The organism is Edaphosphingomonas fennica, from assembly GCF_003034225.1.
Lineage (GTDB): Bacteria > Pseudomonadota > Alphaproteobacteria > Sphingomonadales > Sphingomonadaceae > Sphingomonas_E > Sphingomonas_E fennica.
Genome location: NZ_PHHF01000032.1, coordinates 1 through 54,934 on the forward strand (window position 1 = coordinate 1; position 54,934 = coordinate 54,934).

Here is a 54,934-nt window from a genome sequence, read left to right on the forward strand (position 1 = left end):
TGCCCTTGCCAAGGGGGCGTCCACATATGAATCACATTCCCGACGCCAAGGGAATCCTGTTTATGGGTCCCGACCCTAGGGGCAAGGCGGCACCGCTCAACAGCGGATGAACGCTTCGTGGTTTAACGCCTAGCAACTTGCTGGCACGAGTAGGGGTCAGCACCCCTTCGCTCATGTTACGGGCAACGAAGTTCAGCAGCGCCGCCCCGAGACGGTGTCGCCGGACAATGTAGTAATTCGGTCCGCCGTCTTGGCCGCGTGCGCGCTCACGCTGGGCGGCACGGTTCTGAAGCCACTCGGTCCTGAAGGTAGCGGCAAGACCCTTCCACATATTTTCACTGATGCGGTCGCCCCGGAAAAGCCGGTAGGCTACCAGCGACCGGCTGATCAGCCGTTCAGCGGCGAATGCAGTAATGAGCTGACTTGCGTCACCTTGTGAGGTCGACCTTGTAACAGCCAATTGAGCAAGTTCGCGAGATGGCAGCAAGAAACTACTCGCAACATCATTACAAAATTGTTCGGTTGAACCCTCGAAATGCCCGCCACTTACGCCCGTGGCTCCAATCCATAGATGGGCCACCTCATGTAGCAGTGTGAACGACCATGCTGTTTTGGCATCCCGGTCGTTGATTACGACGAAAGGTGCGATGGGGTCAGCGAGTGCAAAGCCGCGAAATGCATCAACATCGATTGCGCTGTGGTGACTGCCCAGATTGCCGATCAATAATACGTATATCCCCGCAGCTTCGGCACGGCTGCGCAGTAGGGCGAAACCAGCTTCGGCTGAACCTTGGGCACGAAACTCGGCAAGATCGAGATTGAGCACCTGTCGAATAGATGCCAACACGGGGCCGACACCATTCTCTCGCGACATCGAACCTATGAAGGGAAGTTGCGTTGCCTCCTCTTCGTCGAGAAGTACCGCTCGGACTACTGCTTGCCGAGAACGGATGTCGCGAACCAAGGCGTCGATGAGAGGTTCGCCCTCGGTGTGTCGATCAGGCAAGGTCCGAAAGTCTTCACCGCGATCGCCTCGCGCAGGCGGTTCGCTCATGTAGAACGAAACGAGCGGACGCCGGTAAACCTTGGCCATTTTTAGCAAGACCGGTCGTGACACATCACCTTCGGCAGTTTCTAGTGCGAGCAGACGTTCCGCTCCCGACTGACCACGTGCGTCGTTGATGCCGACCTTGGGAGCCGCTTCCTCAAGCGACAGCCCCGCGCTCTCACGCGCCCATTTCAATATGGAAGGCTTGATCCTCGGCATATGGTAGTTCTTTGCACAAAGGCCCTCAGGGACGCGAGGGGAAAAGCGAAACTGGTGGTCGATGCGTATGGCGGCGGGTGCCTATGCATCTGACTACAACTCGACGCCTATTTACCTGCCTAACCCCTGATAACACCCTATTATCACGGCTCACAAATATCTGAAACCGCGCTTCTTTTGGTCTGCAATTAATTGCACTTCTCTCCACGTTTTTCACCACCGGCGGCACGGTCGCCCAACCTGCTATTCCTTATTGGCGAGAACGACGACTTCCCCCCGCTTCAGCCCCTGCATCAGTTCCGTGAAATCCTGTAGCTGATCGGCGGGGATTGCATTTAGCTTGCTTTCCAGTGCCCGAACCTGTGCCCGCAACGCCTCTAGCTCGCTGGCTTGATCTATGACGGGGGTGATTGCCCCCCCGTCAAACCCTGCATCGAAGCTCCACTCCAGCCGCATCCTGATTTCAGCGTTGAGGCTTCGCCGGTTGTCGTCCTTCGCCCTTTCAAGGCGGGCCTTCAATTCATCGGGGACACGAATGCGGAGCAGGGGTTCATCTCTAGCCATGGGCACACAATGCCTCACCGTGGGGTTGACTTCAACTTGATTGTAACTCACACCACGAAATGCCCACCGTGGGCATACCGTGAGGCAAGGAAGAGTATATGATGTTTCAACCCGACAATGAAGCGATCAAGGCACTGCTGGACGCAGACGCTGAACCCGCGAGCATCGAACGCCTTAAGCAATTTGCTTGGCTGTTGGACAACGACAGTCACCCGCGAACTGCGCCGAGATTGTCAGTCCTTTGGGGCTGGGCATATGAAATGTCCCAATTCCAAAGCGAAGCAGATTGCACGGGCAAGGCCGTCGAATATGTGCAGCGGGGGCAAGTCGTGCGCGTGCTTCACCCCGCCATCATCGAAGCCGCCTGACCATCGCTACAGGGGCGGCGACTGTGCTGCCCCCCCCCATCATTAGAGGATAAGCACATGACCACCAGCCAACTTAGCGTCCGCCTTCCCAGTGAAATAAGGGATTGGCTTGATGCCCATGCTTACCTGACAGGTCGAAGCCTGAACGAGACGGTGAACCGGATGCTCTCGACGATGTTCGAAACGAACCCACTAGATAGTTTCGCTGTTCGCCGGATGGGTTCCCGCTTCGTAATCGTATCACTGTCTGGCAGCGCAACGTTCGGGCCTTACCGCACGAAAGACACAGCACTGCGAGAGGCAAAGCACGCACTTGAGATCAACGGTTTCGATGAGGCCAACATCGTTGATGAAACCGCGAAGGAGGCCGCGTGATGCCTGACCTCCGCCGGGCCGTCATCTACGCCAGATATTCAACGGACCTGCAAACCGAAAAGTCGATTGCGGACCAACTTGCGGATTGCCGCGCCTTTGCCAAGCGCGAAGGCTTCAAAGTCGTGGGCGAGTATCACGACGCCGCGAAATCCGGCGCGTCCATCATGGGTCGGGAGGGGCTGCAAGACCTGCTGGCCGCTGCCTATTCCGGCCAGTGCGATGCCGTCATTGTCGAGCATCAAGACAGGCTTTCCCGCGATCAGGAAGATACGGCGCATGTCTATAAACGCCTGAAGCATCACGGCGTCAAACTGCTGGAAGTCCATGGCGGTGAGGCCAACACCATGACTGTGGGCATGAAGGCAATCGTCGCCGAAATGTATCGCGAGGACAATATCCTCAAAGTCCGGCGCGGCATGAAAGGGCTGATAGGTGAAGGCAAGACGGCTGGCGGCCGTGCCTACGGTTACACCCCGAACCCCGCTAACCGAGGCGCTCCCATGATCGTGCCAGAGCAAGCAGAAATCGTCCGTCGCATCTTTCAAGCGTATCATGACGGCAAGTCCCCGAAGGCGATCTGCCGGGACTTGAATGCCGAAGGTATCGACGCACCACGCGGTAAGCTCTGGGCACCGTCCGCGCTTTATGGCTTCGCTGAACGCGGAACCGGGATGCTTCGCAATCCGATCTACAAGGGCGTGATTGTCTGGAACAAGGTTCGCATGGTGAAGGACCCCGACACCGGCAAGCGCATCTCTCGGCCCAATCCCAAGAGCGAATGGCTTTCGGCCAACGCCCCCGAACTGGAGATCGTGCCTCCCGACCTGTTCGACGCCGTTCAGGCCCAGCTAGCAGCCCGATCCAATCCGGGCGCGCCCGTCAGACAGCGTCGTCCTGTGCGCCTGCTGTCTGGCCTGCTGAAGTGTGCCGCTTGTGGTTCCGGCATGTCCGTTGCTGGCGTGGACAAAAGTGGGCGGCCCCGCCTTCGCTGTTCGGCGCACACAAACTCAGGAACCTGTCCGAACCCGCAGACCTTCTACCTTGGCGACGTGGAGACCCTTGTTATCGACACGTTGGCCGATGAGCTTGCCACCGCCGAACAGGTCAACCGCTATGCAAAGGCGTGGCTGGAGGGGCGGCACAAGGAAGCCGCGAAGGACATTGCCCGCCGCACCAAGGCCGAAACCCGCATGAAGGCCATTGGCAAGGAATTGGAGCGTATCACCACCATGATGATTAAAGGGCTTGGCGACGAGCAGGCCCTGGATACCGCCAGCAAGGAACTGGGCGCGGAACGCGATCGCCTGAAAGCCGAATTGGACAGGGAGCCTCCCGCGTCCAACATCGCGATCCATCCGACTGCCGTGGCTGCGTTCGCAAAAAGCCTCACCACGTCGCGAGACTACCTGCATTCGGCCAAGGCTAAGCGGGAACTGACCCTGCACAACCTGCACGACAGGGGCGACCTGCATCACCTTGTCCGGGAAGTCGTGGCGTCTGTCACCCTATCCCGCGACGAAGACGGACGCATGTGCGCCGAAGTGGCGACATGGCTGGATCATTTCACCGTGGAAGGGAGGCAACCCGCTGGGGGCTGCCAAAGTGGTAGCGGAGGAGGGACTTGAACCCCCGACACGCGGATTATGATTCCGCTGCTCTAACCAGCTGAGCTACTCCGCCCCAATCGGGCCGCCGGCGAACGCTTCGTCGCCGGGCGTGGGCGGGCCTATAGGCAGGCTCGCGGCACCGGTCAACTGGCGTCGCGCAACTTCGCGCGATACAGGCATTTCCGGGAATCGGATGCGAGGGGAAACAGAAGCGTGGACCATTATGACGTTCTGATCGTGGGTGCCGGCCATGGCGGCGCGCAGGCCGCGCTGACGCTGCGGCAGCAGAAGTTCGAAGGCACGATCGCCCTGCTGGGCGACGAACCGGAGCTGCCTTATGAGCGCCCGCCCCTCTCCAAGGATTATTTTTCGGGCGAGAAGACGTTCGAGCGAATCCTGATCCGCCCGGCCGCATTCTGGGAAGAGCGTAACGTCGATCTGCTGCTGGGCCGGCGGGTCGTATCGGTCGATCCGGCGGCGCATAGTGTAACGCTGGCTGACGGCAGCGGCCTTGGCTACGGCAAGCTGATCTGGGCGACGGGCGGCTCGCCGCGGCGGCTGACCTGCACCGGCCATGACGTGAAGGGCGTGCACGCCGTGCGCACCCGCGCCGATGTCGACACCATGATGGGCGAGATGGCGACCACGAATCGGGTGGTGGTGATCGGCGGCGGCTATATCGGGCTGGAGGCCGCGGCCGTGCTGTCCAAGCTGGGCAAGCAGGTGACGGTGCTGGAGGCGCTGGACCGCGTGCTGGCGCGCGTGGCGGGCGAGCCGCTGTCGCGATTCTACGAGGCGGAGCACCGCGCGCACGGCGTGGACGTGCGGCTGAACGTGGCGGTCGACTGCATCGTCGAGAAGGACGGCCGCGCTGTGGGTGTGCGCCTGGCCGACGGCACCGAGCTGCCGGCCGAGATGGTGATCGTTGGCATCGGCATTATCCCGGCGATCGAGCCGCTGATCGCGGCCGGCGCCGCCGGGGGCAACGGGGTGGACGTGGACGGCCAATGCCGCACCAGCCTGCCCGACATCTTCGCGATCGGCGATTGCGCCGCGCATGAAAACGGCTTTGCCGGCGGCGCCCGCATCCGGCTGGAATCGGTACAGAACGCCAACGACCAGGCCACCATCGTCGCCAAGGCGATCATGGGCGGCGACGATGTCTATTCGGCGGTGCCGTGGTTCTGGTCCAACCAATATGACCTGCGCCTGCAGACGGTTGGTCTTTCCATCGGGCACGACCGGATCGTGATGCGCGGCGACCCGGCGGAGCGCAGCTTCTCCATCGTCTATCTGAAGGACGGCAGGGTGATCGCGCTCGACTGCGTCAACGCGACCAAGGATTATGTGCAGGGTCGCGCGCTGGTGGCCGGCGGAATCGCCCCGCCGCTGGACCAGCTCGCCGATGCCGGCGTCCAGCTGAAGACATTGGCGGCCTGAGGCGGGAACCGGCGGGCCTTCCCCTCGTTCCCGTTTCGATTTCGGGGCGGCACCGCCGCGGGCCGCCCCACTGCCGAAAAGCTGGCGGAAGGAGGCTGACATGGAATTGAACGTCCCACTGGAAAGTGTCTGCCGGCTGATAATCCGCGCCCGGGAGCTGGAAGCGCAGGTGCCGGCGATCGAGGCGGACGGGGAGGATGATCCCACCGATACCGACGATCCCATGGCCGTGCTGGAGGACGAGGCCAATGTCGCCATCGAGGATGAGGTGCGGACCTTCCTCGACGACATGGCGGACGACGAGATCGCCGACGTGCTGGCGCTCGCCTGGATCGGGCGTGGCACCTATGACGCCAGCGAATGGGAGGACGCGCAGGAGGAGGCCTTGAACAGCGAGGAAGACGCGGTCGACCTGCTGCTCGATATGCCGCTGCTCGCCGCCTATCTGGAGGCCGGGCTGTCCGCGTTCGATCTCAGTTGCGAGGGGATCGGCCAGATCGATTGAAGGGATGGCGGCCGATCGCCACCCATCCGCCATCCTCGTAGCGCCACAGGGACAGGCCGGCGATGGCGATCGGGCCGGGCCGGAAGGAACGGGCCATTTCCCTTTGCAGGGCGGCGGCGGCGCTGGCATCCACCTTGTTCTGGATGGTGATGTGCGGGCGCCAGGGCGCGGCATCCGGGGGCGTGAGATAGCGATCGAAGGCGTCGGCCAGCCGGGCGCGGATCGCCTCCAGCCCCGGCGAATCGACGCGGAAGGCGGTGCCGCGCGCCAACTTCATGATCCCGGCGATGCGTGCTGCGGGCGGCGGCGCATGCCGGGTTTCCGCGGCCAGCCGGCGGCCGGCCTCCTCCGCCAGGGACGGCGCAAGGTGATGGAACAGGGTGAGGTGCGCGGGCACCCGGTTGCGATCGGCCGGGTAATGCGCGCGCCGCAGGGCATCGAGGCGGGCGAGATCGGCGGGCCCCAGATCCGCCGTCACTATGATCGGGCCGCGCGGCGGCAAGGCCCCTGCCCCGTCCGCCGCGCCTGCCCGCCTTTGGCTCACCAGCCGCAGGTCTTGCCCTTGTTCTGCTGTTCCAGCCACGTCATCAGCGGCTTGAAATAGGCGATCATCGCCGTGCCATCCATCTCGCGGCTGCCGGTGAAGGCTTGCAGCGCGTCCGGCCAGGGCTTCGACATGCCCATCTCCAGCATCTTGTTCAGGTTCGCGCCGACTTCCTTGTTGCCGTAGAAGGAACAGCGGTGGAGCGGCCCCTTCCAGCCGGCCTGGTCGCACGCGGCCTTGTAGAACTGGAACTGGAGGATGCGCGCCAGGAAATAGCGGGTGTAGGGCGTGCTGGCGGGCACATGATATTTGGCACCGGGATCGAAGGCGTCGGCTCCGCGCTCCACGGGCGGGGTGATGCCCTGATATTGCAGGCGGAGCGCCGTCCACGCCTTGTTGTAATCCTGCGGAGCGATCGACCCGTCGAACACGCCCCAGCGCCATTTATCGACCAGCAGGCCGAAGGGCAGGAAAGCGACCTTGTCCATCGCCTGCCGCAGCAACAGGCCGATATCCTTGTCCGCCGGCGGCACCTTCGCCGGATCGAGCAGCCCGATCCGAACGAGATAGTCGGGCGTGATCGATAGCGCGATCGCATCGCCGATCGCCTCGTGGAAGCCGTCGTTCGCGCCGTTCAGGTAGAGATAGGGCTGCTTGTTATAGGCGCGCTGGTAATAATTATGGCCCAGCTCGTGGTGGATGGTGGTGAAATCGTCGCCATTCACCTTGATGCACATCTTGATCCGCAGATCGTCCTTATTGTCCACGTCCCAGGCGGACGCGTGGCAGATCACCTCGCGATCGGCGGGCTTGGTGAACTGGGAGTGCTGCCAGAAGCTGTCGGGCAGCGGCGCGAAGCCGAGCGAGGAGAAGAAATTCTCGCCGCCCTTCACCATCTTCAGCGCGTCATAGCCCTTGGCCTTCAGCAGATCGGTCGTGTCATAGCCGAGGTCGCCGGCGCCGGCCGGGGCGACGACGTCATAGATGTTGCCCCATTCCTGCGCCCACATGTTGCCGAGCAGATCGGCGCGGATCGGGCCGGTCCTGGGCTGGACGCCATCGCCATATTTCTCGTTCAGCTTGGTGCGGGTGTAGCAGTGGAGCTGATCGTAGAGCGGCTTCACCTGCAGCCAGAGCTTGTCCGTCAGCCTGGCGAACTCATCCGGCGACATATCGTAGTTGGAGCGCCACATGGCGCCGAGATCCTTGTAGCCCAGCTCCTTCGCGCCCTGGTTGGCGATTTCGACCATGCGGGCATAATCGGCCTTCATCGGCTTGCCGACATTGTCGTGCCAGCTCGCCCACATTTCCTTGAGCTGGTCCGGGTTGCGGACTGTGCTCATCTTCTCCTCGATATCGGAGCCGTTGATCTCCTTGCCGGCCAGCGTGCCGCGGCCCTTGCCGTAGGTGGAGCTCATCCGGGTGGACAGCGCGTTCAATTCGGTCGCGGCCCCCTCGGTCGCGGGCGCCGGCAGGACGATGCCCTGGCGCAGGATATCGAGCTTGCGGCGGGTGTCGAAGGAAAGGCCCGCGACCTTGTCGTAGCGGGCGGCCTCCTTGGCGAGGCGCACGGAGGCTTCGGTATTCTTGGCGCCGAACAGGGTGTTCAGGGCGTCGGTATCGTCGGTGATGTAGGTGGCGTTGACCCAGGCGACCTGCGCGGTCGGGATGGAAAGATCGAACAGCTCCTTCTCGGCCGCCGCCACGAAGCGATCGGCATCGGCGGCCGTGGGCGCGGCATCCTTGGCGGCGAAGGCGGCGACGGAAACGGCGAGTGCGCCGAGCGCCACGGCCGAAACGGCGGCGCGGAACGGGATTTTCATGGAAAAGGCCCCCAGAGGTCTATTTGCGATTGCGCGCACAATCGCTCCGGCGGCCCCGGCCGGTCAAGCCGCCAGGAAATCCCGGATCGCCTGGCCAAGCTCGGGCTTCACGACCGCGCTCATATGATTGCCGGGGATCGGCTGGAAGCGCGCGCCGGGAATGGCATCGGCCAGCGCCTCGCCCGATCCGTTGTCGTCATCCTCCCGCCCGGTGACGACCAGCACGGGACGATCGAAGGCCGCCAGTTCCTCGGGCGTGGTATCGACGAAGGTTTCGAGGATGTTGAGCAGCGCCACCGGATCGCCGCCCGTGGTCTTGAGGAAGGCCTCGGTCATCCATTCGCCCGACCCGCGCGGAAAGCTGCCGAGATTGGTGAGGACCTTGCGGAAATAATCGCCGCGTCCGGCGGTGTGGAGGATGCCATCCAGCCCCATGCCGCACAGGACGACACGGCGCGGCGCGGCGCCTTTCACCAGCATGCGCACGCTCGTCCGCCCGCCCAGCGAATAGCCGGCGAGATCATAATCGGCGAGGCCGAGATGATCGACCAGCGCCAGCCCGTCATCGGCCAGCACGTCGCGGGGATAGGCGGCGGGATCGTGCAGCTTGGCGCTGTCGCCATGGCCGCGCAGGTCCGGCATGATGACGCGGAAACCGGCGTCCGCGATCAGCGCGGCGTGGCCATAGCGGATCCAGTTGGTGAAGGCGTTGGAGAAATAGCCATGGATCAACACCAGCGGCCGCCCCTCGCCCATTTCCTTCCAGGCCAGCTCGGTGCCGTCCCTGCCGTTGAAGCGGCCTTCCTTCACGTCCGTCATGCGATCGATCACCCGGTAAATCCTGATGCTGCGTCCCCTACCCGCTTGAGCGCGATCGATCCACCGTTCCGGCCGATCGGCGGATCAATCCGGCAGCCGGCCGGTCGCGGCAACCCAGCGATCCGTGAGCGGCTGATGCTCGTCCGCGCGCATGCCGGGCAGATGGCTGGTATCCTCCCATGCCGCGAGCTTCGTATCGATCGCGAAATTGGAGGTGGGGCGGAAGAAGCCCGGATCGTCGAACGAACCGACGGTGAGATCGATGTTCGTCCCGTCCAGATAGGTGAAGCCCAGCGGCGTGCCGCATTGCGCGCAGAAAGGCCGCCGGGCGATGGGCGAGGACTGATACCAGTCCGGCTCCCGCGTCAGCCAGCGGACATCGGCCTGCGGGACATTCTTGAACGCGACCGAGACATTGCCCGTCGCCCGCCGGCAATAGGTGCAATGACAGAGATAGGCTTCGTCGTCGCGGATCACCGCTTCGTAACGGATGCGGCCGCACTGGCAGCCGCCGGCCATGAGCTTTTCCGTCATACCGCCCGCCGCCGCAATTCCACCGCCGCCATCGCCAGCGCTCCCAGCATCGCCATCGCCATGTCTTTCTGGGCATCCCAGATGTCGCCCTGCTGGCCATTATAGGCATCGGCGGCACCCCCGGCCATCACGAGCGTAAGGCCCCACTCGAATATCTCATAGACGGCGCTCGCGGCCGCGACAAAGCCCACGCCGAGGCAGGCCGCCGCGAACGGCCCCGCGCCCTGTCGCCGCGCCAGCTCCATCGCGACGGGGATGCTCGTCACCCCGAAGGCGAGGTGGACGAGGCGGTCATAATGGTTGCGGGTCGTCCCCAGGAGATCGCCGGTCGAGACGCCGAACAGCGCCGACGCCCATGCGTCATAGGGGACATTGGAATAGGTATAGCGGCCGCCGAGCGTGTGGAGCAGCCAGAAGACAAAGAGGAAGGCGACGGCGCGGGTCGAGAGCGGCCAGCGCGCCAGAAGCAGCGGCGCCGCTGCGATCACCGCCACGGTGGGCAGATGATGCAGCGGCGCCACTTCGGGAAAGGGCTGCGCGACATTGGCCAGCAGAACGGCCAGTGCGAGCAGCCCGCTCATCCACCGCTGGGCGACCGGCAGGGACCGCCAAGCGGCGCGATAGCCGGTCACTGCGGAGGGCCTCAGCCCTTCTTCAGATGACGGCGGCCGAGCAGCTCCGCGATCTGGACGGCGTTGAGCGCGGCGCCCTTGCGAAGGTTATCGGACACGCACCAGAGGGCCAGGCCGTTCTCCACGGTCGGGTCCTCGCGCACGCGGCTGACGAAGGTGGCGAAATCGCCGACGCATTCGACGGGGGTGACGTAGCCGCCATCCTCGCGCTTATCGACCAGCATCACGCCCGGCGCCTCGCGCAGGATCTTCTGCGCGTCCTCGGCCGAAAGTTCGTCCTCCAGCTCGATATTGATCGATTCGGAATGGCCCACGAACACCGGCACGCGCACGCAGGTGGCCGTGACCTTTATCTTCGGATCGAGGATCTTCTTGGTCTCCACCACCATCTTCCATTCTTCCTTGGTGTAGCCGTCATCCAGGAAGACATCGATGTGCGGGATCACGTTGAAGGCGATCTGCTTGGTGAACTTCTTCGGTTCGGCCGGATCGCCGACGAAGATGTTGCGCGACTGTTCGAACAGCTCGTCCATCCCCGCCTTGCCGGCGCCCGACACCGATTGATAGGTGGAGACGACGACGCGCTTGATCTTCGCGGCATCGTGCAGCGGCTTCAGCGCCACCACCATCTGCGCGGTCGAGCAGTTGGGATTGGCGATGATGTTGCGCGCCTTATAACCGTCGATCGCATCCGGGTTCACTTCCGGCACGATCAGCGGCACATCCGGGTCCATGCGGTAGAGCGACGAATTGTCGATCACCACGCAGCCGGCGGCGGCCGCCTTCGGCGCATATTCCTTGGTCGCGGTCGATCCCACGGCGAAGAGCGCGATATCCCAGCCGGTGAAATCGAAATGCTCGAGATTCTTGACCTTGAGCTTCTGGCCCGTCTCGCCGAACTCGATCTCATCCCCCGTGGAGCGGGAGGATGCGACGGCGGCGATCTCTTTAATCGGAAACTCGCGCTCGGCCAGAATGTTGAGCATTTCGCGCCCGACATTCCCGGTGGCTCCGACGACGACTACCCGATAGGCCATTATACTCGCTCCAGTTGGACATGAAGGCCGCACATGCGGCCCGGCGCGGGTTTAGGGGAGCGGGCGCAGATGTCCAGCCCGCAGAGCTTTAGCCGCCAAAAGCGCGCCTTGGCCGGCGGCGGCTGGATCGAGCCGGGCATTTGCTTTAGCCCTTGGCCAGCAGCCGGCCAGCATCGCGGGAGGCGCCCCTTGCGCAATATCGACTTCAGTTCATGGCAGAGCGTGCTGGCGACGCTCATCGGGCTGGCGCTCGTCACCCTGATCGGCGTCAGCATCCGCCTGGTGGTGATGTTCACCATCCAGCAGCGGCGGGAGCGGATGAACCGCCAGATCAACGAGCGGCTGCGGACCCTGATCGCCGCCTACAAGACGCTGGGCGGCTCCTTCACGGGCAATCTGGCGGTCGATCCGGCGCATCTGCGCGATCTGCGGCGGCGCGCGGAACCGGACGGCGAAGGGGAGACCGTGCCGGCCGCCGGGGCGGAAGGATCGGACAGGGCGCGGCGCATCCGCGACGCGGTGGAGGCGGCGCTTTCCGACATCATCCTGCTGGGCACCGAGGAACAGGTGCGGCTGGCGGAACGCGCCGCGCGCGAGCTGGTCGCGGGGCACCCCGTCCACACCCATGATCTGGTGATCTCGCTCCGCGATTTCATCCGCGAGGCGCTGGACCTCGATCCGATCCCGGCCGGGCTTGCCATCCCGATGCAGGGCCCCACCCGCCCCTCCGGCGCGAGCGGCGGGCGGAAGGGCGAAAGCGGCAGGGGGGAAGGCCGGCAGGGCGGTGGCGGTGGCGGCGGAATGGGCGCCGGCATGGGTATGGGCATGGGGATCGGCGGCGGCGTCGGCCTGGCAAGCGGCGCGAACGCGGACGATCCGCTCGCGCCGGACCAGCAATCCTCCACCCCGTGAAGCCGGGAGGGGCGGCGTGGAGGCCCCCCTCCCCTTATTTGGCGGCCTTCACCGTGCGGTTCAGGAACGCTTCGATCGTCCGCCACAGGTGCAGGCTGGTCGCCTGCCCGGAGATGGAGTGGGTCTTGCCCGGATAGACCATGGTTTCGAACGGTTTGGACGCATCCTGCAGCTTCGCCATCAGCGCGGTCGAATGTTCGAACAGCACATTGTCGTCCGCCATGCCATGCACCAGCAGGAGCGGATCGGCGATGGCGGTGGCATTATCGAGGGCGCTGGCACCGTCATAGGGCGCCTTGTCCTTCGCCGGATTGCCGAGATAGCGTTCCGTATAGGCGGTATCGTAAAGCTCCCACCGGGTGACGGGGGCGACCGAGACGCCGGCGGCGAAGGTGCCGGGGGCCGCCTCCAGCAGCTTCAGCGTCATATAGCCGCCATAGGACCAGCCCATCACCGCGACCTTGGCCGGATCGACGAAAGGCTGGGCCTTGAGCCATTCCACGCCCTTCAGCTGATCGGCCACCTCCGGCTTGCCCATCTGCAGATGGATCGGATCCTCGAACGCCTTGCCGCGATCGCCCATGCCGCGATTGTCGAGCATGAACACCACCCAGCCCTGCTGGGCGAGATATTGCATGCGGAGATCGAAGAAATCGCGCTTCACCGTATGCGCATGCGGCCCGCCATAGACGAAGACGAAGGCGGGTGCCTTTTCCCCCGGCTTCAGGCCGGGGGGGACGAGCATCGCATAATCGAGGTCGGTGGCGCCATCGGCCGCCTTGATCGTGCCATAGGCCGGCTTCACCAGATCGCCGACATAAGGGGCGAGCGGGTGGCTGCCCTTGACCGCATTCTCCTCGATCCAGGCAAGCCGCTTGCCGGCGGCATCGGCCAGCCACACCTGCTTCGGCTGATCGGGCCGGGTGGTGGTGACGATGGCGCGCGCGGCCGCGCCGTCCATCACCGCATCGTTCCAGGTGCCGGCCGCGGTCAGCCGGCGGGGTTCCCCGCCCTGCCGATAGTCGAGCGCGTAGAGATGCTGTTCGAGCGTGCTGTCCGCAAAGCCGGTAAAGAACAGCTGGCCGGCCTTCTCGTCGACGCCGACCAGCTTCTCCACCGCCCATTTGCCGTGGGTAAGCTGGCGGAAGGCGCCGTCCTTCCACAGATAGAGATGGTCATAGCCGTCCCGTTCGGACGACCAGATCAGGCCGCCGTCGCGCAACGCGTGGAGATTGCCGTTCACATTGACCCAGGTTTCCGCCGTCTCGCTGAACAGGACCGTGGAAGCCCCGGTGCGGGCGTCGACGCGCAGCATGTCGAGCCTGTCCTGCGCGCGATTGAGGCGCTGGACGAGGATCGCGCTCGCATCCGGCAGCCAGTTGACGCGGGCGATGTAGATATCGGGATCAGTTCCCAGATCGGCCTTCACCCGGCCCGAACCGTCCGGCTTCATAAGCCACAGCTCCACGGCCGCATTGGGGGTGCCGGCGCGGGGATAGCGCTGCTGGAAAAGGGTCGTGCCTTCCGCGCCGATCGCCGCGCGGGACGATACCTCGACCTTGCTTTCATCGACGCGGGCGACCGCGATCAGGCTGTCGTCCGGCGCCCACCAATGGCCGCGGCGGCGATCCAGCTCCTCATTGGCGACGAATTCGGCGACGCCCCAGCTCGTCGTGCCGCCGCCATCCGTGGTCAGGGCGCGATCGCCGCGGCTGGCGATATCGATGACGTGAAGATTGCCTTCGCGGACATAGGAGACGAAGCGCCCCTTGTCGCTGACCGTGGCATCCAGCTCCGTTTCCGGGCTGTCGGTCAACCGCTGCACGCCGCCGGCGAGGTCTGCGAGGTAGAGATCGCCATCGAGCGGAACCAGGATATGCTGGCCGTCAGGCGCCCAATCATAGGCGACGATGCCCTTGCTGCCGCCGATGCGCAGCCGTTCGCGCTGCATCTTCTCGGCCTCCGACAGTGCGGCCCCCGTGCCCACCTTCCGGGAATCGACCAGCATGCGCGCCTTGCCGGTGCGCGTGTCGATCGCCCAGAGATCGAAGCGCTCGGCATCGTCCGGCCGGTTGCGCAGCAGGGTGGCGAGGCGGCCGTCGGGCGAAAGCTTCAGCAGGCGCGGCGTCGGTCCGGCGATGGCCGGGCTGGCGAACAGCCGCTCGAGCGTGATCTTCTCGGCAAAGGCGGTGGAGGGAACGAGGGCTGCGGCCGCGATCAGGGCGGCGGGGGCGAGAATGCGGAGCATCGCCGGCTTATCGGGATGAAGCGCCGGGGAGGCAAGAGGGAGGATGCCCCGCAAGAAAAAGGGCACGGATGGCATGCCACCCGCGCCCGATTTTTCGAAGATGCGCTGAAGCGATCAGGCTTCGGCGGCAACCCGCGTGTCGCGGCGCTCGGCGATGCGAGCGGCCTTGCCGGTGCGGCCACGCAGATAATAGAGCTTCGCGCGACGGACGACGCCGCGACGAACGACCTCGATCGATTCCACGTTCGGCGAATAGAGCGGGAACACGCGCTCGACGCCTTCGCCGAAGGAAATCTTCCGCACGGTGAAGGACGAACCCATGCCCTTGTTCGAGCGCGCGATGCACACGCCCTCATAATTCTGGACGCGGGTGCGCTCGCCTTCGACGACCTTCACGCCGACGCGCAGCGTGTCGCCCGGACGGAATTCGGGAATCTTCTTGGTTTCGGTGATCTTGGCGATCTGCTCGGCTTCGAGCGTCTGGATGAGGTTCATGGCTCACCGCTCCTTCTTCTGTTGCCGCGCGCCAGAGGGAGACTGGACCCGAGCACCCTCGTGGCGCTCCCAAAGATCCGGCCTCCTTAGCCTTGTATCCGTCTCGGCCATGGCGGTGCGCCACGCCTCGATCTTCGCATGATCCCCAGATCGCAGCACTTCGGGGATCGTGCGCCCTTCCCACTCGGCAGGTCGGGTATAATGCGGATATTCGAGGAGGCCGCTTTCGAAGCTTTCCTCGTCCCCGCTTGAAGCGGCGCCCATTACGCCGGGAAGCAGCCGAATGCAAGCATCCAGCAGCACCAAAGCGGCCATCTCGCCGCCCGAAAGGATATAGTCGCCGATCGACACCGGCTCGATCGGCCGGGCTTCGAACAGGCGCTCATCGATCCCCTCGAAACGGCCGCAGAGGATGATCGCGCCGGGGCCGGCCGCCAAGTCGCGCACGCGCGCCTGGGTGAGGGGGCGGCCGCGCGGCGTCATCGCCAGCACCGGCACGCCGGGCTGACGATCCACGGCATGATCCACCGCCCGGGCCAGCACATCGGCACGCATCACCATGCCCGCGCCGCCGCCCGCCGGCGTATCGTCGACCGAGCGATGCCTGTCCGTCGCGAAATCGCGGATCTGCACGGGATCGCAGACCCACTTGCCCTCGCCCAGCGCGCGGCCGGCCAGCGAAAGCCCCAACGGGCCGGGGAACATCTCCGGGTAAAGGGTGAGGATCGTGGCGGCGAAAGTCATGGCAATGTCCAGTTCTCGACCGTCAATCCTGGGACATCCGAGAAGTCACCTTCATTGTTGGTGATGATAGTCGCCCCGATGCTCAGCGCATGCGCTGCCAGCAGCCGATCGAAGCGGGCGCGCCTAAACGGCAGTTGGGCATAGGCCCGGGCGGCCGCCTCATCGAAAGGAAGTAGAGGAATGGCTTGGATGAAAGCAGCCAGCACATCTCGCGGCGGCGGCTTGCCATTGCTTGAACCAAGGGCGACCTCTGCAAAACTGATCGCGGAAATGCCCACCTCGCCTGGCTCGCATTGGGAGAGGCGCCGGCCAAGCCCCTCATATCGCGCCGTCATGGCGTAGACGGCACAATCGGAATCGATCAGGAATCGGATCACGCTTTGTCGCGAGCCTCTTTTTCGCGACGCGCGATCGTGCTCGGCCGCTCCTCGAAATCCTCGCGCAGCGGAGCTTCCAGCCAAGGCGCTTTCCCCCAGAAGCCGCTGATGTCGAGATTCTTCTTCGGCGGCTCGACAGGCTCGAACGTGAATTTCGCCTGCTCCTCGCGCACGATCATCTCCTGCCCTTCCTTGAGGCCGAGCGCCTTCGGCAAGCGCAGTGCCAGCGAATTGCCGGACTTGAATATCTTGGCGCGATATTCCTCGCCCATCACGATCTCCGTATATACAAAATGTATATACGCTTGTTGCCACGGCCTCGCAACCTGCGGGGGGTGCACCTACTCCACGAAGGCGGGATCGATCAGCAGGCGATCGGGCTCCACCGTGACGGCGGCGGCGACGGGCACCATGAAGCGCTTGCCGCCGGGCCGCTCGATCTCGACGATGTCGCCGGCGCCGAAATTCTCGACCGCCACCGCCGTGCCCAGATCGACGCCATCGGCGACGCAGGGCAGGCCGATCAGGTCGACATGATAATATTCACCCTCCCCCAGCGGCGGCAACTCCGATCGGGGGACGGTGAGCGCCACGCCCCGCAGCGCCTCCGCCTGATCGCGATCGGCGATCTCGGCGAAGCGCGCCACGGCGCCGTTGGAGCCGGGCCGCACGCTTTTCAGCGTGAAGGCGCGGTCTCCGGCGTGAAGCGTGGTGTAAGGCGCAAGATCATCGGTGAAGAGCTTGAGACGCACTTCGCCCTTTATGCCGTGCGCGCCGATGATGGCCGCCAGCGTCACGGGGCGATCGTGCATCCCATCCATTCCCTTCACCAGGATGAGGCGCGCGGCGTGCGGCCCCGCGCCTCATGCCGCAATCAGCCCTCGGCGGCTTCCGCAGCCGGAGCTTCCTCGGCCGGAGTTTCGGCGGCGGGCGCTTCCTCGGCCGGGGCGTTGGCGGCTTCCTCGGCAGCGGCGAGCTTGGCCGCACGCTCCTCGGCGCGCTCCTTGGCCTTCTCGCCCGGCTCGGCCTTCTTCGGGTTGTTGCGGGCCGCACGCTCCTTCACGCCGGCGGCGTCGAGGAAGCGGGCGACGCGGTCGGTCGGCTGCGCGCCGACGGCCAGCCAATGCTTCGCGCGCTCGACATTCACGGTCACGCGGGCGGGATCGTCCTTGGAGAGGAGCGGATTGTAGGTGCCGATCTTCTCGATGAAGGCGCCGTCACGCGGAGCGCGCGAGTTGGCGACGACGATGCGGTAGTAAGGACGCTTCTTGGCGCCGCCACGAGCGAGACGGATGGAAACGGACATGGTGACTTCCTTCTGTTGAACTGGATTGGATTGAACGGTTTGGGAATGCTTATTTCTTGCCGAACTTGTCGAAGCCGGGCGGGAGCGCCCCGCCGAGGCCGGGCAGGCCGCCGGGCGGAAGCTGCGGCATGCCGCCGCCACCGCCCATCAATCCGCCGAGGCCGCCGCCCAGCCCCCCCTTGCCAAGGAGGGCGCCCAGGCCCTTGAGGCCGCCCATCTTGCGGATCTTCTTCATCGCGGTGGACATTTCCTGATGCATCTTCAGGAGCTTGTTCACTTCCTGCACGGTGGTGCCGCTGCCCTTGGCGATGCGGATCTTGCGCTTGGCGTTGATGATTTCCGGCTTGGTGCGCTCCTTGGGCGTCATCGACGAGATCATCGCATCCATGCGGACGAGGATCTTGTCGTCGACGGCGCCGGAGGACATCGCCTGCTTCACCTGCTTGACGCCCGGCAGCATGCCGGCGAGCGCGCCGAGGCCGCCCATGCGCTTCATCTGGTTGAGTTGGGCGCGCAGGTCGTTCATGTCGAACAGGCCCTTGGCCATCTTGGCGGCGAGCGCCTCGGCCTCCTCGACCTTGATCGTCTCCGCCGCCTTTTCGACGAGGCTGACGACATCGCCCATGCCGAGGATGCGGCCGGCGACACGCGCGGGCTGGAACGGCTCCAGCCCGTCGAGCTTCTCGCCGGTGCCGGCGAACTTGATTGGCTTGCCGGTGACGGCGCGCATCGACAGCGCGGCGCCGCCACGGGCATCGCCGTCCATCCGGGTGAGCACCACGCCGGTAAGCGGCACCTGTTCCGAGAAGCTCTTGGCGACGTTGACGGCGTCCTGGCCGGTCAGCGAGTCGACGACGAGCAGGATTTCATGCGGGGCCGAAACCTCGGCAACCGCCTTCATCTCCTCCATCAGCGCCTGATCGACGTGGAGGCGGCCGGCGGTGTCGAGCATCACCACGTCGAAGCCCTGGAGCTTCGCGGCCTGGAGCGCCCGCTTCGCGATATCGACCGGCTGCTGGCCGGCGACGATCGGCAGGGTGGCGACGGACGCCTGGGTGCCGAGCGTGGCGAGCTGTTCCTGGGCGGCCGGGCGATTGACGTCCAGCGATGCCATCAGCACCTTCTTGCGGCCCTTTTCGGTGAGCCGCTTGGCGATCTTGGCCGTCGTGGTCGTCTTGCCCGAGCCTTGCAGGCCGACCATCATGACGACGGCGGGCGGCGTGACATCGACATCGAGGTCCGATGCTTCGGCACCCAGCATCTCGACCAGCGCATCGTTGACGATCTTCACGACCTGCTGCCCCGGCGTCACCGATTTCAGGACCTGCTGTCCGACGGCCTTCTCGGTCGCCTTGTCGACGAACTCGCGGACGACCGGGAGCGCCACGTCCGCCTCGAGCAGGGCGATGCGGACCTCGCGCATGGCCGCGCGGACATCCGCCTCGTTCAGCGCGCCACGGCCGCGCAGACGGTCGAAAACGCCGCCAAGCCGTTCGCTCAGACTTTCGAACATCGCCACACTCCGGCCGTTAAACCTTTCCATCCCGCTCCAAACGCAAACACGCCGGCGGGCGAAACCTCGCCGGCCAGCGTGCACCCTCGGGCGCTTCAACGTCGCGTTCGATGCGGAACGAACCGGGGCCGCCTAGCCGATCGCGGGCGCGAACGCAAGGCAGGCGAGCTGCCGTTACGGCAATTGCGCTGTTCCATCCCCTTTTTCTTGCGGGTTTAACAGAATTTGCACCCCTTGGGGCCGATGGAGAGCCATCACACCCAATGGGAGCGGTCCTTGGCCTGGCGCATCTGGCGGCGCAACGCGCGAAAATTGACGGGGCTGACCAGCGCCCGCCGCGATATGGTGACGGGCGGGATCACGGTCGCGGCGATCCTGCTGTTCGCCTGGACGGGCGGGACGATGATGGGCCGCTTCTTCGGCAGGCTGATGGGCGACGTGGCGGTCAGCGACGGCGATCGGCTGCTGACCACCGCCGTCATCCTCAACATCGCCCTGCTGCTGTTCGGCTGGCGGCGCTATCGCGACCTGCAGCATGAAGTGTCCGAACGCGCCGTGGCGGAGGAACGCGCCCATTCGCTGGCGGCAAGCGATCCGCTGACCGGCCTGCTCAACCGCCGGTCGCTCGGGGATGGCGGCGCCGCGCTGCTGGCAAGGGCCGGCCGGAACCGCGCCATGGCGGTGATGATGATCGACCTCGACCATTTCAAGACGGTGAACGACCTGCACGGCCACGGCGTCGGCGACAAGCTGCTGAAGGCCTGCGCCGCCGCGATCGAGGGCGCTCTGCCCCCCGGCGCGCTGGTCGCCCGGCTGGGCGGTGACGAATTCGCCTGCGCGGTCCTGACCGAGGCCGGCAGCACCGCCCATATCGACGCCATGGCCGACGGCATCGCCGCCCGCTTATCCTCCCCCTTCGATCTCGACGGCGCGCGCGCGCATGTGACTGCCTCGATCGGCATCGCCCGGTCGGAACGGGAATGCGGCGAGATGGAAGCGCTGATGCGCCGCGCCGACATCGCCATGTATGCGGCGAAGCGCGGCGGCCGCAATCGCGTGGCCTGGTTCGATACGTCGATGGAGCGCGAGCTGCAGCTACGCAACGCCATCGAGGCGGGCCTGCGCGACGGCATCCCCAAGGGCGAGTTCGTGCCCTATTACGAACAGCAGATCGATCTTTCGACCGGCAGCATACAGGGCTTCGAGGTGCTCGCCCGCTGGGACCATCCGGTGCAGGGCGTGATCGGCCCGGACATCTTCATCCCGATCGCCGAAGAATGCGGGCTGATCGGCGATCTTTCCACATCGGTGATGCGGCAGGCGTTCGAGGAGGCAAAGGGCTGGGACCCGGCGCTGACGCTTTCGGTGAACATCTCGCCCAGCCAGCTCAAGGATCCGTGGCTGGCGCAGAAGATCGTCAAGCTCCTCGTCGAGACCGGCTTTCCCGCCAGCCGGCTGGAGATCGAGATCACCGAGACATCGCTGTTCGACAACCTCGGGCTTGCCCAATCGATCATCGGCAGCCTGAAGAATCAGGGCATCCGGCTGGCGCTCGACGATTTCGGCACCGGATATTCCTCCCTCGCGCATCTGCGGGCGCTGCCCTTCGACCGGATCAAGATCGACAAGAGCTTCGTGCTGTCGATGACCGACAACCCCGAAAGCGCCGCGATCGTCACCGCCATCACCCGGCTGGGCGAAAGCCTGAGCCTGCCGATCACCGCCGAGGGGATCGAGGATGCGGGCATCATCGAGCAGCTGAAGGCGATCGGCTGCCACAAGGGCCAGGGTTGGCATTATGGCAAGCCGATGACCGTCAACCAGGTCCGCCGGCTGCTGGCGGAACATGGCATGCTGTTGCCCGGACGCGGCCCGGCGGCCGGCCCCGGTGTGGCCGATTATGAAGGGCCGCGCATCTTCGGCTGAGGAGGCTCCGTCGCAGCGGCAGGCCAGCATGCCGGGTCCACTTCCGGCAAGGCGGCGAGCGCCGGTTCCGAAAGGGCCGTTCGGAAGCCGTCTCCCTCGGGCGTGACGGCATCCCAGCCAAGGGCGCGAAAGCTCTCCCCGATGCCGGCGACGCCGCCTATGCGGACAAGCAGATAGGCGATCCTGCCGCTCGCGACCTCCGCCGTCGCGCCCGCGACGGAGCCGAGATGGGCACCGTCCAGTCCCTTCAGCGGCTGCCCTTCCATGGCGGTTATCGCGAACAGATCCGGCACGGCAGCGGTGCGGCTGCGCCACCGCGCCGCCCTGGCGCCATCGTCGAGCCGGGCTTCGCGCCCCAGCCAGCGCCAGATGCCGATCAGGTTGACGCCCGAAAGGAAGATATTGGCCGCCAGCAGGTTCCGCTGGCCGGTGGAGATCGCCACCACCGTCCATGCCACCGACCCGATCGTGAAGACCACGAACCCCCAGCCCGTGATCCGCGAGCCGAGATTCGCAGCCGTCATCATTGCCGCGACCATCGTCGCGGCCGGGGCGATCCAGCCGGCGATATCCTCCATCCGCGTCCCGCCTTTCAGGTGGAGACTAAATCTCCACCTGGCTGCCGAGTTCCACCACGCGGTTGGTGGGCAGCTTGAAGAATTCCATCGCGCTTTCGGCGTTGCGCAGCATCCAGGCGAACAGCTTTTCCCGCCAGATCGCCATGCCGGGGTGGGACGAGGGCAGCAGCGTCTGCCGGGCGAGGAAGAAGCTGGTGTCCATCATCTTGAACTTCGGCCCGCAACCCGTGACGCTGGCCAGCCCCTGCGGCACATCAGGTTCCTCCATGAAGCCGAAGCGCAGGACGACGCGATAGAAACCCTGATCGAGATCCTCCATCGCGACCCGGTTGTCGGAATCGACGAAGGGCATGTCCTCGATCTTCACGGTGAGCAGGATCACGCGATCGTGCAGCACCTTGTTGTGCTTCAGATTGTGGAGCAGCGCGTGGGGCACGCCTTCGGGCGTGGAGGTCATGAACACGGCGGTGCCGGGAACGCGGGTGGCGGAGCTGACCGCCGACTTCACGAACACCTTCACCGGCATCGCGGCTTCGCGCATCCGCTCGATCATCAGATAGCGGCCCCGCGCCCAGGTGGTGAGCAGCGTGAAGGCCACGAAGCCGACGAACAGCGGGAACCAGCCGCCATCGGGCACCTTGGTGAGGTTCGCCGTGAAATAGGCGATATCCACCAGGAAGAAGATCGCGACGAGGAAGCCCGCCCACAGCTTGTTCCAGTGCCACAGGCTGAACAGCACGACCGCGAGCAGGAAGGTATCGACCAGCATCGCGCCGGTGACGGCGATGCCGTAGGCGGCGGCGAGGTTCGACGAGGTCTGGAAGCTCAGCACGAGCAGGATCACCATCACCATCAGCGACCAGTTGATCACCGGGATATAGATCTGGCCGACCGTGCTGGCGCTGGTGTGGGTGATGCGCAGGCGCGGGATGAAGCCGAGCTGGATCGCCTGATGGGTGACGGAGAAGGCGCCGGTGATGACCGCCTGGCTGGCGATCACGGTGGCGGCCATCGCCAGCAGCACCAGCGGCAGGCGGAACTCGTCGGGCGCCAGCAGGAAGAAGGGGTTGTGGATCGCCTCCGCCGCGGTGGCGGCGTCCATCGCCAGGATCATCGCCCCCTGCCCCAGATAGTTGAGCATCAGCGCGGGCAGCACGAAGGCCATCCATGACACGCGGATGGGGTTGCGGCCGAAATGGCCCATGTCGGCATAGAGCGCCTCGGCCCCGGTGACAGCCAGCACGACGCTGCCGAGCGCGAGGAAGGCCGTCCAGCCGTCCGTCCAGAAGAAACGGATGGCGTATAGCGGGTTGAGCGCGCGCAGGATAGTGGGATCGGCGGCAATATGGATGAGGCCGAGCGTCGCCAGCGCCAGGAAATATATCACCATGATCGGCCCGAACAGCATGCCGACCCGGGCGGTGCCGTGCGACTGGATCATGAACAGCACGATCAGGATACCCACCGAGATCGGCAGGACGAGCGGCTGGAACCCGCTTTCGACGACGGTAAGGCCTTCGACCGCCGACATCACCGACATGGCGGGCGTTATCATGCAATCGCCGAAGAACAGGGCGGTGGCGAACACGCCCAGCAGGATGATGCCGTTGGACCAGCGCTTGTTCTGAGCGCGGCGGTTGATCAGCGCCAGCAAGGCCAGGCTGCCGCCTTCCCCCTTATTGTCGGCCCGCATGATGATGGAGACATATTTGATCGTCACCACCAGCATCATCGACCAGAAGATCAGGCTGAGGACGCCGAGGATATGCAGCTCGTCCGGCGTGAGCGGATGATGGCCCGCGAAGGTTTCGCGGAAGGCGTAGAGCGGGCTGGTGCCGATATCGCCGAAGACGACGCCGATGGCGCCCAGCGAAAGTTTCAGCAGGCCGGCGCCCTCGGGCGCGTGGCCGTGACCGGCATGATGCTCGATCGATTCACTGCTCATCGAAGAATGGACCCTGTTCTGTCCACGGAACGGCGTCCACCCCTATTGCCCCAGCAGGCGGCGACCGGCGCGGCCCCTAGCATGGGGCCATGCCCCCCGCAACGCCCGCCGGATCGGCCCACCTCAGGCAAGCATCGCATCGGCTTCGCTCCGCGTGGGAATCGACCGCAGCACGAAGCTGCTGTTGATCGTGCTGACCGCCGGCAGCTTCCCCAGATGTTCCCGATGGATGCGTTCATAATCGTCGAGGTCGCGGCAGATGATCTTCAGCCGGTAATCGTTGGCGCCCGACACGAGGTTGCATTCGACCACGCCGATGATGCCGGCGACCGCGCGCTCGAACTGGGCAAGCTCCTCCTCCACCTGGGTGTTGAGGGTGATGTCCACCAGCGCCGTCACGCGGAAGCCCATGCGGCGCAGGCCGAAGCGCACGCCATAGCCACTGATCCGGCCCGTGGATTCGATCGCCTGGATGCGCCGGGTGCACGCCGACTGCGAAAGCCCGACCCGCTCGGCGATGCGGCTGACGGAGGTTCGCGCATCGGCCGCGAGCATCTTCATGATGCCGCGATCGACTCGGTCGATCTGCCCATCCGGGCTTCCTTGCATCAATCCTCCGATTTTCGGGGCCTTCATGACGGAACCATGCGTATATCCTGATGAGCAGCACCCATCTTTGCACGGATTTGCGGGCGCTATCGAGTTATATTCCTTTGCCATCAGGATTGCGATGGAGAGGCGGTCATGCGGATCGGCATACCCAAGGAAATAAAGAACCACGAATATCGCGTCGGCCTGACGCCCGCCTCCGTCGCGGAGCTGGTGGCCGCGGGCCACGAGGCCGTGGTGGAGACCAGGGCCGGCGACGGCATCGATTTCAGCGACCAGGACTATATCGACGCGGGCGCGCGCATCGTCGCGACCCCGGCGGAGGTGTTCGCCCAATCCGACATGATCGTGAAGGTAAAGGAACCGCAGCCGGGCGAGATCGCGCTGCTGGAGCCGCGCCACATCCTTTTCACCTATCTCCACCTCGCCGCCGACAAGCCGCAGGCCGAAGGGCTGATGAAATCCGGCGCGACCTGCATCGCCTATGAGACGGTGACGTCCAGCAATCGCGGGCTGCCGCTGCTGAAGCCGATGTCCGAAGTCGCCGGCCGCATGTCCGTGCAGGTGGGCGCGCATTATCTGGAGAAGGAACAGGGCGGACGCGGCGTGCTGCTGGGCGGCGTGCCCGGCGTGGCGCCGGCGCGCGTCGCCATCCTGGGCGGCGGCGTGGCGGGCGTGAATGCCGCGCAGATGGCCGTCGGCATGCGCGCGGACGTCACCATCTACGACATCAATAACGAGCGGCTGGCCGAGCTGGACATGTTCTTTTCCAGCCAGATCAAGACGGCCTACGCCTCCAAGGCGGCGATCGCCGAGGCGGTGCGCAAGGCCCATTTGGTGATCGGCGCCGTGCTGGTTCCGGGCGCGGCCGCGCCGAAGCTGGTGACGCGCGACATGCTGAAGACGATGAAGCGCGGTTCGGTGATGGTGGATATCGCCATCGACCAGGGCGGCTGCTTCGAAAGCAGCCATGCCACCACCCATGACGACCCCGTGTTCGTCGAGGAAGGCGTGATCCATTATTGCGTGGCCAACATGCCGGGCGCGGTCGCCCGCACCTCTGCCTTCGCGCTGAACAACGCCACCCTGCCCTTCGCGCTGAAGATCGCCAATCTCGGCGCCGAAGCCGCGATGGCAGCCGATCCGCACCTTGCGGCCGGCCTCAACATCTCCGCCGGCAAGATCCGCCACGCGGCCGTCGCCGAAGCCCTTAACCTGCCGTTGAACTGACTTCCCCCCACCCCCCGTCAGTTCCGGCAGGAGGCCGGGATCGCCTTCCCCCAGTCCCTTATCCGGGGAAGGCGATCCCGGCCTTGTCGTATCCGCAGCCTTTCCTGGGAATGTGGTTCTGGGCTTAACGCCCCATCTGCGCGCGCATCATCTCGAGCTGACCGAGGCGCTGTTCGATATCGCCGCGCCAGGGCGCGTTTTCGGGGCTGCGCGCCAGCAGCCCGCGCCAGATCGCTTCCGCCTGATCGAACTGGCCGGCCTGGGCGAAGGCGAGGCCGAGGAAGAAGGGTGGCCCCGGATGATCGGGCTGGATCTGCGCCGCGCGATCGAAGGCGAGCTTCGCCGCCGGCGACATGCGGCCATCGGCATAGACCACCAGCGCATTGCCCAGCCCCACCCAGAGATCGGCGCTGCGCGGATTGCGGTTGAGCCCGGCGCGGAGCGTGGCGATGGCATAGGCATCGAGGCCCTGTTCATGCAGGTTCTGCGCGGCCTGGAGGACGTTGGCGTCGCCGCCCACTTCCGGGAACATCGCCGCCCGCTCCTGCGCCGTCGCCGTATCCGGCTGGCGCGTCGCGGCGCGGGGCGGCGTGGGGCTGCCGGCCAGCGTGGGGCTGCCCTGCCAGGCATAGCCCGCCAATCCGAGGAACAGGGCCGCGCCCGTCAATTCCAGCCCGCCGCGCGGCAGTCGGCCGAATTTCCACAGCAGGCCGAGCGCGGCCAGCGCCATCGCCGCGATGATCGCCCAGCCCATCAGTGCTTCCTTTTCCTGAACCGGCCGCGGGCAAGCCACGCGCCCGCTGCGATCAGCACCGCCGGCAGCACCCAGAGCGGCCATGTCAGCCGATCGAGCGGCGGATCGTAGCTCACCCAATTTCCATAACGCTCGATCAGCCAGCCGCGCACCTGATCGGGGGTTTCGCCGGCGGCGATGCGGCTGCGGACGAGCGCGCGCATGTCGCCCGCCATCTCCGCATCCGAATCCGCGATCGACTGGCCCTGGCAGACGAGGCAGCGCAGCGTCTTCATCAGCGCGGCGGCCCTGGCCTCCTGCGCGGGATCGGGAAGCTGGCTGTAGGCAAGCTCGGCCGGGGGCATCGCCGAATCCGCCAGCGCGGGCGCCGCCATCGCCATGGCCAGCAGGATCGCCAGCCGCCTCATCGCGCGGCCTTCACCGCCGCCAGGATGGCGGGCACATCCTCGGGCCGGATCTCGCCGATATGCTGGTGGCGGATGATGCCCTTGCCATCGACTACGAAGGTTTCGGGCACGCCGGCGGAACCCATCGCGATCTGGACGGCGCTCTGCGTGTCGCTGCCGATCCGCTGGTAGGGATTGCCCCAGCGACCGAGGAAGCCGGCCACATCCTCCGGCCGATCGCGGATGGCGATCGCATCGATCTTCACGCCGGCTTCAGCCAATTGGGTGAGTTGGGGCGCCTCCGCCGCGCAGGGCACGCACCAGCTTGCGAAGACGTTGAGCAGGCGCGGCTCGCCCTTCGCGAAATCGGCGGTGGAAAGGCCCTGCATGCCCGGCGCGCCCGAGGGCAACACGAATTGCGGCAGCGGCTTGCCGACCATCTTGGAGGGGATCACCCGGCTTTCCGGCCGGATCAGGCCGGTGGCGAACGCGCCGACGAAGATCAGGAACAGGATCAACGGCGCCCACAGGATGATCCGCACGGTCCGAAGCTTCATGCCCAGGCCTCCTGCGCCAGGCGGCTGCGGCGTTCGCGCAGCACGCGGCCGAGCAGCGAAAGCGCGCCGCCCAGCGCGATCAGGCCGCCGCCGATCCAGATGAGGGTCACCCACGGCTTCCACCACAAGCGGAGCTGCCAGCGGCCCTGATCGTCCGAATTGCCGAGCACGACATAAAGCTGGCCATCGAGCACAGTGGTGATCGATGCCTCGTTGGTTTCGGTGGGCGGAGCATAGAACATGCGCGACTGGGTGGTGAGCGTGCGTGCGGGCGACGTGCCGCGCGTGGCGGTGAGCGTGGCTTCCACCGCCGTCCAGTTCGGGCCGGCCACGGGCTCGACGCCGTCGAAGCGGACCGCCCAGGGGCCGACGCGGTGCGTTTCGCCCGGCCGGGCAGCCACCAGCGTTTCCTTGGTGAAAGCGGTTTCGGATGCCATGCCGACCAACGCCACGGCCACCCCGAGATGCGCGATCACCATCCCCCAGATGAACAAAGGCGTGCGGCGGAGCTTGCGCTTCCACAAGGGCGCCACGCTGGCCGCGGCGACGCCCGCCGCCAGCACCAGCCCGAGCAGCGGGAAGATGCCGATGGGCGGCGCCCAGATGGCCAGCGCCAGCAGCGCCAGCGCCGTCAGCAGCGCCGGCACGGCGAGGCGGGCGACCAGCGGCCGCCAGTCGTCCCGCCGCCATTTGAGCAGCGGGCCGGCGGCCATCACCACCATCAGCAGCAGCGCGATCGGCCCGGCGGCACTGTTGAAATAAGGCGGGCCGACCGAAAGCTTCTCCCCCGTCATCGCCTCCGCCATCAGCGGATAGAGCGTGCCGACCAGGACGATGCCGAGGATGGCGGAGAGCAGCAGGTTGTTGACGACCAGCGCCCCTTCCCGGCTGACCGCCTCGAACTGCGATCCTTCCTTCACCGTGCCCACGCGCAGCCCGAACAGGGTGAGCGCGCCGCCGATATAGATGACCAGCAGGCCGAGGATGAAGGCGCCGCGCTGCGGATCAACCGCGAAGGCGTGGACCGAGGTGAGGATGCCGGAACGGACGAGGAAGGTGCCCACCATGCTCATGGAGAAGGCGACGACGGCCAGCATCACCGTCCAGGCGCGCAGGCCGTCGCGGGTGGCCAGCACCGTCACCGAATGGAGCAGCGCCGTCGCCGCCAGCCACGGCATCAGCGAGGCGTTCTCCACAGGGTCCCAGAACCACCAGCCGCCCCAGCCCAGCTCATAATAAGCCCAGTAGCTGCCGGCGGTGATGCCGAGGGTGAGCATGATCCACGCCGCCAGCACCCATGGCCGCATCGCGCGGGCGAAGGCGGGGCCGACGTCGCGGGTGACGAGCGCCCCGACCGCGAAGGAGAAGGCGACCGACAGGCCGACATAGCCGAGGTAGAGCGTCGGCGGATGGAAGGCGAGGCCGGGATCCTGCAGCAGGGGGTTGAGGCCGTTGCCCTCGGCCGGCGGCGGGCTCACCCGTTCGAACGGGTTGGAGGCGAAGAGCAGGAAGGCATAGAAGCCGAGGCCGATGAACGCCTGCGCGCCCAGCGTGGCGATCAGCGTGCGTTCGTTGAGATTGCGTTCGAACAGCGCGACGGCGCCGCCGGCCAGCGCCAATATGGTCACCCACATCAGCATCGAGCCTTCATGGTTCCCCCAGGCGCCCGCGAAGCGATAGAGCAGCGGCTTGGCCGAATGATCGTTGGCGACGACCAAGGCGACGCTGAGGTCCACACGCACGAACAGGATGATGAGGCACGCGAAGGCGATGGCGACGAGGATGCCCTGCACCACCGCGATCGGGCGCACGCTCGCCATCAGCTCGCCCCGGCCGCGCAGGCCGAGGACCGCCAGCAGCAATTCCAGCCCCGCGAGCGCCGCCGCGAGCCAGAGCGCGGCGAGGCCGGCCTCCGCGATCATGGCCGCCTTCCCTGCCTGGCGGCCTTGTCCTTTTCGGATTTCATCGCGCTTTCCATCTGCGGCGGCATATAGCGTTCGTCATGCTTGGCCAGGATATTGTCCGCCACGAAGATGCCGTCCGCGCCCAGCCGCCCTTCCGCGACGGCGCCCGATCCTTCCTTGAACAGATCGGGGGTTATGCCCCTGAAGCGCACCGGCGCGGTCGCCCCCTCGTCCGTCAGCAGGAAGCGAATGGTGACGCCATCGGCATCGCGGGCGATCGATCCCGGCACGACCATGCCGGCAAGCCGCATCGGCTTGTCGATCGGCACCTGCCCCTTCGCCACCTCGCTCGGCGTGCGGAACAGCGCGGCGGTGTCCTTGAGCGCGGACATGGCGAGGAAGGCCGCGCCGATGATCGCGCCGACCGCGACGAGCGCCAGCACGAGGCGCTGATGCTTCGCCTTCATCGCGATTTCCTGACGGCGTCGGCCCGCGCCTCGGCCCGGCGCATGGCGGCGTAGCTCGCCAAGGTCAGGCCGGCGAGGCCGGCGATGGTGATGGCGTAGGCGGCGATGATGAAGGGCCAGTGGTTCATGCGTCGGCCATCCGCTTCAGCCGGGCCTCGATCCGCGCCTCGGCAAGCAGGGCGCGCATCCGCATCAGCACGATCCCGCCGAACAGCATGGAAAAGCCGATGAGCGCGATCGGCAGCGGCCACAGGATCGACGGATCGATCGTGTTCTTGGTGAGCGTGATGCTGGCCGTCTGGTGGAGCGTGTTCCACCAGTCGACCGAATATTTGATGATCGGAATGTTGATTGCCCCCACAAGGCCGAAGATCGCCGCCACCCGGCTGCCGCCCGCCCGATCCGCCGTCGCGCCGGCCAGCGCGATATAGGCGATGTAGAGGAACAGCAGCACCAGCATCGAGGTCAACCGCCCGTCCCATTCCCACCAGGTGCCCCAGGTCGGCCGGCCCCAGATCGATCCGGTGACGAGGCAGATGGCCGTGAACAACGCGCCCGGCAGCGCGACCGCGCGGGCCGCCACCGCCGCCAGCGGATGCCGCCAGACGAGCTGCATCAGGCTGGCGACCGCGATCCCCGTCCAGCCGCCCATGCCGAGCCAGGCCGAGGGGACGTGGACATACATGATCCTGACGCTTTCCCCCTGCAACTGCTCGGGCGGCGTGAGAAAGAGGCCGGAAAGGAGCGCGATCGCGGTCAGCACGGCGCCGCCCCAGCCAAGCCAGGGCGTCAGCGGACGGGCGATGCCCAGAAATCGATTGGGATTGGCGAAGATATGCATGCGTGGAGCGTGCTATTAGAGCAGGTCGCCGCGCTGGGGAAGCGGGCCGGCATGCGACAAAATATGCCCGCCGTTTCTTTTTGGCTGTTTTCCTGCCCGGCCAGCCCCCCTATGGCCGGCCGCGATGCCGACCGCCACGATCTCCGCCCCGCGCCCCGCCGACCATCCGATGCGCGGCATCCTGCTCCGGATCGGTTCGGTGGTGATGTTCGGCATCATGCAGGCGGCGATGAAGCTGGCCGGCGAACATGGCGTGATCGCGATCGAGATGGTGTTCTACCGATCGATCTTCGGCCTGCCGATCGTGCTGGCATGGCTGGCGATCGGGCCGGGCTTCGCCACCATCCGCCCGAACCGGCCGCGCGCGCATGTGTGGCGATCGATCATCGGGCTGTCGGGCATCACCCTGAATTTCACGGCGCTGATCCTGTTGCCGCTGGCGGACGCCACCACCATCGGCTTCACCGCCCCGATCTTCGCGACGATCCTTTCGGCGCTGCTGCTGCACGAGCATGTCGGCCGGCACCGCTGGCTTGCGGTGGCGATCGGCTTCCTGGGCGTGGTGGTGATCACCCGGCCGGGGGCGGCATCCGGCCTGCCCGCGATCGGCATCCTCGTGGCGCTGGGCGGCGCGGTCGGCACATCGGCGGTGACGGTGACGCTGCGCCAGCTCGGCTCCACCGAGACGGTGGGCGCGATCGTATTCTGGTTCTTCGTCGGCTGCGCGATCGTCGGCGGCATCGGCACGGCGATCTGGGGTAGCGGGCATGACGCCGCCACCTTCGGCCTGCTGACCATCGGCGCCTGGGCCGGCGCGGCCGCCCAGCTGCTGATGACGGCATCGCTGCGCGCGGCCCCGGTATCGACCGTGGCGCCGTTCGATTATCTGCAGATCATCATCGCCATCAGCCTGGGCTGGCTGATCTGGGCCACCGGCCCTTCGCTCGCCACGCTGGCGGGCGCGGCGATGATCGCCGGCAGCGGCCTCTACACCGCCTATCGCGAACATCGCCTGCGCCGCGATTCGGTGGCCGCGACGCCGCCCGTCTGACAGCCGGAAAATCTGCGGTGCGATGCCCGGCGGACATGCCGCCGGGCATTCGCGATCAGGCGAAGGCGACGCGCACCCGCTGGCGGCGGCGCATCGATACGCCGACCACGCCGAAGCCGATGAGCATCATCGCCCAAGTCGTCGGTTCAGGAACGCCGGACGGCACCGGCTCCAGATTCGCGTTGAACCAGATATATTTGTTCTGGACCACGCGGTTCAGGCCGGAGGAAAGCGAGCCTTCCAGTATCGTGGCATTGCCGGCCCCGTCACCGAAGCCGATGGCCGCGACCTGGCTGGTGTCCGTCTGGTCCCAACCCATATTCTTGTAGAAGAAGCCGATCTGGCCTTCGTTCGTCGGGATGACGAAATCGTCGCTGCGCAGCACGAGCTGGAACGAGTTCAGCAGATCGGATCGCCCATTATAGCGGCCGACATTGTCCCAGGTGACGATGAGCTGGCCGGGGGTGTCGAGCTGGTAATGCACCACCCCGCTATTCGCGCCGCGCGTATCGACATCCCCGAAGAACACCGAAACCAGCGGCGCATTGGCACCCGTCGGCCCCGTCGGCACATAAGCCGATATGCCGGCGCCAAAGCTGACATTGCCGTTATTATTGATGTAGAGCGAGCTGTAGGTGTTGCCATACAGCGTGAAGTTGAAGCCGAGATCGATCGGCCCGCTGAAGCCGTCGTCGTTCCGGCCGCTAGGATTGCCGATCCCCGGCGCGTTGCCGCCCCCGGTCATCACTACGATATCGCCGATATTATCGGTGTAGTAATTACCGGAGGACGTTAGCGACGACGCCGGAACGACAGTCGTATCCGCATAGGCGGCGCCCCCGACGAACATCGCCGACACGCCAAGCATGAATACTGAAAAACGCACAGGTCACCTCCCGTTGGGCGCGACCCCGGTTGAACACGTTATTATGTGGTTAATGCTCTGGCAATGATTATCATCAACGGCGATCGATCGTCCAGACAAATGCGACCTTCCCGGCAGGCCGAGTCCCTTATTCCGAAATGAAGAAACCCGCGCCTCGGCGGCCCATGCAAGACGGGCCGACGAAATTCGGCGGCCCGCCAGTTGCTTGCAAGGAATAACGCTCAGTGGCGGCCGATCAGGCGCCTTGCGATGCGGTCCGCCACTTCGGCGGAAGGATCGCCCGTCTCCGCGCTTTCCTGCCAGATCTGTTCGAGCCGACCGGGGATATGACCGATTCGCCGTTCGACTTCGGCGCGGTCTGCGCCGCCCAGATATTCCAGGCCGACATTGATGATGCCGCCCCCGTTGATGACATAATCGGGCGCGTAGAGGACGCCGCGCGCATGGAGGCGCGCGCCATCTTCCTTGGTGGCGAGCTGGTTGTTCGCGCCGCCGGCGACGACCGGCACCGAAAGCAGCGGAATGCTCGCTTCATCGAGGATGGCGCCCAGCGCGCAGGGGCTGAACACATCGGCCTCGACCCGGGCGATATCGCCGGCGGCCACCGTCTTCGCGCCCAGCTCCTCGGCCAGCCGCTCCGCACGCGCCGCATCGACGTCCGCCAGCGTCAGGCGGGCGCCTTCGGCCGCGAGCCGGCGGGCAAGGCCGCCGCCGACGCTGCCGACGCCCTGGATCGCCACATGCACGCCGGCCACGTCATCCCGCTTCAGCGCGCGGCGAATCGCCGCCTTCACGCCCAGGAAAACCCCCAGCGAGGTGAAGGGGCCGGGATCACCGCCGGCCGCGTCGCTGCCCACCGGCAGGCCCGCGACATGGGTGGTCTGCTTGCGCACCTCGACCATGTCCGCATCGGTGATGCCGACATCCTCGGCCGTCACGTAGCGCCCGCCGAGCGATTCGACCGCGCGGCCGAAAGCCGCCAGCATTTCCGGCGTCTTGGTGCGATTGCGATCGGCGAGGATCACGCCCTTGCCGCCGCCCATGGGCAGGCCGGCCATGGCGTTCTTGTAGCTCATCCCCCGCGACAGGCGCAGGGCATCGGTGATGGCGTCGGCCCGATTCGGATAATGCCAGAAGCGCGTGCCGCCGGCCGCCGGGCCGAGCGCGGTCGAGTGAATCGCGATGATCGCCGTCAGGCCCGATGCCTGATCACGGAACAGGTGGACGCCCTCATGGTCGTCATAATCGGGGAAATCCCACGGCGCTGTCATCGACTCGACCTCTAGAAATTTTATTTCGCATCGCTGCAATAAAGTTTCTGGTCGAGAAAATCATCCCCAAAATCACCCGGCTTCCCAAGCCATAAGGTGATGGGGCGATCGACGGGGATCGAACCCGCAACCTCCGGTACCACAAACCGGCGCTCTAACCGATTGAGCTACGATCGCCACGACATTGCGTCGGTGGGCGGCTCCATAGGGGCGGTTATGCCACATCGTCAAGGAAAGGTTGCACGCCCTTTTCGCAATGCTTGCACTCCGCCACGGGCAGCGCCAAAGAACGCGCCGTGCTTTCTCAACGAACCCGATATGCAATACGCGCGCTCCTCCATCTGGGGGATCGTTATGGCGAGGGTCCGGTGCAGCTTCCGGAGATCGCGGAGGCGCAGAACATCCCGGCGAAATTCCTCACCGTGATCCTTTCGGAAATGAAGCGGGCCGGGCTGGTGGAGACGCTGCGCGGCAAGGAAGGCGGCTACTGGCTGGCGCGGCCGCCCGAGGAGATCACCTATGGCGAGATCGTGCGGCTGACGCGGGGATCGCTGGCGCTGGTGCCCTGCGCCGCCCGGCTGGCCTACCATCCGTGCGAAAATTGCGTGGACGAAGCGACCTGCCGGCTGCGCGCGGTGATGCTTTCCGTCCGTGATGAAACGGCCAACATCCTCGACCGCGTATCGCTTTCGGAGAAAATGGCGGTTTAATTCCGATTTGATCGCTATCTCCTGCCGGGCGATCGATCCCGATCGCCCGGAAATCGCGCCATCGGACGGCGAAAGCGCCACCGGCTCCCGCCCGCTCCTTTCCCTCGGCCGGGCTCGGGGCCAGCATCGCGGCATGATGAAATCGATCGGCTTCCTGCCCCGCCTGGCCGGCATCGCGCGGCCTGATTTCCGCAATTATTACGAGACCCGCCACGCCCCGCTGGCGGACAGCTATTTCCATTTCGCCGGCTATGTCCGCAATCATATCGTCGACGGGCAGGAACCCGGTTTCGATTGCATTTCCGAATTCTGGACGGCCGATCCCGCGGCCATCGCCACGCTGCTGGCCGGCGAGGCCGGGGAAAGGATGCGGGCGGACGAGCGCAATTTCGCGGATCCGCCCAACATCCGCCCCGCCCTGGCCGAACCCGCGCCGACAAGCCGCCTCGTGCCGCTCGGCCTACGCACCGTCCACCTCCTCGGCGGGCACGACAATGCCGGGTTGATCGCGGCGGTCGCCGCATCGGCCGGTGCGGAGGCCGTGACGCTCGATTTCCTGACGCCGTTCGACGCTGCGTCACGCGCGCCCTGCGACGCCCTGTTGATTCGGGAGGGCACGGAAACCGCCATCCCCTCCCTGCCATCGGGCTGGACGCTCCTTGCCAGCCTGCAGGTGGTGGCCGAAGGAGCGTTGCCGATATCGCCTCAGCCCGCCGTCTGACCGCCATCCACCGGCAACATGATGCCGGTGATGAAACGGGCGTCGTCGGATGCGAGGAAGGCGACGGCGGCGGCCACGTCCTCCGGCTGGGCAAGCGGCGCCATCTTCGGCGACATCCGCAGGATAAGGGCGAAATCCACGCCCTCGATATCGCCCATGCCGCCCGCGATCAGCGGCGTATCCACCCCACCGGGGCAGATGGCGTTCACGCGGACCTGGCGCGCGGCATATTCGATCGCGACGGTTCGGGTATAGCCGACGACGCCGGCCTTGGTGGCCGAATAGGCCGAGGCATAGGCCGCGCCGACGAGTCCCGAAGCGGACGCCATGTTGACGATATTGCCCTGGGTCTTCTCCAGATGGGGCAAGGCCGCCTTGGTGAGGTGGAAGATCGATGACAGGTTGATCGCGACAAGCTGATCCCAGCTTTCATCGCTGATCTCCGCCGCGTGGCCGAAGCCGCCGATGCCGGCGATGTTGCACAGCACGTCGAGCTTGCCGTGCCTGGCGACGACATGCGCGACGAGATCGCGGCACGAGGCGGCGGATGCAGCGTCGAACTGAACGGCACTGGCCCCGGAAAGGCCGGATGCGGTCTCTTCCGCCCCCGCCATATTGCGATCGGCGCAGATCACGATCGCGCCTTCGCTGGCCAGCCGCACCGCGCTTGCGCGGCCGATGCCCGATGCGGCGCCGGTAACCAGGGCGACCTTGCCCACCATGCGATTCATGCGTCACTCTCCTCGGTTGAAAGATTGCGCCCCCGCGTTTCGGGCAGCGCGAACAGGATGACCGGGAGAGCCGCGAAGCAGCTCAGCCCCAGCCAGAAGCAGGTCGTGCCAACGGACCCCCAAAGGCGGGAAAGCCAACCGATCAGTAGCGGGGCGCCCACCATTCCCCAACGCCCGATAAGGTTATGGCACCAGCCATTGGCCGCTGCCCGGACATGGGTAGGAAACAGCTCGGCATTGAGGGTGAAGCATATCGTCCACGTGCCCAGCATCGCCTGGATGCCGACATAGCAGGCCGCGATCGCCAGCCAGCCGGTGGCGGCGTAGCAGATCATGACGAGAAAGCCGTTCGCCACGAAGAACAGGGCCGCCGTCGCCCGCCGGCCGATGCCGTCCATCAGGAAGCCGGCGGCAAGATAGCCGAAGAAGGCCGATCCCAGGCCGAAGGGCGCGATCAGCGCGAGGTCCGCCGCCGTCCAGCCGCGTTCGTTGAGCACATAGTAAGTGAAGAAGAAGGTCGATACGACGGCGCTGAAATTGACGATCAGCCATAAGAGGCTCATCGCCACGAAGCGGCGCCTGAGGCCGGGCGCGACCAGCATCCGCAGCTCTCCCAGCACGTTGGACGGCGCAGTCTTGCGCGCCGCGAAAGCCGGCGTTTCGCCAAGCCGGAACCACAACAGAGGCAGGATGAGCAGCGGCGCCCCACCGACGAGGAACAGCCCCCGCCATGACAAGGACGTATCGAGCGCCGTCGCCAGCAGGGCCGCCGGCAGCGCCGCGCCGAAGCTGCCGCAAGCCCCGAGCAGGCCGGCCGCGCGGCCGCGCAGCGCGGGCGGCAGGCTTTCCGACACGATCAGATAGGCCGTGGCGATCTGGGAGACCAAGGCGATGCGGGTGAGCGCCTGCACCAGCGTATAGCTTTCGATCGTCGGCATCAGGATCGTTGCGAGCGATCCGATCGAGAAGGCCCCGGCCGAAAGCAGCAGCACCGGCCGCCGGCCGAAGCGGTCGCTCAGCCGGATCACGAACCAGGCCGCGATCGCGCCCAGCCCGATCACCGAAAGCGATCGGCCCAGCCCCTCCGCATCCACGCCATAAGCCTTGCCGACGAAAGGCAGGACCACGCTGGTCAGGCTGATGTCGAAGCCTTCGAACATCACCACGAAGGCGAGCATCGCGATCAGGCCGATATCGGCCGCGCGCAGGCGTTGCGGAGTTCCCTCCGCCCGGTGAGGCTTCATCGGCGGATCACGGATGAGGGCGCGGGGGCCGCGATGCCATCGGCCGGTCAGCGCCCGGCCGAGGCGCGCGCGCGATAGTCCCGGGGGGTTTCGCCGAAACGGCGGCGGAAGGCTGCAGAAAAGCTGCCCTGCCGTTCATAGCCGAGCGAGACGGCGAGCGACTTCACCGGAATGGTGGTTTCCCCCAGCATCCGCGCGGCGCGGGCGAAGAGCGTCCGCTCCACATGCTCCATCACCGTCGATCCGCGCGTCGCCTTGAAGGCGCGCATCAGATGACGGCGGCCGATGCCGCACAGCGATGCAAGCTCGGACACGCTGGGCACGGGCTTGCTTTCGTCGGCCAGCCGCTGGTCGATCCGCTTGAGCTGCCAGGGCGCGAGCGTGCCGGCCCTGTGGAAGCCGCGCTCGCGCACCAGCTCGAAATGGCGGGTCAGTTCCGCCAGCAGGACCATGCCGAGCCCGCGCACCAGCATCTCGCGCGCCGTGGACGGCCGGCTGACCGCGATGGAAAGCCGTTCCAGCGTGGCCAGCACCGCCGCGTCGCGAACGTCGATGCAGGCGGCAAGCTCGTCACCGCTGGCATTGGCGCCAAGCCCGGTCAGGCTTTCGAAAATATCCGGGTCGAAACGGCAGATCAGCAGCCGCCGTTCCGCATAGCCGGTGGACTGGACGTGGACGGCAAGGTTGGCGGGCACCAGCACCGCCGCGCCGAAGGGCACGAAAGAACGGTGCGATCGCGGCTCGCCGAAGCAGCCGCGCACGGGATCCTCCCCTTGCCCGGTCGGCAGATAGGCGATCGAGGGATAGTCGACGAGATGGGTGCGGGTGAAGGGGCCGGTATCGGGCTGCGAAAGCACATCGAGCCGGAAATCGCCGACGGCGAAATGCTGTTCGATTGCTCCGGCCTGATCCTTGTGCATGACCCAGCTATCCTCCACGAACGAACGCGGCAACCGGCCTTTCTGGCCCTGCCCGATTATCCGGGCGCCGTCCGCTGAGCGATCTTGCTGGCGAGACTATCATCTGTTGGGCTGCAATCAACCTTTGCGGCGCGCCGCTCCGCCCCGCAATATCCGCGTCGCTGCGTCCATGCTGCCACAACATGCCGCAATGCGGAATATAGCGAACGAACAATTGCGCATTTGGCCGGACGGCAAAGGCTTTCCCGCGCGCCGGGGACGACCAATCGAGACGTGGAGGGGATATGGGCCGCAAAGGTGATGAGGTTCGCCCGCGCTGGTGCGTAGTAACGGGTATCGGCGTTCCGATCCGCTAAGGTGATCCGGTCGTTTCGATGGAATGGGGAAGCCGGAATGAGAATTCTTCAATGGATTCTCCGAAGTCCGGCAGGAATGCCCCGAACTTCCGTCGCGACGATCAACAGGTAAGATGAATTTCGATTGCAGGGGGATCGCTTGAGCGAAGATAAGGGCGCCGTCTTCGGTGAAAACTATGGCGGGAACGGCCATGGAGCAGGATTATTCGGGCCATCGCGGCCATCTCATATATCGCGCTTCATCGACGTCTGATCCGGCGATGGTGAAGAAGGCAGGGGCGCCGTTCGATATTGACGGCCTGGACGAGAAGATCATCGCCGCGCTTCGTTGCAACGGCCGGATCGCCACCCGCGATCTCGCGACCGAAGTGGGCGTGAAGGAAGCCACCGTCCGCGCGCATCTCAGGCGGCTGGAGGATAATGACATCGTGCGCGTGGTCGCGATGCGCGATCTGGCGGCGCTCGGCTATAATTGCGTGTCCGCCGTCGGCATCCAGGTGCGCGGCCGTCCCGCCGCCGACGTGGCGGCCGAGCTGGCGGAGATGGAACAGGTTATCACCGTGGCCGTGGCGATCGGCATCCACGACCTCGAGGTCCAGCTGGTCGCACGCGACGTTCACGAACTGGACCAGCTATTGACCGGCGTCATCGCCAAGGTGCGCGGCGTCGACCAGATATTCCCGTCGGTCGCGCTCAAGGTGATGAAATATGTATCGGAATGGGCTCCCTTCTAAGCGGCGCGGGCACATTCCGGCCGGCGCCGCGCGGGCCTGACGACCGGAGCATCGGTTGGGGTGCGCCATTTCGCCAGCCTCCCTCCCCCGTCATTCCCGCGAAGGCGGGAATCCAAGGATGCGGTTGGCTCGATGGAGTCGATGGCGCCCGACACAATGGATTCCCGCCTTCGCGGGAATGACGAAGGGGGCTTTCAGAATTCATTTCTCCGGCCGGAGAGGCGCGCGATGAAAGCCGAAACAGACCCTGCACGACGATCAGGGAATGGCGACGCCCCATTCCCCAACCCTCCTCGCCCGTCCAGGCGCTCAGACCCTGAAGAAATCCGGCTTGGGGATGGTCCACTGATCGCCCCAGAGCTGGTTGCCGCCATCGATCGTCAGCACCTCACCGGTGATGAAGCCGCCGGCATCGCCGGCGAGATAGCAGACGGCATTGGCGATATCCTCGACCTGGCCGAAGCGCCGCATCAGGTTGGTGTTAGGCATCTCCGCCCGTGCCTCATCCGAATAGACGGCCATGCCCTCGGTGGCGATGATGCCGGGGGACACGCAGTTCACCCGGATGTTGAGCGGCGCCCATTCGATCGCGACCGTCTTGGAGCCGTAGATCACGCCCGCGCGCGCCGCGCAGGTATGGGCGACGCCGGGCATGCCCCGCCAGATGACGGTGGCGACGTTGACGATCGATCCCGGCAGGCCGGCATCGCGCCATTTCCGGGCGGCCGCCTGCATCATGTACCAGGTGCCGTTGAGGTTGGTGTCGATCACCGCCGCCCAGCCCTTGGGCGAAAAATCGATCGCCGCCTGCGGGAACTGGCCGCCGGCATTGTTGACGAGGATATCGACCCGGCCGAAATGCGCCCACGCGGCATCGAACATGGCGGCAACCGCCTCGGGATCGCGGATCGACAGCGGATGGACCAGGGTTTCGGCGGCATAGCGGGAAAGGCCGGCGGCCGTCGCCTCCAGCTTTTCCGCCTTGCGGCCGCACAGCACCAGCTTGGCCCCCAGCCTCGCGAACCAGTGCGCCACCGCCCGGCCGATGCCGCTGCCCGCGCCGGATACCACCACCACCTTGCCCGCGAACAGGCCCGGCGCCAGCGCGATCGGGATCGTCGCCAGTTCCTCGTCGCTGCGCCCATAGACCTCGGTCATCAGCGCAGCAGTTCGCCGGCGATGATGAGCTTGCGGATCTCGCTGGTGCCCGCGCCGATCTCCAGCAGCTTGGAGGCGCGGTAGAGCCGGTTGATCTCCGCCTCGCGCATATAGCCGACGCCGCCGTGGATCTGGACCGAATCGGAGATGACGCGCGTGCAGGTTTCCGCCGCATGGAGGATCGCCGCCGCCGTCAGCTTGTGGATCTCGCCCCGGCCGCCGCCATCCTCGCCGATCGCGTTGCATTCGGCGAGCGTGCGGTAGCAGAGCGCCTTCATCGTCTCGACGCCCACATACATCTCGGCCAGCTTGCCCTGGACGAGCTGGAATTCCCCGATCGGCCGGCCGAACTGGGTGCGCGTCCTGGCATAATCGATGGCGAGATCGAGCGCGCGCTCGGCCATGCCGACATTGAGCATCGCCACCACGGCGCGTTCGAGATCGAGGCCGCTCATGACGATGCCGACGCCGCGATTTTCCACGCCGACGAGATTTTCCGCCGGCACCTCGCAATCGTCGAACACCAGTTCCGCGGTGGTCGATCCGCGGAAGCCCATCTTGTCCAGCTTCTGGGCGACCTTGAAGCCCTTGAAGCCCTTTTCCACGATGAAGGCCGAAATGCCCTTGGTGCCGGCTTCCTTGTCGGTCCGCGCATAGACGAGGATCACGTCCGCCACGGGCCCGTTGGTGATGTAGAGCTTGCGGCCGTTGAGCAGATATTTGCCGCCCTCGCGGCGCGCCGTGGTGGCCATGGAACCGAGCGCGTCGGAGCCTGCGCCCGGCTCGGTAAGGCCCAGCGCACCGATCGCGGACCCGTCGCACAGGCCCGGCAGGTAACGCGCCTTCACCTCCTCCGATGCATTGCGGGCGATATTGTTGAGGCAGAGATTCTCATGCGCGACATAGCTCAGCGCGATCGAATGGTTCCACCGCGCCAATCCTTGCGCGATCAGGCCCGAGGTGAAGAAATCGCTGTCCGCGCCGCCGAAGCGGGCGGGCGCGGTGACGCCCAGGAAGCCCATGCGGCCAAGCTCCGGCATCGCTTCCGGCGGCCACCATTCCTCATCGTCCATCCGCTGCTGAAGCGGGGCGAAGCGATCGCGCGCGAAGGCGCTGGCCGTATCCAATATCTCCTGCTGCTCCGACGTCAGAGCAAACCCGCCCGGGAAGATGTTCGTCCCCAAATCCAGCTCCCTTCGCCCTTCCTTCATCGAGGGCCTTGACGTTAAAATGAACGCCATTCACTATTATGTCAATCAAGGCCGGGCAGGCCGAAGCCGGAAAGCCGGGAGTTGCGTACGTTGGGGAGGATCAGAGCGGGATGACCGCCTTTCCATTCGAATCGGTGCTGATCGCCAATCGCGGCGAGATCGCCGCGCGCGTGGCGCGCACGGTGAAGGCGCTGGGCCTGCGCGCGCTGCTGGTGGCACACCGCGTGGACGAGGGATCGCCCGCGCTCGCGCTGGCTGACGACGTGCGCTGGATCGAAGGGCCGACGCCGGTCGCCGCCTTCCTCGATATTCCGCAGATCATCGCGGCGGCGCGCGACATGGGCGCCGGGGCGATCCATCCGGGCTATGGCTTCCTTTCGGAGAATGCCGGCTTCGCGCGCGCCGTGGCGGCGGCCGGCATGATCTTCGTCGGGCCGGAGCCGGACACGATCGAGCTGATGGGAGACAAGGTGCGCGCGCGCGCCTTCGTCGAACGGCATGGCTTCCCTGTCGCACCCTCGGCCATCGAGGACGATGATCCCGCGACCTTCGTGGAACGCGCCCGCGCGCTCGGCGCACCGATCCTGATAAAGCCTTCGGCCGGCGGCGGCGGCAAGGGCATGCGCATCGTGCGCGACATGGCGGTGCTGGAGCAGGAGATCGCGCGCGGCCGCAGCGAGGGCGAACGCTATTTCGGCGACGGGCGGCTGTTCGTCGAACGCTATATCGAACGCCCCCGCCATATCGAGGTGCAGGTGCTGGGCGACGCGCATGGCAATGTCGTCCACCTGTTCGAACGCGAATGCTCGCTGCAGCGCCGTTTCCAGAAGATCGTGGAGGAGGCCCCCTCCCCCGCGCTCACGCCGCAGGAGCGCGAGCGGATCTGCGAGACGGCGGCGGGCATCGCGCGGGCGGCAGGCTATCGCAACGCCGGAACGGTGGAGTTCATCTACGGCCAGGGCGAATTCTACTTTCTGGAGATGAACACCCGCCTCCAGGTGGAACATCCGGTGACGGAAGCGATCACCGGCATCGACCTGGTGGAGCAGCAGCTCCGCATCGCCGCCGGACAGCCGCTGGCCTTCGATCAGGCCGCGGTCACGCGCTCCGGCCATGCGATCGAACTGCGCATCTGCGCGGAGGACAGCGCCCGCGATTTCGCGCCCACGACCGGCCCAGTGCTGCGGCTGGCGGCGCCGGCCGGCGCGCGCTTCGACGGCGGGGTCAGCGAAGGCGGGCGGATATCGGCGGCGTTCGATCCGATGATCGGCAAGCTGATCGTCCATGGCGAGGATCGCGCCGAGGCGATCGCCCGTGCCGACAGGGCGCTGGCCGGCCTGGTGCTGCTCGGGCTCAAGACCAATATCGGCTATCTCCGCCGGTTGATGGGCGATCCGGCCGTGATCGCGGGCGACATCCATACCGGCCTGATCGGCGAAAGGACCGAACTGGCGGCGGAGCCCGTGGCCGACGAGGCGACGCTGGCCCGGCTGGTCGCGATCGCCGCCCGGCACGTGCCCGAACTGGTGCGCGAGGCGGCCGAGATCCCGGCGATGCACGCGGCTATCGGGGGGTGGCGGAACTGATGCCCGGATTTTTCCTGATCGACGGCGTCGCCCATCCGGCGGCGCTGGCCCCGGCGGACCTGAAAGCATCGCCGCCGGAAGAGGCGATCGTGGCGAAGGACGGGGACCATATCTGGGTCCATGTCGATGGCGCCGCGCACGAGCTGGTCTGGCAGGACCCCATCACCCATTTCGAGGAGGAAAGCGCCAGCGGCGGTGATGACGTGGCCCGCGCGCCCATGCCCGGATCGGTGATCCAGGTGGCGGTGACGGACGGCGACAGCGTCACCGAGGGCGAGATCATGATGGTGATCGAAAGCATGAAGCTGGAAACCGCCATCAAGGCCCCGCGCGACGGCGTGGTGATGACGGTGCATCGCGCCATCGGCCAGACCTTCGAACGCGATGCCGCGCTCATAACCCTGGAAGCAATCGCCCTATGATGCGCCGCATCCACAGCCGGATCGACACGTCCGGGACGACCTATCAGGCCAATCGCGCGCACAATCTGCGAATGGTGGCGGAACTGCGGGAGAAGCAGGAGGCCGTCCGCAATGTCCGCCCCCAACGCGACCGCGACCGGCTGGACCGGCAGGGCAAGATGTTCCTGCGCGATCGGCTGGAGGCGCTGCTGGACCCTGGCACCCCGTTCCTGGAGCTTTCGACGCTGGCCGCCAACATGGCCTATGACGGCGATGTGCCCGGTGCCGGCCAGCTTTCCGGCATCGGCGTGGTTTCCGGCCGCGAGGTGGTGATCCACGCCGACGACGCCTCCGTAAAGGGCGGTGCCTGGTATCCGCTGTCGGTGAAGAAGATCGTCCGCACGCTGGATATCGCGATCGAGAACCGGCTGCCGGTGGTGCATCTGTGCGATTCGGCGGGCGGCTTCCTGCCCTTGCAGGCCGAATTCTTCGCCGATCGCTATCATGCCGGGCGCATCTTCCGGAACCAGTCCATCCTTTCCAAGATGGGCGTGCCGCAGGTGGCCGTCGTCATGGGCCATTGCACGGCGGGGGGCGCCTATATCCCCGCGCTCAGCGATTACAACGTCATCGTCCGGGGCACGGGCGCGATCTTCCTGGGCGGCCCGCCGCTGGTGAAGGCCGCGACCGGCGAGGAAGTGACGGTGGAGGAACTGGGCGGCGCCGACATGCATACCAGCGTGTCCGGCACGGCGGACTATCCCGCCTCGTCCGAACGGCACGCCATCGCCATCGCGCGCGAGATCGTCGGCCGCTTCACCCGCGCGGAAAAGGCGCAGGTCGACTGGGCCGAGCCCGAGCCGCCATATTACGACCCGCAGGAACTCTACGGCATATTGCCGCAGGACAGCCGCACCACCTTCGACATGCGCGAGGTGATCGCCCGCATCGTCGACGGCAGCCGCTTCCACGAATATCAGCCGCGTTACGGCGAGACGCTGGTCTGCGGCTTCGCCCGCATCTGGGGCTATCAGGTCGGCATCCTCGCCAATAACGGCGTGCTGTTCAACGACAGCTCGCTGAAGGGCGCGCACTTCATCCAGCTCTGCGACAAGAACCGCACGCCGCTGATCTTCCTGCAGAACATCACCGGCTTCATGGTCGGCCGCGAATATGAACGGCGCGGCATCTCCAAGGATGGCGCCAAGATGATCATGGCGGTTTCGGGCGCGTCGGTGCCCAAATTCACCGTCAACTGCAACGGCGCGTTCGGGGCCGGCGTCTACGGCATGTCCGGCCGCGCCTTCGACAGCCGCTTCCTGTTCAGCTGGCCGCAGGGGCAGACATCGGTGATGGGCGCGGAGCAGGCCGCCAACGTGCTGACCGACATCAAGCTGCGCCAGCTCGCCCGTAACGGCGATACGCTGACGGCGGAGCAGATCGACGCGATCCGCGATCCGGTGATCGAAGGCTATAAGCGCGAACAAAGCGCTTATTACGCCACGTCCGAAATTTGGGACGACGGCTTGCTCGATCCGGTGGACACGCGCAACGCGCTCGGGATAGCCATCAGCGCGGCGCTGAACGCGCCGATCGAAGACCCGCATTATGGGGTCTTCCGCCTGTAGCGATCGGGAGAAGACCATGACCGTCGAGACGCATTCCGCCAGCCTGCATCTCGTCGATCCCGAGATCCGGGCCGCGCTCGATGCGTTTCCGACCTTCGACCTGAACGAAGACCTGCTACCGGTCATGCGCGCGCAAGGCTTCGGCGTGGACGTTCCCCCGCCGCAGGGGCCGGCGGCAGGCGTTGCGGTGGAGCGCATCACCGTGCCGGGACGCGATGGCGGGCCGGACGTATCCTGCCTGCTCTACACGCCCCCCGGCCGGACCGGGCAGAGCGGCGCCTATCTCCACATCCATGGCGGCGGCTATGTGCTGGGCGATGCGGCGATGAGCGAGCTTTCCAACCGATCGCTGGCGGCCGCGCTCGGCTGCATCCTGCTCTCGGTCGACTATCGCCTTGCCCCGGAAACGCGCTGGCCCGGCGCGGTCGAGGATTGCTATGCCGCACTCGGCTGGCTGCACGCCAATGCCAACCGGCTGGGCGTGGATCACCAGCGCATCGCGATCGGCGGCGAAAGCGCGGGCGGCGGCCATGCCGCATCGCTGGCGCTGGTCGCGCGCGATCGGGGCGAATACCGCATCCGGCACCAGCATCTGATCTATCCCATGATCGACGACCGGACGGGATCGACCGTGCCTGCCCTGCCCTATGCCGGCGATTTCGTGTGGACGGCCGCCTCCAACGCCTTTGGCTGGTCCGCCCTGCTCGGCCATCCCGCCGGCACCGGCGAGCCGCCGCGCAATGCGGTGCCGGCGCGGGTGGAGGATCTTTCCGGCCTGCCGCCCACCTTCCTCGGCACCGCCGCGCTCGACCTCTTCGTCGGCGAGAATCTCGATTATGGCCGGCGGCTGATCGCCGCCGGCGTGCCGACCGAGCTGGTCGTGGCCCCCGGCGCCTATCACGGCTTCAACGGCTTCGCGCCCGATGCCGCTGTCTCGCGCGGCTTCAACAGCGCCAGCCTGGAGGCGCTCCGCCGCGCCATCGGCTGAGTCTCTACGCATTTTGGCGCATTTGGCGCAATCTGGAAGCAGTTTGCGCTTGCCGATGCCCCACCTGCACACCGATTAGTCACTCCAGGCCGCAAATCGGCAATATGGGAGAGACGGAATGGGCGATCTGATGCAGGCGATGGTGCTCGACGAGTTCGGCGGGCCGGAGGTGCTCCACATCGCCGCGATCGAACGCCCCCGCGCCGCGCCCGGCAATGTCGTGGTCGAGGTGGCCTATGCCGGCGTCAACCCCGCCGACTGGAAGGCCCGTGAGGGCTGGCTTTCCCGTTATTTCCAATATCAGTTCCCCTTCGTCGTCGGCTTCGACGCTGCTGGCATCGTCGCGGAGGTGGGCGAAGGCGTCACCGGCCTGAAGGTGGGCGACCGGGTCGTCACCGCATCCAACCAGGGCATCGGCGAGCGCGGCTCCTACGCCCAGTTCGTCGCCTCCGTCGAAGAACGATGCGTGAAGCTGCCCGATCATGTCGCGCTGGTCGATGCCGCGGCGATGCCGACCGCCGCCATCACCGCCTGGGAAGCGGTGTTCGATGTCGGCGGCACCGAGGCGGGCTCCATCGTGCTGGTCAATGGCGGCGCGGGCGGCACCGGCAGCTATGCCATCCAGCTTGCCCGTATGGCCGGCGCCCGCGTCGCCGCCACCTGCGGGCCTGCCAATATGGATTATGTCCGTGGCCTGGGGGCGGAGCTGGCGATCGATTATCGCCAGGGCGATGTCGCCGATGCGGTGCGCGCCTGGGCGCCGGAAGGCGTGGACCTCGTGGTCGACACGGTCGGCCAGGGATCGCTGCTGGAGGCGGTGGAGTTCACCCGGAAGGGCGGCGTGATCGCGCCGATCGCCACCTTGATCGCCGACGAGCCGACCATCGATCCCGCCCGTGCCGAGGCGCGCGGCGTGCGCGTCGTGCCGACGATTTCCAGCCACGCCAACCAGCCGCGCCAGCTTGCGGCGCTGGTGGCAGCGCTGGCCGAGGGCAAGATCCACGCGCCGGAAATCACGCTGATGCCGCTCGATCAGGCCGGCGAGGCGCATCGGAAGATCCAGGCGGGCCATGTGCGCGGCAAGATCGTGCTCGTGGTGAACGAAGCGCTCGGCCGCTGAGCGCCTTCCCCTCCCCACATTCGAAAGGCTGCCCCATGTCGCTGCAATATCTGATCGACAAGGATGCGATCGAACAGGTCTATGTCCGCTATTGCGAGATCGTCGATGCCAAGACCTTCGACGACATGCACGAGGTGTTCACCGAGGACGCGACCGGGGATTACACCCAGGCGCTCGGCCCCGGCGTGATCAGCCCCGATCGCGCCAGCCTGATCGCATCGATGCACGCCAATCTCGGCCCGGATTCCAATTGCGGGGCCACCCATCACAATGTCGGCAATTTCCGGGTGCGCGTGGATGGCGATCATGCGCACGCCAAGGTCCATTATTATGCCGAGCATCTCGGCCAGGGCGATTATGCCGGCGAGCAATATTCGATGTGGGGGCAGTATGAGGACGATCTCGTCCGCACCGTTGACGGCTGGCGGGTGAAGGCGCGCGTCTACACATGCGCCATCTCGCACGGGCCGGCGGCGGTCACCAGCGCGCGGGTCGGTTGAGGCCCCCGAAAACCCGCTTTCGACGAACGACATAAAGCTGGCGACGAACGGCTTGGCCTTGACCTGCAAAACATGCAGTTTCGCCGCCATCACGCTTGTTTCGGAGACAATCCCATATGGATCGCCGTTCCTTCCTGGTCTCGTCCGGCGCGCTGGCGCTCGGCGCCGCCCTGCCCGCGCCGCTCTTCGCCAAAACCGATGCCGATGGCGCGCTCAACGCGCTGCTCGACAGCTTCTTCTACGAGAGCCTGGAAGACAGCCCCGAAGCCGCAACCAGCCAGGGGCTGGACAAGGGCCCGCGCGCGGCGCTGAAGAGCAAGCTCAGCGATTATTCCACCAGCGGGCGGGCCAAGCGGCTCGTGCGCGCCAAGGATCAGGCGGCGCGGCTCGCCCGCGTCGACCGCGCGGCGCTCTCCTCGCTCGGCCACGTCAATTATGACGTCACCGAATATATGCTGGCCCAGGACATCAAGGGCCTGGGCAAATATCCCTTCGGATCGGTGGACGGCATCTGGTCGCCTTATGCGATCAGCCAGCTCGGCGGCGCCTATCAGGGCGTGCCCGATTTCCTCGATTCCCAGCATGGTATCGAGAACAAGGCCGATGCCGATGCCTATCTCGCCCGCCTCGACGCCTTCGCGACCGTGCTCGATCAGGACAGCGAGCGCCAGCGGGCCGAAGCGGCTTATGGCGCGGTCGCCCCGGATTTCTCGCTGGACCTGACCATCGCCCAGCTCGAGGCGCTGCGCGGCAAGCCGGCGGCGGAGACGGTGCTGGTCCAGTCGATCGCGCGTCGGACCAAGGAGAAGGGCATTGCCGGCGACTGGGCGGCCCAGGCCGCGAAGATCGTTTCCGGCAAGATATTCCCCGCGCTCGATCGCCAGATCGCGCTGGTGAAGCAGCTTCGCGCCACCGCCAGCAGCGACGCAGGCGTGTGGCGCCTGCCCGAAGGCGCGGCCTTCTATGCCGATGCACTCGCCAACAGCACCACGACCACCCTGTCGCCCGAGGAAATTCACCAGATCGGGCTGGAGCAGGTGGCGGAGCTGACCGCGCGGATCGATACGATCCTGAAGGCCGAAGGGATGACGCAGGGCACCGTCGGCGAACGGCTGACCGCGCTCAACGCCGATCCGAAGCAGCTTTATCCCAACACCGACGAAGGCCGTGCCGCGCTGCTCGCCAGCCTGAATGCCGACATCCACAAGATGACGGCGCTGCTACCGCGCGCCTTCTCCACCCTGCCCAAGGCGCCGATCGAGGTGCGCCGCGTGCCGGTGTTCATCCAGGATGGCGCGCCTAACGGCTATTACAATCCGGCCGCGCTCGATGGATCGCGCGACGCCATCTACTACATCAACCTCAAGGACACGCATGACTGGCCGAAATACGGCCTGCCGGCGCTGACCTTCCACGAAGCCGTGCCCGGCCACCATCTGCAGGGCAGCCTGGCGCAGGAAACCCAGGGCATCCCCATCCTGCGCCGCCAGACCTTCTTCTCCGCTTATGGCGAAGGCTGGGCGCTCTATGCCGAAGGCGTGGCAGAGGAACTGGGCGCCTATGGCGACGATCGCCTCGGCATCGCCGGCAGCCTCCAGTCCCTGCTGTTCCGCGCGGTGCGGCTGGTGATCGACACCGGCATCCACGCCAAGCGCTGGACCCGCGAGCAGGCGACCAACTACATGGTCGCCAACACCGGCTTCCCGCGCCCGCGCTCGCTGCGCGAGGTGGAACGTTATTGCGTGTGGCCGGGACAGGCCTGCAGCTACAAGGTGGGCCACAACAAGTGGGTGGAGCTGCGCAAGCGCGCGGAAGCCGAGCTTGGCGACAAGTTCGACCTCGCCTGGTTCCACGATGTGCTGCTGGATGGCGCCATGCCGCTCACCATCCTGGAAGCCCGCGTGAACGAGCGGATCGCCGCCCGCAAGGCCTGACCCGACCGATCGGGCATCTCGACGCGCATCATCGCCCGTGTTAGCTGGGTATAACAGCATGACCTGGCGATGATGCGCGACGACGACCCTTACGACCTGGAATGGACCGAACCCGAGGAGGATCGCCGCGCGCCGGCATCCCCCCGGACCACGGACAGAAAGCCGCCACAGCGCGGGGCGGCTGCCCCCCGCGCCTTCTGGAAGCGCTGGCGCTTCTGGAAACGGGTGGCCCAGGCTGGCGCGCTGATCTTCGTCCTGTTGGTCGGCTGGCTGGCGATAACCGCGCCGCTGTCGCGATCGCTGAAGCCGATCGCGCCGCCCAGCATCACCCTGCTTTCCAGCGACGGCAAGCCGATCGCCCGCAAGGGCGCGATCATCGACAGGCCCGTGGTGGTGGCCGATCTGCCGCCGCATGTGCCGCAGGCCTTCATGGCGATCGAGGACCGGCGCTTCTACAGCCATTGGGGGATCGATCCGCGCGGCATCGCCCGCGCGGCCTGGCGCAACACCGTGGCGGGCGGCGTGCGCGAGGGCGGCAGCACCATCACCCAGCAGCTCGCCAAGGTCGCCTTCCTCGATTCCGATCGCACCGCCGCCCGCAAGCTGCGCGAGGTGCTGATCGCCTTCTGGCTGGAAGCGCGGCTTTCCAAGGACGAGATCCTGTCGCGCTATCTTTCGAACGTCTATTTCGGCGACAATGTCTATGGCCTGCGCGCGGCCGCCCTCCATTATTTCAACCGCCAGCCGGAAAAGCTGAACGTCGCGCAGGCGGCGATGCTGGCCGGGCTGCTGAAGGCGCCGTCCCGCCTCTCCCCAGCCGTGAACCTGAAGGGCGCGCGCGAACGCCAGCGCGTGGTGGTGGCCGCCATGGCGGACGCGGGCTTCCTTACGCCCGCGGAGGCCGCCGGCGTCCCGCCGGCCTCGCTCAACCTGCGGCCGCTCAAGATGCTGCCGAGCGGCACCTATTTCGCGGATTGGGCGCTGCCCGCGGCCCGCGACAATGCCGGCGCCGTCTATGCCGAGCAGGAGGTGAAGACCACGCTCGACAGCCGCATCCAGCGCGCGGCGGAGGCGGCGGTGCGCCGCGCCGGGCTGGGCAAGGCGCAGGTCGCGCTGGTGGCCATGCGGCCGGACGGCAGAGTCGTCGCCATGATCGGCGGCAAGAATTATGCGGACAGCCCGTTCAACCGGGCCACGCAGGCGCGGCGGCAGCCCGGCTCCACCTTCAAGCTGTTCGTCTATCTCGCCGCGATCCGCCACGGCCTGACACCGGACAGCCTGGTGGAGGACGAGCCGATCACCATCGCCGGCTGGTCGCCCAAGAATAATGACGGGCGCTATCGCGGCAAGATCACCCTGCGCGAGGCTTTCGCCCGATCGAGCAACGTCGCCGCCGTCAGGATCGCGAGCGAGGTGGGCATGGACAATGTGATCCGCGCCGCCCGCGACCTCGGCATCACCAGCCCGCTCGCCGCCGACGATGCGACGCTGGCGCTGGGGACATCGGGCGTGACCCTGCTGGAACTCACCTCCGCTTATGCCGCCATCGCCGCCAACGCCTATCCGGTGAAGGCGCACGCCCTGCCCGACAAGGAGCAGAGCTGGTATGACGCCTTCTGGGATCGGCCCCGCGCCTTCGACGGCGAAACGCGGGCGATGCTGCTCGACCTGCTGGGCGCGGCCGTGCGCGAGGGCACCGGCCGTTCCGCGACCTTGGCGATCGACGCCTTCGGCAAGACGGGCACCAGCCAGGATAATCGCGACGCCATCTTCGTGGGCTTTTCCGGCGATCTGGTGGCCGCCGTGTGGGTTGGCAATGACGATAACAGCCCGCTGGGCGGCATCGCGGGCGGCGGCCTGCCGGCGCGGATATGGCGCGATTTCATGAGCCGCGTCGTCGATGGCGCCGCGCCGCCGGTGGTGGAGCGCGAGCCGGCGCCGGCCGCCGAGCCCGATCCGATCGGCGACCTGATCGAAAACCAGGTCGACAATCTCTCCATCGCCGTGAACGGCGCGATCGGCGATGTCGACGTGGGGCTGCGGGTGGGACCGGACGGGCTCACCATCTCGGCCAATCCCGGCAATAATCGCCCGCCCGAGGAACGGCGCGGCCCCGGCCCGGCGATAGCCCCGCCGCCGCCCGTGCCCGAACCGGTGCCGAACGGGCAGTGAGGCCCGCCGCCTCCGGCCTTGAGCTTCCGGCGCGCCGCCTCTAGACGCAACGGCGATGCCGACCGATCCGCACCCTTTTCCGCACCGTCACCTGACGGGCATCTATGGCCTGCAACCCTGGGAGATCGCTTTCCTGCTCGACGAGGCCGAGCAGTGGATCGCGCTCAATCGCGGCACGGCCAAGCATGACGACCGGCTGGCGGGGCTGACGCTGATCAACGCCTTCTTCGAGAATTCGACGCGGACCCTGCTGTCCTTCGAAATCGCCGGCAAGCGGCTTGGCGCGGACGTGGTGAACATGCAGGTCGCCGCATCCAGCGTGAAGAAGGGCGAGACGCTGATCGACACCGCCATGACGCTGAACGCCATGCGCGCGGACGTGATCGTGATCCGCCACGAGGCATCCGGCGCGGTGCAGCTTATCGCGGACAAGGTGGATTGCCCGGTGCTGAACGCCGGCGACGGGCGGCACGAGCACCCCACCCAGGCGCTGCTCGACGCGCTGACCATCCGCCGCCGCAAGGGACGGATCGATGGCTTGCGCGTCGCCATCTGCGGCGATGTGCTGCACAGCCGGGTCGCCCGGTCCAACATATTGGCGCTGACCGCGCTCAATGCCGAAGTGCGCGTGGTCGGCCCTTCCACCCTGCTGCCGCCCGCGATCGAGCGGATGGGCGTGACCGCCTTCACCGATTTCGATGCCGGGCTGGATGGCGCGGACGTGGTGATGATGCTGCGGCTGCAGCGCGAGCGGATGGCGGGCGGCTTCGTCCCCTCGCCGCGCGAATATCATGCGCTCTACGGGCTGACGCCGGAGCGGCTGGAGCGCGCCGCGCCGGATGCGCTGGTGATGCATCCGGGGCCGATGAACCGGGGCGTGGAGATTTCATCGTCGGTGGCGGACGATCCCGTGCGATCGGCGATCACCGAACAGGTCGAGATGGGAGTGGCGGTGCGCATGGCCTGCCTTGACGTGCTGACGCGCGCGCGCCGGGGAGTTCCGGGATGGAACTGAAACCGATCGCCATCGTCAACGGCCGCCTGATCGAGGCGGACGGCACCACCCGGCCGGGCGGCGTGCTGGTGCGCGACCGCAGCATCGCCGCCATCGGCGAGATCGAAGCGGCGGGCGTGGAGACCATCGATGCCAGGGGCGCGCTGCTGGCGCCGGGCATCGTCGACCTCGGCACCTTCGCCATCGACCTGCCGGCCTTCACCGCCGGCGGCATCACCCGCGCCGCCCTGATGCCGGACCAGTCCCCGCCGCTGGACGATGCGGCGCTGGTGCAGCGCGCAGCCGCGGCCGGCAAGCCGGACGTGTGGATCCACCCGATCGCGGCGGCCACCCGCGCGCTGGCGGGCGAGGAACTGGCCGAGATCGGCCTGATGAAGGCGGCGGGCGCCTGCGCGGTCGCCACCGGGCGCGGCTGGATCGCCGATTCGGGCGTGATGCTGCGGCTGCTCGGCTATGCCGCGTCGCTCGACATGCCGGTGATCGTGCATGCCGAGGATGGCTGGCTGACCACCGGCGCGGTGGCGACATCGGGCGAAACCGCGACACGGCTGGGCCTACCCTCCGCCCCGGCCATGGCCGAGGCGATGGCGATCGCGCGCGATCTGATGCTGGCCGAGGAAACCGGCGCGCGCATCCATTTCCATCAGGTGACGACGGCGCGCGGGTTCGACCTGATCCGCGCCGCCCGCCAGCGCGGCGTGCGCGTGACCTGCGGCATCACGCCGGCGCACCTGCTGCTTTCCGACACCGCCATCGGCCAGTTCCGCACCTTCGCCCGGCTTTCGCCCCCCTTGCGCGAGGAGCGGGACCGGCTGACGGCGATCGAGGCGGTGCGCGACGGCACCGTGGACATCCTCTGTTCCGCGCACGATCCGCAGGGGCCGGAAGCCAAGCGCCTGCCCTTCGTCGATGCCGAACCCGGCATGGCCGGGGCGGAGACGCTGCTGACGCTGTCCCTCACGCTGGTGCGCGACGAGGTGATCGGCCTGCCCCGCCTGTTCGAGTTGCTTTCGGCCAATCCCGCGCGGCTGCTGGGCCTGCCGGGCGGGCAGCTGGAGACGGGCGCCGAGGCGGACCTGATCCTGATCGATCCCGATGCCCCGTGGCGGATCGATGCCGATCGCATGGCCGCCAAGGCCGGCAACACGCCGTTCGACGGGCTGCCGGTTCAGGGCAAGGTGCTGATGACGATCAAGGGTGGCCGGCCGCTCCGCTGAGGCGGTCAGGCCCGGCGGTAGCGGAGCAGCAGCAGCGGCTGGGCGAGAGCGAGGCCGGCGAAGAAACCGCCGATATGGGCGGCGATCGCGATGCCGCCCCCGCCCGATCCGCCCCAGGAGGCGAGGCCGACCATCAGTTGCAGCAGCACCCAGGCGGCCGCGAGCCAGAGGGCGTTGGCAAGCTGGTTGAGCCGGCGATTGGCGAAGGTGCGGCGTTTCTCGCCATAGAGGAGCGCATAGGCGCCGATCACCGCGGAGACCGCGCCGCTGGCGCCGATCATCGGCCAGGGCTCGGTCGGGCCGGCGAGGAAATGGCCGAACGCGGCGACATAGGCGCCGACGACATAAAGGATCACGATCCCGCGCGCGCCGATGGCGGCTTCCACGAAGCGCCCGCACAGCCCGAGGATCAGCATGTTGAAGGCGATGTGGATGAAGCCGCCATGCAGCAGCGTGGCGGTGAGCGGCGTCAGCCAGCGCGGGGCAAATGGAATGCCCCGGACCGACATCTCAAGCGTGGGCGCCACCCCGCCGATCGAAAAACGGGCGGGGATGAACCCGCCCGCATAAGCGGCGATATCGCCCAGGCCGCTCCACGAGACGAGCAGCCAGGACGCGATCGTCACGCCCAATATGGCCAGCGTTGCGCGGGCGGGCGGCAATTGCATCCGCCGCCGCTCCTCAGATGAACTCGATCTTGGAGACCAGATAGTAGCGATCGCCGGAAGGCACCGTCACCTCCACCTCGTCATCCACCTTGCGGCCGATGAGCGCGCGGCCGAGCGGCGAGTTGTAGGAGATCCTGCCCGACTTGGCATCCGCCTCGGTCTGGCCGACGATCTGGTACTTGATCGGCTTCTCATCCTCGTCGAGCAGGTGGACGGTGGCGCCGAACACCACCTTGTCCCCCGAAAGCGTCGTCGGATCGATCACCTGCGCGCGGCTCAGCCGGTCCTCGATATCGGCGATCATCGCCTCGATCTGGCCCTGGCGCTCCTTGGCGGCATGATATTCGGCATTTTCCGAAAGATCGCCATGCGCCCGCGCTTCCTCGATCGCGTCGATGACCTGCG

57 protein-coding genes and 2 tRNA genes (1 of these 59 cut by a window edge) are annotated in these 54,934 nt (G+C 66.4%); 22 read left to right on the top strand and 37 right to left on the bottom strand.

Going from position 1 to position 54,934, the window contains the following annotated elements; translation table 11 throughout:
• Positions 1 to 31: 31 nt before the first annotated feature.
• Entirely contained in the window at positions 32 to 1,267 is a 1,236-nt protein-coding gene (locus CV103_RS07350) for an ImmA/IrrE family metallo-endopeptidase (protein WP_107394501.1), read from the bottom strand.
• A gap of 243 nt (positions 1,268 to 1,510) precedes the next feature.
• Positions 1,511 to 1,831: an Arc family DNA-binding protein gene (locus CV103_RS07355; protein ID WP_107394502.1), complete on the bottom strand. Its 321-nt coding sequence runs from the start codon at positions 1,829 to 1,831 to the stop codon at positions 1,511 to 1,513.
• A 98-nt stretch (positions 1,832 to 1,929) separates the two neighbouring features.
• Between CV103_RS07355 and CV103_RS22100 the strand changes: the two genes are divergently transcribed.
• Genes CV103_RS22100 through CV103_RS07365 form a run of 3 tightly spaced genes read left to right on the top strand, consistent with a single transcriptional unit; the run spans position 1,930 to position 4,199 of the window.
• A complete protein-coding gene (locus CV103_RS22100; protein ID WP_146163398.1) occupies positions 1,930 to 2,199 on the top strand; it encodes a hypothetical protein in 270 nt (89 codons plus the stop codon).
• Positions 2,200 to 2,256: 57 nt separating this feature from the next.
• A complete protein-coding gene (locus CV103_RS07360; protein ID WP_107394503.1) occupies positions 2,257 to 2,574 on the top strand; it encodes a hypothetical protein in 318 nt (105 codons plus the stop codon).
• Positions 2,574 to 4,199, top strand: a complete 1,626-nt coding sequence (locus CV103_RS07365) for a recombinase family protein (protein WP_107394504.1) — start codon at positions 2,574 to 2,576, stop codon at positions 4,197 to 4,199. The genes CV103_RS07360 and CV103_RS07365 overlap by 1 nt, the downstream gene beginning before the upstream one ends.
• Here the strand turns inward: CV103_RS07365 and CV103_RS07370 are convergent.
• Positions 4,178 to 4,254 (bottom strand) — tRNA-Met (locus CV103_RS07370). The two genes, CV103_RS07365 and CV103_RS07370, sit on opposite strands and share 22 nt — an antisense overlap.
• A 140-nt stretch (positions 4,255 to 4,394) precedes the next feature.
• Here CV103_RS07370 and CV103_RS07375 point away from each other — a divergent pair.
• A complete protein-coding gene (locus CV103_RS07375) occupies positions 4,395 to 5,621 on the top strand; it encodes an NAD(P)/FAD-dependent oxidoreductase (protein WP_107394505.1) in 1,227 nt (408 codons plus the stop codon).
• 100 nt (positions 5,622 to 5,721) lie between these two features.
• Positions 5,722 to 6,126: a DUF3775 domain-containing protein gene (locus CV103_RS07380; protein ID WP_107394506.1), complete on the top strand. Its 405-nt coding sequence runs from the start codon at positions 5,722 to 5,724 to the stop codon at positions 6,124 to 6,126.
• On the opposite strand, the gene CV103_RS07385 is transcribed toward CV103_RS07380, so the two are convergent.
• From CV103_RS07385 to CV103_RS07410, 6 genes are all read right to left on the bottom strand, one after another.
• Positions 6,095 to 6,610, bottom strand: coding sequence for a 2'-5' RNA ligase family protein (locus CV103_RS07385; RefSeq protein ID WP_245896719.1), 516 nt, complete (start codon positions 6,608 to 6,610; stop codon positions 6,095 to 6,097). The two genes, CV103_RS07380 and CV103_RS07385, sit on opposite strands and share 32 nt — an antisense overlap.
• 56 nt (positions 6,611 to 6,666) lie before the next feature.
• Positions 6,667 to 8,493 carry a M2 family metallopeptidase gene (locus CV103_RS07390; RefSeq protein WP_107394508.1) on the bottom strand — a complete coding sequence of 609 codons (1,827 nt, stop codon included), beginning with the start codon at positions 8,491 to 8,493 and terminating at the stop codon, positions 6,667 to 6,669.
• A gap of 63 nt (positions 8,494 to 8,556) precedes the next feature.
• The gene (locus tag CV103_RS07395) at positions 8,557 to 9,312 is read right to left on the bottom strand and encodes an alpha/beta fold hydrolase (protein ID WP_107394542.1); all 756 of its coding nucleotides are present in this window, start codon (positions 9,310 to 9,312) and stop codon (positions 8,557 to 8,559) included.
• Between the two features lie 84 nt (positions 9,313 to 9,396).
• The gene (locus CV103_RS07400) at positions 9,397 to 9,846 is read right to left on the bottom strand and encodes a GFA family protein (RefSeq protein ID WP_107394509.1); all 450 of its coding nucleotides are present in this window, start codon (positions 9,844 to 9,846) and stop codon (positions 9,397 to 9,399) included.
• Complete coding sequence (locus CV103_RS07405) at positions 9,843 to 10,478, bottom strand: DUF2238 domain-containing protein (RefSeq protein WP_245896716.1); 636 nt, start codon at positions 10,476 to 10,478, stop codon at positions 9,843 to 9,845. The genes CV103_RS07400 and CV103_RS07405 overlap by 4 nt, the downstream gene beginning before the upstream one ends.
• An 11-nt stretch (positions 10,479 to 10,489) precedes the next feature.
• Positions 10,490 to 11,515: an aspartate-semialdehyde dehydrogenase gene (locus CV103_RS07410; protein WP_015456927.1), complete on the bottom strand. Its 1,026-nt coding sequence runs from the start codon at positions 11,513 to 11,515 to the stop codon at positions 10,490 to 10,492.
• Between the two features lie 189 nt (positions 11,516 to 11,704).
• On the opposite strand from CV103_RS07410, the gene CV103_RS07415 reads away from it, so the two are divergent.
• Positions 11,705 to 12,427 carry a hypothetical protein gene (locus tag CV103_RS07415; protein WP_015456926.1) on the top strand — a complete coding sequence of 241 codons (723 nt, stop codon included), beginning with the start codon at positions 11,705 to 11,707 and terminating at the stop codon, positions 12,425 to 12,427.
• Positions 12,428 to 12,461: 34 nt separating this feature from the next.
• Here CV103_RS07415 and CV103_RS07420 read toward each other — a convergent pair whose 3' ends face one another.
• The 8 genes from CV103_RS07420 to ffh all read right to left on the bottom strand — a co-directional run bounded on the left by CV103_RS07420 (position 12,462) and on the right by ffh (position 19,110).
• Complete coding sequence (locus CV103_RS07420; RefSeq protein ID WP_041864744.1) at positions 12,462 to 14,675, bottom strand: S9 family peptidase; 2,214 nt, start codon at positions 14,673 to 14,675, stop codon at positions 12,462 to 12,464.
• A 114-nt stretch (positions 14,676 to 14,789) separates the two neighbouring features.
• Positions 14,790 to 15,170: a 50S ribosomal protein L19 gene (gene rplS, locus CV103_RS07425; protein WP_015456924.1), complete on the bottom strand. Its 381-nt coding sequence runs from the start codon at positions 15,168 to 15,170 to the stop codon at positions 14,790 to 14,792.
• 3 nt (positions 15,171 to 15,173) lie between these two features.
• Positions 15,174 to 15,914 carry a tRNA (guanosine(37)-N1)-methyltransferase TrmD gene (trmD, locus tag CV103_RS07430; protein WP_107394510.1) on the bottom strand — a complete coding sequence of 247 codons (741 nt, stop codon included), beginning with the start codon at positions 15,912 to 15,914 and terminating at the stop codon, positions 15,174 to 15,176.
• Positions 15,911 to 16,291, bottom strand: coding sequence for a type II toxin-antitoxin system VapC family toxin (locus CV103_RS07435; RefSeq protein WP_015456922.1), 381 nt, complete (start codon positions 16,289 to 16,291; stop codon positions 15,911 to 15,913). The genes trmD and CV103_RS07435 overlap by 4 nt, the downstream gene beginning before the upstream one ends.
• Positions 16,288 to 16,563, bottom strand: a complete 276-nt coding sequence (locus tag CV103_RS07440; protein WP_015456921.1) for an AbrB/MazE/SpoVT family DNA-binding domain-containing protein — start codon at positions 16,561 to 16,563, stop codon at positions 16,288 to 16,290. Before CV103_RS07440 ends, CV103_RS07435 begins: the two co-directional genes overlap by 4 nt.
• Positions 16,564 to 16,632: 69 nt before the next feature.
• The gene (rimM, locus tag CV103_RS07445) at positions 16,633 to 17,103 is read right to left on the bottom strand and encodes a ribosome maturation factor RimM (RefSeq protein WP_070935773.1); all 471 of its coding nucleotides are present in this window, start codon (positions 17,101 to 17,103) and stop codon (positions 16,633 to 16,635) included.
• A 62-nt stretch (positions 17,104 to 17,165) separates the two neighbouring features.
• Entirely contained in the window at positions 17,166 to 17,597 is a 432-nt protein-coding gene (gene rpsP / locus CV103_RS07450; RefSeq protein WP_070933919.1) for a 30S ribosomal protein S16, read from the bottom strand.
• A 49-nt stretch (positions 17,598 to 17,646) separates the two neighbouring features.
• A complete protein-coding gene (ffh, locus tag CV103_RS07455) occupies positions 17,647 to 19,110 on the bottom strand; it encodes a signal recognition particle protein (RefSeq protein WP_211314370.1) in 1,464 nt (487 codons plus the stop codon).
• Positions 19,111 to 19,353: 243 nt separating this feature from the next.
• On the opposite strand from ffh, the gene CV103_RS07460 reads away from it, so the two are divergent.
• On the top strand, positions 19,354 to 21,036 hold the full coding sequence (locus tag CV103_RS07460) for a putative bifunctional diguanylate cyclase/phosphodiesterase (RefSeq protein ID WP_015456917.1): 1,683 nt from the start codon (positions 19,354 to 19,356) through the stop codon (positions 21,034 to 21,036).
• Here CV103_RS07460 and CV103_RS07465 read toward each other — a convergent pair.
• The 3 genes from CV103_RS07465 to CV103_RS07475 form a co-directional block, all read right to left on the bottom strand.
• Positions 21,009 to 21,614, bottom strand: a complete 606-nt coding sequence (locus tag CV103_RS07465) for a photosystem reaction center subunit H (RefSeq protein WP_107394512.1) — start codon at positions 21,612 to 21,614, stop codon at positions 21,009 to 21,011. The genes CV103_RS07460 and CV103_RS07465 overlap by 28 nt on opposite strands.
• A gap of 25 nt (positions 21,615 to 21,639) precedes the next feature.
• Complete coding sequence (locus CV103_RS07470; protein ID WP_015456915.1) at positions 21,640 to 23,559, bottom strand: potassium transporter Kup; 1,920 nt, start codon at positions 23,557 to 23,559, stop codon at positions 21,640 to 21,642.
• Between the two features lie 123 nt (positions 23,560 to 23,682).
• Positions 23,683 to 24,168, bottom strand: coding sequence for an Lrp/AsnC family transcriptional regulator (locus CV103_RS07475; protein ID WP_236626827.1), 486 nt, complete (start codon positions 24,166 to 24,168; stop codon positions 23,683 to 23,685).
• Positions 24,169 to 24,303: 135 nt separating this feature from the next.
• Here CV103_RS07475 and ald point away from each other — a divergent pair, with 135 nt between their 5' ends.
• A complete protein-coding gene (gene ald, locus CV103_RS07480) occupies positions 24,304 to 25,398 on the top strand; it encodes an alanine dehydrogenase (RefSeq protein ID WP_015456913.1) in 1,095 nt (364 codons plus the stop codon).
• Positions 25,399 to 25,522: 124 nt separating this feature from the next.
• Here the strand turns inward: ald and CV103_RS07485 are convergent, their stop codons facing one another.
• The 7 genes from CV103_RS07485 to ccmC are packed head-to-tail and all read right to left on the bottom strand — an operon-like array spanning position 25,523 to position 30,307.
• On the bottom strand, positions 25,523 to 26,152 hold the full coding sequence (locus CV103_RS07485) for a tetratricopeptide repeat protein (protein WP_107394513.1): 630 nt from the start codon (positions 26,150 to 26,152) through the stop codon (positions 25,523 to 25,525).
• Complete coding sequence (locus CV103_RS07490) at positions 26,152 to 26,559, bottom strand: cytochrome c-type biogenesis protein (RefSeq protein WP_107394514.1); 408 nt, start codon at positions 26,557 to 26,559, stop codon at positions 26,152 to 26,154. Before CV103_RS07490 ends, CV103_RS07485 begins: the two co-directional genes overlap by 1 nt.
• Positions 26,556 to 27,095: a DsbE family thiol:disulfide interchange protein gene (locus tag CV103_RS07495; protein WP_015456910.1), complete on the bottom strand. Its 540-nt coding sequence runs from the start codon at positions 27,093 to 27,095 to the stop codon at positions 26,556 to 26,558. The genes CV103_RS07490 and CV103_RS07495 overlap by 4 nt, the downstream gene beginning before the upstream one ends.
• Positions 27,092 to 29,017 carry a heme lyase CcmF/NrfE family subunit gene (locus tag CV103_RS07500; protein WP_107394515.1) on the bottom strand — a complete coding sequence of 642 codons (1,926 nt, stop codon included), beginning with the start codon at positions 29,015 to 29,017 and terminating at the stop codon, positions 27,092 to 27,094. The genes CV103_RS07495 and CV103_RS07500 overlap by 4 nt, the downstream gene beginning before the upstream one ends.
• Positions 29,014 to 29,466 carry a cytochrome c maturation protein CcmE gene (gene ccmE, locus CV103_RS07505; protein ID WP_107394516.1) on the bottom strand — a complete coding sequence of 151 codons (453 nt, stop codon included), beginning with the start codon at positions 29,464 to 29,466 and terminating at the stop codon, positions 29,014 to 29,016. The genes CV103_RS07500 and ccmE overlap by 4 nt, the downstream gene beginning before the upstream one ends.
• The gene (gene ccmD, locus CV103_RS22105; RefSeq protein ID WP_144061961.1) at positions 29,463 to 29,594 is read right to left on the bottom strand and encodes a heme exporter protein CcmD; all 132 of its coding nucleotides are present in this window, start codon (positions 29,592 to 29,594) and stop codon (positions 29,463 to 29,465) included. The genes ccmE and ccmD overlap by 4 nt, the downstream gene beginning before the upstream one ends.
• Complete coding sequence (gene ccmC, locus CV103_RS07510; RefSeq protein WP_107394517.1) at positions 29,591 to 30,307, bottom strand: heme ABC transporter permease CcmC; 717 nt, start codon at positions 30,305 to 30,307, stop codon at positions 29,591 to 29,593. The genes ccmD and ccmC overlap by 4 nt, the downstream gene beginning before the upstream one ends.
• 124 nt (positions 30,308 to 30,431) lie before the next feature.
• Here ccmC and CV103_RS07515 point away from each other — a divergent pair, with 124 nt between their 5' ends.
• Entirely contained in the window at positions 30,432 to 31,358 is a 927-nt protein-coding gene (locus CV103_RS07515) for a DMT family transporter (protein WP_015456906.1), read from the top strand.
• 55 nt (positions 31,359 to 31,413) lie between these two features.
• On the opposite strand, the gene CV103_RS22820 is transcribed toward CV103_RS07515, so the two are convergent.
• From CV103_RS22820 to CV103_RS07530, 3 genes are all read right to left on the bottom strand, one after another.
• The gene (locus CV103_RS22820; RefSeq protein ID WP_015456905.1) at positions 31,414 to 32,226 is read right to left on the bottom strand and encodes a nidogen-like domain-containing protein; all 813 of its coding nucleotides are present in this window, start codon (positions 32,224 to 32,226) and stop codon (positions 31,414 to 31,416) included.
• Between the two features lie 239 nt (positions 32,227 to 32,465).
• Positions 32,466 to 33,515 carry a Leu/Phe/Val dehydrogenase gene (locus CV103_RS07525; RefSeq protein ID WP_015456904.1) on the bottom strand — a complete coding sequence of 350 codons (1,050 nt, stop codon included), beginning with the start codon at positions 33,513 to 33,515 and terminating at the stop codon, positions 32,466 to 32,468.
• 100 nt (positions 33,516 to 33,615) lie between these two features.
• Positions 33,616 to 33,692, bottom strand: a tRNA-His gene (locus CV103_RS07530).
• Positions 33,693 to 33,811: 119 nt separating this feature from the next.
• Between CV103_RS07530 and CV103_RS07535 the strand changes: the two genes are divergently transcribed.
• Together CV103_RS07535 and CV103_RS07540 are read left to right on the top strand one after the other, a co-directional pair.
• A complete protein-coding gene (locus CV103_RS07535) occupies positions 33,812 to 34,225 on the top strand; it encodes an RrF2 family transcriptional regulator (protein WP_015456903.1) in 414 nt (137 codons plus the stop codon).
• Positions 34,226 to 34,358: 133 nt separating this feature from the next.
• Positions 34,359 to 34,946 carry an EthD domain-containing protein gene (locus CV103_RS07540; protein WP_170112584.1) on the top strand — a complete coding sequence of 196 codons (588 nt, stop codon included), beginning with the start codon at positions 34,359 to 34,361 and terminating at the stop codon, positions 34,944 to 34,946.
• Here the strand turns inward: CV103_RS07540 and CV103_RS07545 are convergent.
• Genes CV103_RS07545 through CV103_RS07555 form a run of 3 tightly spaced genes read right to left on the bottom strand, consistent with a single transcriptional unit; the run spans position 34,931 to position 37,874 of the window.
• Positions 34,931 to 35,677, bottom strand: a complete 747-nt coding sequence (locus CV103_RS07545; RefSeq protein ID WP_015456901.1) for an SDR family NAD(P)-dependent oxidoreductase — start codon at positions 35,675 to 35,677, stop codon at positions 34,931 to 34,933. The two genes, CV103_RS07540 and CV103_RS07545, sit on opposite strands and share 16 nt — an antisense overlap.
• Complete coding sequence (locus tag CV103_RS07550; protein WP_107394519.1) at positions 35,674 to 36,921, bottom strand: MFS transporter; 1,248 nt, start codon at positions 36,919 to 36,921, stop codon at positions 35,674 to 35,676. The genes CV103_RS07545 and CV103_RS07550 overlap by 4 nt, the downstream gene beginning before the upstream one ends.
• Before the next feature lie 47 nt (positions 36,922 to 36,968).
• Positions 36,969 to 37,874 (bottom strand): helix-turn-helix domain-containing protein, encoded by a 906-nt coding sequence (locus CV103_RS07555; protein WP_245896717.1) that lies wholly within the window; start codon positions 37,872 to 37,874, stop codon positions 36,969 to 36,971.
• Between the two features lie 499 nt (positions 37,875 to 38,373).
• Here CV103_RS07555 and CV103_RS07560 point away from each other — a divergent pair, with 499 nt between their 5' ends.
• The gene (locus CV103_RS07560; protein WP_245896718.1) at positions 38,374 to 38,931 is read left to right on the top strand and encodes an Lrp/AsnC family transcriptional regulator; all 558 of its coding nucleotides are present in this window, start codon (positions 38,374 to 38,376) and stop codon (positions 38,929 to 38,931) included.
• Positions 38,932 to 39,240: 309 nt separating this feature from the next.
• Here the strand turns inward: CV103_RS07560 and CV103_RS07565 are convergent, their stop codons facing one another.
• The gene (locus CV103_RS07565) at positions 39,241 to 40,089 is read right to left on the bottom strand and encodes an SDR family oxidoreductase (protein WP_015456897.1); all 849 of its coding nucleotides are present in this window, start codon (positions 40,087 to 40,089) and stop codon (positions 39,241 to 39,243) included.
• On the bottom strand, positions 40,089 to 41,273 hold the full coding sequence (locus CV103_RS07570; RefSeq protein ID WP_015456896.1) for an acyl-CoA dehydrogenase family protein: 1,185 nt from the start codon (positions 41,271 to 41,273) through the stop codon (positions 40,089 to 40,091). The genes CV103_RS07565 and CV103_RS07570 overlap by 1 nt, the downstream gene beginning before the upstream one ends.
• 137 nt (positions 41,274 to 41,410) lie before the next feature.
• Between CV103_RS07570 and CV103_RS07575 the strand changes: the two genes are divergently transcribed.
• The 10 genes from CV103_RS07575 (at position 41,411) to CV103_RS07620 (ending at position 53,861) form a co-directional block, all read left to right on the top strand.
• Positions 41,411 to 42,886: an acetyl-CoA carboxylase biotin carboxylase subunit gene (locus CV103_RS07575; RefSeq protein WP_107394520.1), complete on the top strand. Its 1,476-nt coding sequence runs from the start codon at positions 41,411 to 41,413 to the stop codon at positions 42,884 to 42,886.
• Positions 42,886 to 43,308 (top strand): acyl-CoA carboxylase biotin carboxyl carrier protein subunit, encoded by a 423-nt coding sequence (locus CV103_RS07580; protein WP_107394545.1) that lies wholly within the window; start codon positions 42,886 to 42,888, stop codon positions 43,306 to 43,308. Before CV103_RS07575 ends, CV103_RS07580 begins: the two co-directional genes overlap by 1 nt.
• Entirely contained in the window at positions 43,308 to 44,915 is a 1,608-nt protein-coding gene (locus CV103_RS07585) for an acyl-CoA carboxylase subunit beta (protein WP_041865032.1), read from the top strand. The genes CV103_RS07580 and CV103_RS07585 overlap by 1 nt, the downstream gene beginning before the upstream one ends.
• A gap of 16 nt (positions 44,916 to 44,931) precedes the next feature.
• The gene (locus tag CV103_RS07590) at positions 44,932 to 45,903 is read left to right on the top strand and encodes an alpha/beta hydrolase (protein ID WP_107394521.1); all 972 of its coding nucleotides are present in this window, start codon (positions 44,932 to 44,934) and stop codon (positions 45,901 to 45,903) included.
• A 118-nt stretch (positions 45,904 to 46,021) separates the two neighbouring features.
• Positions 46,022 to 47,023 carry a quinone oxidoreductase family protein gene (locus CV103_RS07595; RefSeq protein WP_107394522.1) on the top strand — a complete coding sequence of 334 codons (1,002 nt, stop codon included), beginning with the start codon at positions 46,022 to 46,024 and terminating at the stop codon, positions 47,021 to 47,023.
• Positions 47,024 to 47,058: 35 nt separating this feature from the next.
• Positions 47,059 to 47,523 carry a nuclear transport factor 2 family protein gene (locus CV103_RS07600; RefSeq protein ID WP_107394523.1) on the top strand — a complete coding sequence of 155 codons (465 nt, stop codon included), beginning with the start codon at positions 47,059 to 47,061 and terminating at the stop codon, positions 47,521 to 47,523.
• A gap of 116 nt (positions 47,524 to 47,639) precedes the next feature.
• The gene (locus CV103_RS07605; RefSeq protein WP_107394524.1) at positions 47,640 to 49,457 is read left to right on the top strand and encodes a DUF885 domain-containing protein; all 1,818 of its coding nucleotides are present in this window, start codon (positions 47,640 to 47,642) and stop codon (positions 49,455 to 49,457) included.
• A gap of 69 nt (positions 49,458 to 49,526) precedes the next feature.
• The gene (locus CV103_RS07610; RefSeq protein ID WP_107394525.1) at positions 49,527 to 51,629 is read left to right on the top strand and encodes a transglycosylase domain-containing protein; all 2,103 of its coding nucleotides are present in this window, start codon (positions 49,527 to 49,529) and stop codon (positions 51,627 to 51,629) included.
• Between the two features lie 55 nt (positions 51,630 to 51,684).
• Positions 51,685 to 52,644 carry an aspartate carbamoyltransferase catalytic subunit gene (locus CV103_RS07615; protein ID WP_015456887.1) on the top strand — a complete coding sequence of 320 codons (960 nt, stop codon included), beginning with the start codon at positions 51,685 to 51,687 and terminating at the stop codon, positions 52,642 to 52,644.
• Positions 52,635 to 53,861, top strand: coding sequence for a dihydroorotase (locus CV103_RS07620; protein WP_107394526.1), 1,227 nt, complete (start codon positions 52,635 to 52,637; stop codon positions 53,859 to 53,861). The genes CV103_RS07615 and CV103_RS07620 overlap by 10 nt, the downstream gene beginning before the upstream one ends.
• A gap of 5 nt (positions 53,862 to 53,866) precedes the next feature.
• Here the strand turns inward: CV103_RS07620 and CV103_RS07625 are convergent, their stop codons facing one another.
• Together CV103_RS07625 and greA are read right to left on the bottom strand one after the other, a co-directional pair.
• Complete coding sequence (locus CV103_RS07625; protein ID WP_015456885.1) at positions 53,867 to 54,529, bottom strand: rhomboid family intramembrane serine protease; 663 nt, start codon at positions 54,527 to 54,529, stop codon at positions 53,867 to 53,869.
• Between the two features lie 13 nt (positions 54,530 to 54,542).
• A protein-coding gene (greA, locus tag CV103_RS07630) for a transcription elongation factor GreA (protein ID WP_015456884.1) crosses the window boundary here: on the bottom strand, positions 54,543 to 54,934 show its 3' portion. 85 nt of this gene lie beyond the right edge of the window; 392 of the gene's 477 nt are visible here — the last part of the coding sequence; the start codon falls outside the window, past its right edge — the gene reads right to left on this strand; its stop codon occupies positions 54,543 to 54,545.

Excerpts from the sequence above, each read along its gene's own strand:
- CV103_RS07625 (WP_015456885.1), bottom strand. The coding sequence starts at position 54,529 with ATGCAATTGCCGCCCGCCCGCGCAACGCTGGCCATATTGGGCGTGACG.
- CV103_RS07420 (WP_041864744.1), bottom strand. The coding sequence starts at position 14,675 with ATGCTCCGCATTCTCGCCCCCGCCGCCCTGATCGCGGCCGCAGCCCTC.
- CV103_RS07615 (WP_015456887.1), top strand. The coding sequence starts at position 51,685 with ATGCCGACCGATCCGCACCCTTTTCCGCACCGTCACCTGACGGGCATC.
- rpsP (WP_070933919.1), bottom strand. The coding sequence starts at position 17,597 with ATGTCCGTTTCCATCCGTCTCGCTCGTGGCGGCGCCAAGAAGCGTCCT.
- CV103_RS07540 (WP_170112584.1), top strand. The coding sequence starts at position 34,359 with ATGATGAAATCGATCGGCTTCCTGCCCCGCCTGGCCGGCATCGCGCGG.
- CV103_RS07565 (WP_015456897.1), bottom strand. The coding sequence starts at position 40,089 with ATGACCGAGGTCTATGGGCGCAGCGACGAGGAACTGGCGACGATCCCG.
- CV103_RS07605 (WP_107394524.1), top strand. The coding sequence starts at position 47,640 with ATGGATCGCCGTTCCTTCCTGGTCTCGTCCGGCGCGCTGGCGCTCGGC.
- CV103_RS07575 (WP_107394520.1), top strand. The coding sequence starts at position 41,411 with ATGACCGCCTTTCCATTCGAATCGGTGCTGATCGCCAATCGCGGCGAG.
- CV103_RS07485 (WP_107394513.1), bottom strand. The coding sequence starts at position 26,152 with ATGGGCTGGGCGATCATCGCGGCGATGGCGCTGGCCGCGCTCGGCCTG.
- CV103_RS07400 (WP_107394509.1), bottom strand. The coding sequence starts at position 9,846 with ATGACGGAAAAGCTCATGGCCGGCGGCTGCCAGTGCGGCCGCATCCGT.
- CV103_RS07360 (WP_107394503.1), top strand. The coding sequence starts at position 2,257 with ATGACCACCAGCCAACTTAGCGTCCGCCTTCCCAGTGAAATAAGGGAT.
- ffh (WP_211314370.1), bottom strand. The coding sequence starts at position 19,110 with ATGTTCGAAAGTCTGAGCGAACGGCTTGGCGGCGTTTTCGACCGTCTG.
- CV103_RS07490 (WP_107394514.1), bottom strand. The coding sequence starts at position 26,559 with ATGAGGCGGCTGGCGATCCTGCTGGCCATGGCGATGGCGGCGCCCGCG.
- CV103_RS22100 (WP_146163398.1), top strand. The coding sequence starts at position 1,930 with ATGATGTTTCAACCCGACAATGAAGCGATCAAGGCACTGCTGGACGCA.
- CV103_RS07410 (WP_015456927.1), bottom strand. The coding sequence starts at position 11,515 with ATGGCCTATCGGGTAGTCGTCGTCGGAGCCACCGGGAATGTCGGGCGC.
- ccmD (WP_144061961.1), bottom strand. The coding sequence starts at position 29,594 with ATGAACCACTGGCCCTTCATCATCGCCGCCTACGCCATCACCATCGCC.
- CV103_RS07470 (WP_015456915.1), bottom strand. The coding sequence starts at position 23,559 with ATGAGCAGTGAATCGATCGAGCATCATGCCGGTCACGGCCACGCGCCC.
- CV103_RS07590 (WP_107394521.1), top strand. The coding sequence starts at position 44,932 with ATGACCGTCGAGACGCATTCCGCCAGCCTGCATCTCGTCGATCCCGAG.
- CV103_RS07390 (WP_107394508.1), bottom strand. The coding sequence starts at position 8,493 with ATGAAAATCCCGTTCCGCGCCGCCGTTTCGGCCGTGGCGCTCGGCGCA.
- CV103_RS07495 (WP_015456910.1), bottom strand. The coding sequence starts at position 27,095 with ATGAAGCTTCGGACCGTGCGGATCATCCTGTGGGCGCCGTTGATCCTG.
- CV103_RS07350 (WP_107394501.1), bottom strand. The coding sequence starts at position 1,267 with ATGCCGAGGATCAAGCCTTCCATATTGAAATGGGCGCGTGAGAGCGCG.
- CV103_RS07395 (WP_107394542.1), bottom strand. The coding sequence starts at position 9,312 with ATGACGGACGTGAAGGAAGGCCGCTTCAACGGCAGGGACGGCACCGAG.
- CV103_RS07380 (WP_107394506.1), top strand. The coding sequence starts at position 5,722 with ATGGAATTGAACGTCCCACTGGAAAGTGTCTGCCGGCTGATAATCCGC.
- CV103_RS07585 (WP_041865032.1), top strand. The coding sequence starts at position 43,308 with ATGCGCCGCATCCACAGCCGGATCGACACGTCCGGGACGACCTATCAG.
- CV103_RS07475 (WP_236626827.1), bottom strand. The coding sequence starts at position 24,168 with ATGCAAGGAAGCCCGGATGGGCAGATCGACCGAGTCGATCGCGGCATC.
- CV103_RS07560 (WP_245896718.1), top strand. The coding sequence starts at position 38,374 with ATGGCGGGAACGGCCATGGAGCAGGATTATTCGGGCCATCGCGGCCAT.
- CV103_RS07550 (WP_107394519.1), bottom strand. The coding sequence starts at position 36,921 with ATGAAGCCTCACCGGGCGGAGGGAACTCCGCAACGCCTGCGCGCGGCC.
- CV103_RS07500 (WP_107394515.1), bottom strand. The coding sequence starts at position 29,017 with ATGATCGCGGAGGCCGGCCTCGCCGCGCTCTGGCTCGCGGCGGCGCTC.
- CV103_RS07355 (WP_107394502.1), bottom strand. The coding sequence starts at position 1,831 with ATGGCTAGAGATGAACCCCTGCTCCGCATTCGTGTCCCCGATGAATTG.
- CV103_RS07460 (WP_015456917.1), top strand. The coding sequence starts at position 19,354 with ATGGAGAGCCATCACACCCAATGGGAGCGGTCCTTGGCCTGGCGCATC.
- CV103_RS07610 (WP_107394525.1), top strand. The coding sequence starts at position 49,527 with ATGATGCGCGACGACGACCCTTACGACCTGGAATGGACCGAACCCGAG.
- rimM (WP_070935773.1), bottom strand. The coding sequence starts at position 17,103 with ATGCACGATCGCCCCGTGACGCTGGCGGCCATCATCGGCGCGCACGGC.
- CV103_RS07525 (WP_015456904.1), bottom strand. The coding sequence starts at position 33,515 with ATGACAGCGCCGTGGGATTTCCCCGATTATGACGACCATGAGGGCGTC.
- CV103_RS07595 (WP_107394522.1), top strand. The coding sequence starts at position 46,022 with ATGGGCGATCTGATGCAGGCGATGGTGCTCGACGAGTTCGGCGGGCCG.
- CV103_RS07600 (WP_107394523.1), top strand. The coding sequence starts at position 47,059 with ATGTCGCTGCAATATCTGATCGACAAGGATGCGATCGAACAGGTCTAT.
- CV103_RS07515 (WP_015456906.1), top strand. The coding sequence starts at position 30,432 with ATGCCGACCGCCACGATCTCCGCCCCGCGCCCCGCCGACCATCCGATG.
- trmD (WP_107394510.1), bottom strand. The coding sequence starts at position 15,914 with ATGACTTTCGCCGCCACGATCCTCACCCTTTACCCGGAGATGTTCCCC.
- CV103_RS07440 (WP_015456921.1), bottom strand. The coding sequence starts at position 16,563 with ATGGGCGAGGAATATCGCGCCAAGATATTCAAGTCCGGCAATTCGCTG.
- ald (WP_015456913.1), top strand. The coding sequence starts at position 24,304 with ATGCGGATCGGCATACCCAAGGAAATAAAGAACCACGAATATCGCGTC.
- CV103_RS07365 (WP_107394504.1), top strand. The coding sequence starts at position 2,574 with ATGCCTGACCTCCGCCGGGCCGTCATCTACGCCAGATATTCAACGGAC.
- CV103_RS07465 (WP_107394512.1), bottom strand. The coding sequence starts at position 21,614 with ATGGAGGATATCGCCGGCTGGATCGCCCCGGCCGCGACGATGGTCGCG.
- ccmE (WP_107394516.1), bottom strand. The coding sequence starts at position 29,466 with ATGAAGGCGAAGCATCAGCGCCTCGTGCTGGCGCTCGTCGCGGTCGGC.
- CV103_RS07620 (WP_107394526.1), top strand. The coding sequence starts at position 52,635 with ATGGAACTGAAACCGATCGCCATCGTCAACGGCCGCCTGATCGAGGCG.
- rplS (WP_015456924.1), bottom strand. The coding sequence starts at position 15,170 with ATGAACCTCATCCAGACGCTCGAAGCCGAGCAGATCGCCAAGATCACC.
- CV103_RS07545 (WP_015456901.1), bottom strand. The coding sequence starts at position 35,677 with ATGAATCGCATGGTGGGCAAGGTCGCCCTGGTTACCGGCGCCGCATCG.
- ccmC (WP_107394517.1), bottom strand. The coding sequence starts at position 30,307 with ATGCATATCTTCGCCAATCCCAATCGATTTCTGGGCATCGCCCGTCCG.
- CV103_RS07580 (WP_107394545.1), top strand. The coding sequence starts at position 42,886 with ATGCCCGGATTTTTCCTGATCGACGGCGTCGCCCATCCGGCGGCGCTG.
- CV103_RS22820 (WP_015456905.1), bottom strand. The coding sequence starts at position 32,226 with ATGCTTGGCGTGTCGGCGATGTTCGTCGGGGGCGCCGCCTATGCGGAT.